The sequence below is a fragment of the Ruegeria sp. BC1 genome, assembly GCF_056539305.1.
The window spans coordinates 1-56,185 of record NZ_JBQFUT010000010.1; the positions used below are offsets into that span (position 1 = coordinate 1).

Sequence of the window (56,185 nt, forward strand, 5' to 3'; positions counted from 1 at the left end):
CGCCGTCTCCAGCGTCCCAACAACCGCCTCAGCAGCGCCGGTGAAGGGGGTTCTAAGGTTTACCAAAACAACCCGCAAGCAGAAAATTACAGAAACCTGCAAAAAACCGCAGATAGTTTTTTTATCGATTTAAAACAATATATTACGACGAAATCTTGCTCCAGAAGAACCCCTATAACCATTCATCTGATGCCGGAAAACGGATTTTACACAAGGATACCCACAGACTCGGCGCCGAGTCAGGCGGAATCGGCCTGACGAATCCGAGTCAGCAAGGTCGGAAACGGAATGCGCAGAAGCAGCAGACCGATGATTGCTGACAAATAAATCAAAGGTTCGATCCGAAATCCCTTGGACAGCATGACATAGTGCAGCCCCCCGAGAACGGCGGCGGGGTAAACTAGACGCTGCAGCTTGCGCCAAAGCGGCCCCAACCGGCGCACCGACAAATTGTTCGACGTCACGGCCAGCGGCAGCAATAAACCGAAACCGGCCATGCCGATCGAAATATAGGGTCGCTTCAGGATATCGGCCCAGATCTGACTGGGTGCCTGAATGTCCAGAACCAGCCATACCAGCAAATGCAGAGTGACATAGGCAAAGGTCAGCACCCCAATTGCCCGGCGGAACTTCAACAGATTCAACCCAAGGAACCGCCGCAGGGGTGAAATCGCCAATACAACGATCAAAAGCTGCAGCGCCAGTTCTCCGTACTGATGTTCCAACGCTTCGATAGGATCCACGCCCAGACCACCGGTCAGCCCCTGATAGAACAGCCAGGGGGCCGGCAGCGTACCCAGAAGGTACACAGCCCAGACGGGGATTCGGCGCAATATCTGGTTCACCCACTGCATAAGTTTAATAGTTTTCCGCCAGATTCATGCCTTCGTACAGCCCGGCGACCTCTTTCTCGTAGCCGTTGAACATCAGGGTCGGGATGCGCTTGGCGAAAAGACCGCCACCGATCTGACGTTCCGAGGCCTGCGACCAGCGGGGGTGATCCACATATGGGTTCACATTACTATAGAAGCCGTATTCGCGCGGTGCGGACATATTCCAACTTGTTGGCGGCTCGACATCCGTCAGCGTGATCCGCACGATCGACTTGATAGACTTGAACCCGTATTTCCACGGCACCACCAAACGCAGCGGTGCGCCATTCTGGTTCGGAATGGGGCGACCATAGATGCCTGTCGCCATGATAGTCAGGGGGTGCATGGCCTCGTCCAGCCGCAGGCCTTCACGATAGGGCCAGTCCAGCACCGGATATTTGACTCCGGGCATTTCGTCGGGACGGTACGCGGTTTCAAAGGCCACATATTTGGCCCCGTCCTGCAAACCCGCCATGTTCAGCAGATCGGCCAGTTCGAACCCGTTCCACGGAATCACCATCGACCAGGCTTCGACACAGCGGAACCGGTAGATACGCTCTTCGACCGTCATCTCGGACATAATTTCCTTGAAGTCGTACTTGCCGGGCTTGTCCACCAGACCGTCAATTTCAACGCTCCACGGTTCGGTCACCAGCGAACCCGCGTATTTGGCCGGGTCATCCTTCCGCGTCCCGAACTCATAGTAGTTATTGTACGAGGTGATCTCTTCCCAGGTGTTGGGCTCCAGCGCTTCCTGCGCTGTGGCAACCCGCGCCGTTCCGGCCAGTCCGACACCTGCCAGCCCGGCCATAACCTGACGCCGGTTCAAAAACGCCGCCCGTGGGGTAACGTCAGCATGTGTCAATGTATTGGTCCAGCGATGCGCCATCTATGTCTCCGTCTTCAAGCAAGTTCGGATATGAGGTAGATCGCTGATAGCACAGAGCCAAGGAAACACGCGTCACGATTGGGAGAACGGATTGTAACGTAATCTCATGCGGGCTTCGCTTTAACCGATACGCAGGTCGACGGCGCGGTTAATTTCAAACCCCATGTTGATGGCCCGATAGGTCGGAAAGGGCAACCGGGCAGAGGTTTCGATATCCCGTCGTACCCAGCCTTTCGCCTCTAGCTGCCTGAGTGACGCAGACAATGCCCTGTCGGTAATCACACCAAGATCAGATTTGAGGCCTGAAAACCGCCGCGGCTCGCGAGTCAACGCCAGAACGGGCACCGTCCAATTGCGGCGCAACATCTTGAATTCGGTTTCATCGGGCACCAGCGCCGCGATTTTGGCCGCCACAGCTGCTGCGCGGACGCCTTCCCGCGTCAAACGAAATTCAGGGCGCAAAGGATGACCGTGGCCGGGATTTCTTTCCAACAGTCCAAGGCTGACAAGGTGTTCCAGACTAGCAGAGAATGCCGTTCGGCCTGCGCCTGTTGCAGCAAGCATTGGCGCTTGTCTGCCTGGAACACCTCCGTAAAGCTGCGCCAGAATGTTCAGCGACCAGGCCCGCGACGTAAGCTTGACAAGTACTGTTATGTCCATAAAGTATAGTTACCATATTTTTAGACAGGATGGAAAGCTTCATGCCCCTTGTTTCTTTAGAAAAAACCATCACGCTCGCAATTTCGGTCAAAGATCGCCACGCCAGCGCACACTGGTATAGTGAAAAACTTGGGTTTGAACTGATCCATCACATAGATGAGGCAGGATGGAGCGAGATGCACACCAAAACCGACGGTGTAACTCTTGGGCTGGGCGAACAGGCTGAACCCGCACCCGGAAACACGGTTCCGGTATTTGGGGTTTCCAACATCGCGACAGCGCGCAACGCGTTAGAGGAGGCCGGCGTTCGTTTTGATGGCCCAACCGAAACGATCGAAGGAATGGTCAGCACGGCCACGTTTTATGATCCGGATGGCAACGCACTGATGTTGGCACAGGATTTGACCGGGCAGACCTAGTAACGCCGGACTTTAACGCCCTTAGTTCACACCCGGAACAAAAAAAGACCCGCCAGCTTGGCGGGTCTTTCCGATTTCATTGATCAATGCACCACCGCATCGTCCGGGCGCGGACGGTCCGAGGTGCCCAGCCTGTCGCCAATGATCAGGCCGTCGGCCCCGGCGGTTACCGGGACGGTTTCACCATCTTTGATCTCACCGGCCAGCAGAGCTTCGGCCAGCGGGTTCTGCAAGGACCGCTGGATCACACGCTTCAGCGGGCGGGCACCAAAGACCGGGTCATAGCCTTCGTTGGCCAGCCACTCCTTGGCACCATCGTCCAGCGCCAGCTCAATCTTGCGGGCGGCCAGACGCTTTTGCAGACGCGCCATCTGAATATCGACGATGCCATCCATATCGGCCCGCTTGAGCCGGTCAAAGATGATCGTCTCGTCCAGACGGTTCAGGAATTCGGGCCGGAAATGCGCCCGAACCGCGTCCATCACGTCACGTCGCGCCTGCGCGCTGTCGGCACCTTCAGGCAACTGGCTAAGCGCCTGAGACCCAAGGTTCGACGTCAGGATGATCAGCGTCTGCTTGAAGTCCACGGTGCGGCCCTGACCATCGGTCAGAACACCATCGTCCAGAACCTGCAACAGCACGTTGAACACATCCGGGTGCGCCTTTTCGACCTCGTCAAACAGCACGACCTGATAGGGTCTGCGCCGCACGGCTTCGGTCAGCACACCGCCCTCGTCATAGCCGACATAGCCTGGAGGGGCACCGATCAGACGGGCGACCGCATGTTTCTCCATGAACTCGGACATATCAATACGCACCATCGCGTTGTCGTCATCGAACAGGAAGTTCGCCACGGCCTTGGTCAGCTCGGTCTTACCCACGCCGGTCGGCCCGAGGAACAGGAACGAGCCCAACGGGCGACCTTCGTCATTCAGACCGGCACGTGCACGACGCACGGCGTTGGCCACGGCGGTCACTGCCGCATCCTGACCGATCACACGCGAATGCAGATCGTCTTCCATCCGCAGCAGCTTCTCACGCTCACCTTCCAGCATTTTCGAGGTCGGGATACCCGTCCAGCGTTCCACTACCGAGGCAATCTGTTCCGGACGCACCGTTTCCTCGGCCATCATGGCGTTGCTTTCGGCGTTTTCGGCCTCGGTCAGCTTTTTCTCAAGTTCTGGGATGACGCCATAGGACAGCTCACCGGCCTTGGCCAGGTTACCTTCGCGCTTGGCGATCTCCAGATCAGCGCGCGCCTTGTCTAGCTGTTCTTTCAGATCCCGCGCACCCGCAAGTTTATCACGTTCGGCCTGCCACTGGGCAGTCATCTCGGCGGATTTCTCCTGCAGATCGGCCAGATCTTTTTGCAAGGTTTCCAGGCGATCCTTGGAGGCCGCGTCGTCTTCCAGCTTCAGCGCTTCTTCCTCGATCTGCATCTGTAGGATCTGGCGATCTAGCTGGTCGAGCTCCTCGGGCTTACTATCCACCTCCATCCGCAGGCGCGACGCCGCCTCATCGACAAGGTCAATGGCTTTGTCAGGCAGGAATCGGTCAGTGATATAGCGATGCGACAATGTCGCCGCCGAAACCAGCGCCGAGTCCGAGATGCGCACACCGTGGTGCAGTTCGTACTTTTCCTTGATGCCACGCAGAATGCTGATTGTGTCCTCAACGGTCGGTTCGGTGACCATCACAGGCTGGAATCGGCGCGCAAGGGCCGCGTCTTTTTCCACATATTTGCGATACTCATCCAGTGTGGTCGCGCCGATACAATGCAGCTCACCCCGGGCAAGCGCAGGCTTGATCAGGTTCGCGGCATCCATCGCACCGTCGGATTTACCGGCCCCGACCAGCGTGTGCATCTCATCGATAAACAGGATGATCTCACCGGCGGCCTCGGTGACCTCGGTCAGAACCGACTTGAGACGTTCTTCGAACTCACCGCGGTATTTCGCACCTGCAATCAGTGCACCCATGTCGAGCGCCAGCAGCTTCTTGTCTTTCAACGATTCCGGCACGTCGCCGTTGACGATGCGCAGGGCCATACCCTCGGCAATCGCGGTCTTACCGACGCCGGGTTCCCCGATCAGAACCGGGTTGTTCTTGGTGCGGCGCGACAGAACCTGCATCGAGCGGCGGATTTCCTCATCCCGCCCGATAATCGGATCGATTTTGCCTTCAGCCGCTGCCTCGGTCAGGTCGCGTGCATATTTCTTGAGCGCATCATAGCCTTCTTCCGCCGAGGCTGTGTCGGCGGTCCGACCCTTGCGGATGTCGTTGATCGCCTCATTCAGTTTCTGGGCGGATACGGCACCGGCTTCCAAGGCCTCTTTCGCCTTGGATTTCACCATGCACAGCGCCATTAGAACGCGTTCGACCGGCACAAAGCTGTCACCCGCCTTGGTGGCAATTTTTTCGGCTTCGTCCAGAACCTTGGCGGTCTGACCGTCCATGTAAATCTGGCTCGCGTCGCCGCTGACCTTGGGGATTTTCCCCATAGCGGCATCCAGCGCCTCGACCACGCGACCCGGCGCGCCGCCAGCGCGTGTGATCAGGTTGCTTGCCAGCCCCTGATCGTCATCCATCAATGCTTTCAGTATATGGGTGGGCTCTAGCCTTTGGTGCCCCTCGCGCAGCGCAATAGTCTGCGCCGCCTGCACAAAACCCCGTGCCCGCTCGGTGAACTTATTCAAGTCCATGTTATTCTCCTTTATCTCAAGCGCCCGAAATGTGATGCGCCCGCTAGGCGGCACGCGTCGGTCTGGACCTCGCATTCAATTTGGGAAATATCTTTGGTTGTTCAAGAGGCTAAACCGCAGATTCCACCCCTATCGGCGCGGTATGGTATAGACCACATATCCCCCGGTTCTGGCGACTTCGCGCGCGCCGTACATCTCGACCAGCGATTGCGCCGCGTCACTGCCCTTTGGACAGGACACCAGATCCGCCGCGTCATCCAGAAAATCGATTGTAAACGCCGTTTCGCCGGTTAATTGGCAATCATCGTCCGTAGACCGGTATCCACCCACGAGTCGTAAATCATTGTTCGTCGGAGATACGATGACCGTATCCGCAGCCTCGGTTTCCAACGGCATGTCCTGGCACCCCATCAAAGCCAATAAGACCGCAACAGAAATAAATTGTTTCATTAATCCCCCCATTTCAGATGCATTCCAGAATGGCCCGCAGCATACCACAATCAATTTTTTAGTGCTTGATTTCGCCCCCACCCCTCCCGCATGGACACACGCACCGTTACCCGTTAGGACGCAGACGTTTGCCAAATGGAGCTTTCTTATGTCCGATGACCGCCTGATCGTAGCCCTCGACGTCCCAAACGCCCTGCAGGGGCTGGCCTTGGCCGAGCGGTTGGGAGATGCCGTTTCTTTCTACAAGATCGGGCTGGGGATGCTGACCGGCGGCGGGCTGGCCTTGGCCAACGAACTGAAGCAGGATCACGGCAAGCGCATCTTTTTGGACATGAAACTGTTCGACATCGGAAACACGGTGGAAAACGCCGTACGCGGGCTGGCGCAGTTCGATCTGGATTTCCTGACAGTGCATGGCGACCCGCATGTGGTGCGCGCGGCGAAAGAGGGCGCGGCGGGCAAAGACCTGAAAATCCTCGCGGTGACCATCCTGACATCGCTGAACCGCGACGATCTGGATGCCAGTCTGCTAAAAGAGGGCGACGTTCAGGAGTTGGTCGTCGAGCGCGCGGCCAAAGCGCTGGAGGCTGGGGCTGATGGTGTCATCGCCAGTCCGCAAGAGGCCGCCCTGATCCGCGCCCTGCCCCAGGCCGAAGGCCGGTTGATCGTCACCCCCGGCGTGCGTCCGGCAGGTGCAGCCCTGGGCGACCAGAAACGCGTGGCCACCCCGGCCAGCGCCATTGGCGACGGAGCCGATCACATCGTTGTCGGTCGTCCGATCTATCAGGCCGAGAACCCAAAAGCAGCAGCTGAAGCAGTTCTTGCCGAGTTAAATTCCTTGACACAACACTGAACAGTCACGCGAATAAATCAGGTTTTCGGACGGAAATCACCGCCAAACACTTGACCTTACGTCACTTTTGGCCAATCCGCGCCAAATTGTCTCTGTGCCCGAAAACACACATGAAAAACTCGGGTTTTTGCTTGCGGTGCCTGCGTCCTATCGAAACGCGTGTTTTTCAGCGATTCTAAGACCGTGATACTCCCCGCGGACTTTCTTCCTGAGGTCCGTCACCTCCCCCCGCCAATCGCGGGGGGTCTTCTTTCAGCCCTCAAGTTCCAACTTGTCGCTGCCAATCCTTTGCGCGACTGCGGGGGCTGGTATAAGTAAGCCGTTGAACTGAGCGCACGGAAAGCGGGAAGACTTGAATGCCCGGCCTTTGCCGAGACTGCCTGACCCAATTGAACGATGAACGGCGCTGCCCGTCCTGTGGCAGCCCGCGCATCAAGGCGCATCCAGAACTGTTCACCCTGTCCATCGCCCATATGGATTGCGATGCGTTTTATGCCTCGGTCGAAAAGCGGGACAACCCGGATCTGGCCGATAAACCCGTGATCATAGGCGGCGGCAAACGTGGTGTCGTATCAACCGCCTGCTATGTGGCGCGCATCCGAGGGGTACGATCGGCCATGCCGATGTTCAAGGCCCTGCAACTCTGCCCTGATGCGGTGGTGATCAAGCCGCGCATGTCGGTCTATGCCGAGGTGTCGCGCGAAATCCGCAAAATGATGGACGAACTAACTCCGGTGGTTGAACCTTTGTCACTGGACGAAGCCTTCATGGACCTGTCCGGGACCGAGCGGCTGCACGGTGCACCGCCAGCGGTGATGCTGGCGCGCCTGGTCAAACGCATGAAGGACGAATTGGGCGTGACCGGCTCGATCGGCCTGTCGCACAACAAGTTTCTGGCCAAGGTGGCCTCAGATCTCGACAAGCCGCGCGGGTATTCGGTGATCGGCAAGGAAGAAACCGCAGAATTCCTGCATGACAAGCCGGTACGCCTGATCTGGGGGATTGGTCCGGCGGCGCAAGAATCGCTGGACCGCGCAGGTATCCGCAGCTTTTCCGACCTGCTGCGCTGGGATCAGGAGGCCCTGACTGCCCGGTTCGGGTCGATGGGCTATCGACTGTGGCATCTGGCGCGGGGGCAGGACAAGCGCCGCGTGTCTTCGCATGAGCCGATGAAGTCCATCAGCAATGAGACCACGTTCTTCGAGGATACAGCCAGCCTCGACATTCTGGACGGGCATCTGTGGCGCATGGCCGAGAAAGTCGCCGATCGCGCCAAGGCCAAGGGGCTGGCCGGGCGGGTTGTCACGCTGAAGTTGAAAAAGGCCAACCACAAAGTCATCACGCGGCGCATTTCCCTGCGCGATGCAACGCAGATCGCAGACCGCATTTATCGCACGGCGCGGGGTCTGTTCGATCAGGTGGGAAACGAGGGGCCGTACCGCCTGTTGGGCTGCGGATTGTCCGACCTGTGCCCCGAAGAGCAGGCGGACATCTCGGGCGATCTGCTAGATCCCGGCGCCACCCAGCGATCACAGGCCGAGCGCGCAACAGATGAAATCCGGCGCCGGTTCGGCAGCGATGCAATCCTCAAGGGGCGGGCCCTCCGCTGAGATCATTCGGCCGCCAGTCGCAAGGGTTGACCACCGATTAGGGTGATGTCGCGGATGATGCCGCGCAAGATTTCCTGGAACGCGGCAAAGTTTTCGTTTGGTTCGATCTTGGCCTCATCCATGTACAGCGCCCGGTCAATCTCGATCTGAACCGCATGCTGATGACGGGCGGGGCTACCATAGGTCTGCGTGACATACGCTCCGGCAAAGGGAGCATTGCGGGCCACATTCAATCCGGCAGACGTAAAGGCCTCTTCGATCCGGTCGACGACAGCAGCCGAAGCCGAGGCCCCGAACCTGTCACCCAGTACCACTTCGGGACGTTTGGATTTCGCATTGCTGGCCATGGCAACGGCCTCGTGCGGCATCGAGTGACAATCAATCAGAATCGCCTGACCGAATGTCTTATGGGATTCAGACAACAGGGACTTGATCCGTGCGTGATAAGGACGCCAGACCGTGTCGATGCGCAGACGCGCTTCATCCATTGTCAGCTTGCCGCGATAGATCGCACGCCCATTGGCCACCACCCGGGGAATCACCCCGAGCCCAGACGCCACGCGGGGGTTATGTCCGCTGCGTCGCGCACCCAGAATCAACGCAGGATCCAGTTCCTCCGCACTGCGGTTCAGATCAATGAAAGCCCGCGGCATCGTTGCTGATATCAGCGGCGCGCCAAAATCGGCAGCATTAGAAAACAGCTGATCGACAAACGCATCTTCAGATGAGCGAATCACGTTCTCACTCAGAACCGTGCGGTTCAGCAATGTTTCAGGATAGTCCCGCCCGCTATGAGGGGAAGAAAACACCACACAAGACGTGCGCTTAGCAGGCATATCCAAAACATAGGGGGCGTTCGGCATGGTGACTCCTTGTTCGCATTGAGCATAGACCGGAAAATAGTTCTGCCAAACCCCTTGAACCCCTTTGCGACTCCTTTTATAGACCCCGCTACCGGCGCGGGGTTCCGCGCCCCATTTCGTTTTGGGGCAGGGCACGCAATGGTATCAGTGGGCGGTTAGCTCAGCGGTAGAGCACTTCGTTGACATCGAAGGGGTCACAAGTTCGATCCTTGTACCGCCCACCATCGTTTCACTGTTTCGGGTTTGACCCGGAGCACCCGCTAACCCAGGCGCTGGCCACGTCCTTGATGAAGGCGCCGCAGATTGGAGACAGACCAATGAAGGTCAAGAACTCGCTCCGCTCGCTCAAGAACCGGCACCGTGACTGCCGGGTTGTGCGTCGCAAAGGCCGCGTCTACGTGATCAACAAGACGCAGCGCAAGTTCAAAGCTCGTCAGGGCTGAGAACTGCACGATTCAGTTTGAAGAAACCGCGCCTCTGAGCGCGGTTTTTTTGTGGGATATTTCAATGTTCGCTCTGCGGACATACCTGCCACACCCCTTGCCCGCGTAGCTTACCTGATGCAAACTTGCATTCGGAGGAGAGATGTCTGTTTCGCAGCAGGGTCTGTTGGCGAACGGACCAGCCCGACGTCATGCTTTGGGAGGAAGTGTGTCATGACATCCAAGACCAAAGAGTCCACACCACCCAACAACCCGACGCCGCAGCAACAGGCCATGCCCACGGTCAATAGAGTGTCGGCAAATGACATCTCAGCGTCGTTGAAAGCTGGCTTTTCCGACTTTCAGGCGCGCCCCGTCATGAGCGGTTTCTTTGGCCTTTTCTATGCGGTTTTCGGCATCCTGTTGGTTTGGAGCCTCGTCTGGCTCGGAAAAATCTGGATGATCATTCCCGCCATTGTCGGCTTTCCACTGGTGGCCCCCTTCGCCGCCGCCGGGCTGTACGAAATGTCCCGCCGACTGCAGAACGGAGAGAGCTTCGGCTGGTCCGACATCCTCGCCGTCATGGCCCATCAAAGCAAACGTGAATTGGGCTGGATGGCCTTTGTTACCCTATTCATTTTCTGGGTGTGGATTTACCAGATTCGGCTTTGGCTGGCGATCATCCTGCAGAATGCTTCCTTCTCGGACTTTGACGGGTTCTTGAACATTGTTTTCTTTACGCAGCAGGGTTGGACCTTCCTTGTTGTCGGCACCTGCATTGGCGCATTTCTGTCTGCTGTTTTGTTTTCGGTGACCGTGGTTGCCATGCCCATGCTGCTCGACCGGGAAACCAATTTCGTTTCCGCCATGCTCACCTCCATTCGCGTTGTTTCGGAAAACCCGGTGGTCATGCTCAGTTGGGCGGCGATCATCTCGGTCACAATGCTGTTGTCGATGGCTCCGGCCTTTCTGGGCCTGATCTTCACCCTGCCGATCCTGGGCCACACCACGTGGCATCTTTATCAACGGGCCGTGTCACCGGCAGAAGGCTGATATATCCGCCATCTTGTTTTGCCTACGTGTCCATAAATTCTTCACCTGCAAAGCAGCGCGACCATTTGACCAACTAATTTTGTCAGAAAACCTTGCATCCCCTTCAGATTCGTTTAATTGACCAAATCAGTCGGGTAAGCACCCGCCACAGCTATGAATGTTGGGAAATATGATGCTGAAATCTTCTACCTGCGCAGCCGCCGCTCTGATGGCCCTGATCGCAACCTCTGCCGCCGCCGACGGTGAACTGAACCTCTATTCCTCGCGTCACTACGACACTGACGAGCGCCTCTATAGCGACTTCGAAGAGGCAACCGGCATCACCATCAACCGCATCGAAGGCAAGGCGGATGAACTGATCGCGCGCATGGAAGCTGAAGGCGCGAATTCGCCTGCGGACATTCTGCTGACGGTCGACACCTCGCGCCTGGCCCGTGCCAAAAACGCAGGCATTCTGCAACCGGTCGACAGCGCCGTTTTGGAAGAACGCATCCCCGCCAACCTGCAGGACAGCGACAACGAATGGTTCGGCTTTTCACAGCGGGGCCGCATCATCTTTTTCGACAAGGAAAATGTAACCAACCCACCGGCCACCTATGCCGATCTGGCGAAACCCGAATACAAGGGCATGGTCTGCATACGGTCGTCCAGCAACACCTATAACCAGACGCTGCTGGCCTCGATCATCACGCATGAAGGCCCCGAGGCCGCCAAGGCCTGGGCCGAAGGCGTCGTCGCCAACATGGCCCGCGAGCCACAGGGCGGCGACACAGATCAGCTGCGCGGCATCGTTTCGGGCGAGTGCGACATCGCAGTATCCAACACCTATTACTTTGCCCGCGCCATCCGCAAAGACGTCAAGGGCGTCTCTGCCGACATCGACGCGATCGGATGGGTCTTCCCCAATCAGGACAGCACCGGCGCGCACATGAACCTGTCCGGTGCTGGCGTGGCCGCGAATGCCCCCAACAAAGAAAACGCGATCCTGTTTCTGGAATATCTGGCCGGCGATTCTGCACAGCAGTATTTCTCGGCTGGAAATGACGAGTTCCCCGCAGTGGAAGGCGTCACCCTTGAGGACTCGGTCAAGGCATTGGGTGAGTTCAAAGCAGATGATGTGAACCTGTCAGATGTTGCCAAGAACATCCCAGAGGCTCAGAAAATCTTCAACGAAGTTGGCTGGAAGTAATCCACGCTCAAAACTGAGCAGTACACGGGGCGTAGAGAATTCTGCGCCCCTTTTCTTGTTGCATTGCGTTAAATCTTATCTGATATTCTCATTATAGAACAGTATTCCCAGATTTGATCGATGCTTGATGACCTTTCGAACCGCCTCGCCACTCATCTGAACGAACTGCGCCAAAGCCGCAGTTGGTCGCTGGAACAACTGGCCAAATTCAGTGGCATCAGCCGGGCGACCCTTTCGCGGATGGAAAAGGGTGATGTCAGCCCTACCGCTGAAACGCTGGGTCGGCTTTGCGCAGCTTACGGCCTGCCAATGTCGCGCCTGTTGATGATGGTGGAAGATAGCTTTGACCCTTGGGTACCGTTCGAACGGCAACCCGAATGGCGCGACCCCGAAACCGGATTCACCAGACGGTCCGTATCGCCTCCTGCCGCAGGGCTGAGCGGTGAAGTGCTGGAAGGACATCTGCCACCCGACACGGTGATCAGCTACGACACGCCACCGAAACCCGGGCAAGAGCACCATCTGATCATGCTGGACGGCGCGTTGACGTTGACGGTCGACGGCATCGCCCATGATCTGAACGGCGGTGATTGCCTGCGTTATCATCTGTCTGGTCCGACCCGATTTGAAACGAGCCCATCGCGTGGTGCAAGGTATTTGCTGGTGCTGATATGATCTCGCGCTTGGATGAAAGCAGCTTTGATGCCGCGTTAGACGATCTGACCGATATCCTCCATGCCTGTGTACACAACGGTGCCAGCATCGGGTTCATCCTGCCTTTCTCACCCGATCAGGCCCGAGCCTATTGGCAGAATCGGGTGCGGCCGGATCTGCTGAACGATGATTTGGATGTGTTTGTTGTTCGTGCCGAAGAGCACATTGTCGGAACCGTGCAACTGATCCCGGCATCAATGCCCAATCAACCGCACCGCGCGGACGTCGCCAAACTGCTGGTCCATCCCGACGCCCGCCGCCAGGGACTGGGTCGCGCCCTGATGATCGCACTCGAAGACCGGGCAATCGAACTGGGCAGAAACATGTTGGTGCTCGATACGCGCAGCTCGGACCCATCACGGATATTGTATCAAAGTCTGGGATTTCAGATCGCCGGGGAAATTCCGAACTATTGCCGCAACCCCTTCCAGAATAGGCTGGAGCCCACGACCTATATGTTCAAAGACCTCACCTAGCTGATCCACTTTCACTCGCTGACACCCAGCAGCTACCCACCCTGGAATCGGCGCCGCCTTCAAAAACGTAGAAATTGCACCGCGTGACCTTTGGGTAATTCTTCGGTTTCTGCGGAGATGACGGCCAGACCATCCGCTTGTGCCAGCAACGCAACCCGACCGCTATATGACGCTGCCATCAGGCGCAGCCGGGGCAAGCCCTCGGGCGAGGTTCCCTCGATCTGGACCGGACGATATTCCTGACGTCCCGCCCGTCGCTCCAATGGCTCGGCCAGAATGGCTTGCTCTGATGCTTGCGGGGTGTAATGCATCCCGGCCCGGCGGGCCATCATATGCGATCCGATGATTTTCCAGGTCACATAGGCCGAAACCGGGTTGCCCGGCAACCCGATATAAAGCGCGTGCCCCCTGCGGCCAAACATGACCGGCTTGCCCGGCTTCATCGCCACTTTCATCACATCGGTCCGGCCACCGATCTGAGTGAAAAGGCGCGGCATGTGATCCTCATCCCCCACCGAAACGCCGCCGGTTGTAACGATAAGATCGGCGCTGTCGCAGGCCTGCCGCAGCACCTTCTCCAAGCGGTCGGGATCATCCTCAACCGGGCCTTCATCTGTCAGGTCGATCCACGGCCTGTCCAGAAATGCCCGAAGCATATAGCGGTTCGAATTGTAGATCTGACCCGGCCCCAATTCTTCGCCGGGTTGCCGCAATTCACTGCCCGTCGAGAAGATCGTCACCCTGAGCTTGCGGTATACCACCACTTCTCCGTACCCGGCCGACGCCAGCGCGGCGGCTTCCCGGGCAGTAATCTCACACCCGCGCCGCAGGATCGGATCACCGGCTTTCAGGTCCTCGCCCGTTCGGCGGATATGCTGGCCAGGTGCGGGCCGGCGGGTAAAGCGGATGCGGCCTGAGGTAAGCTTGCAATCCTCCTGCATCAACACTGCATCGAAACCGGCAGGTACCGGGGCACCGGTGAAAATCCGCAAGGCGCTGCCCGCAGGAGCGTTGTGGGTACCGTTGTCTCCGGCGGCAATGCGCCCGGCAACAGGCAAGTCATACGTGGGACCGCTACCCAGATCACCTGTTCGAACGGCATAACCGTCCATGGCCGAGTTGTCGACGGCAGGCATATCGACTTTGCTGGTACAATCCTCGGCAAGAACCCGGCCGATCGCCTCGCACAGCGACAGGGATTCGGTTTGGGTGATCGGATCCGAAACAGCCAGCCCGCGTGCCACCGCCTCGGACACCGACACATACACAGACGCGGACTGGTCGCAAGCGCATCCATCAGCCATGTTGGTCCTCCAATTGTTCGAACAGATCTTTGAACCCTGTACGCCAGTCTTCTTCGCGCAATACGGTTAGCAATCTGCTCGCACTGGAAAGCACGGCAAGGGTTTTGTCCTTGACATAGGTCAGTGTGAATTGCCCGAGGTTGACCCGCAGAAAGGGTGCTTTGGCAGTGCCTGAGTGTTTAGAAATCCAGCCCGATATCAATCGTACGATAGGAATGGGTTAGCGCCCCGGACGAGATGTAGTCCACACCGGTTGCTGCCACCGCCGCCACAGTTTCGCGACTGATATTGCCCGAGGCTTCGGTCACGATCCGGCCATCGACCAGCGCAACAGCCTTTTTCAATGTTTCGGGCGGCATGTTATCCAGCAGCACCACATCAGCCCCGCCAACCTCCAGCACTTGCGCCAGTTGCTCCAGCGTGTCGACTTCGATCTCGACCTTCATCATGTGCGAGGAGCGGGCCTTTGTCGCCTCAAGCACCGCGTGCACCCCACCTGCGGCAGCAATGTGGTTGTCCTTAATCAGGATGGCATCCGACAGGGAAAAACGGTGATTGAACCCGCCGCCATGCAGAACCGCCTGTTTTTCAACGATGCGCAGGCCTGGCGTGGTTTTGCGGGTGCAGGTAATACGCGCCTTGGTGCCTTTGGTCTCGGCCACCAGCGCAGCGGTTGCGGTCGCAACCCCGGTCATGCGTCCGGCAAAGTTCAACGCCACCCGCTCGCCAGACAGGATCGACGCTGCGCTGCCCCGGATTTCCATTAACGTTTCACCTTTGGTGCAATACTGGCCATCCGCAACATGCGCTGTGACCTCAAGCGACGGATCGACCAGGCGGAACGCCAGCGCGGCCACCTGCATGCCCGATACCACGGCATCCTCGCGCGCGTTCAACCGGGCGCAATAGGTGGCGTCCGCCGGAATCACGGTCAGAGTGGTGATATCGCCACTGGCACCCAGATCCTCCATCAGCGCGGTGCGCACCATGGGTTCAAGGATCATGTCGGGCAGGGCCGGATAATTCATGCTGCGTCCTTTGCGATTCGGTCCCGCAGCGCCAGAGCATCGCTTAGCATAAGGGCCGAGCGTTGGCCGGGGCCGGGATTGGGGTCAGGGAAATCGGAACGGAAATGCACCCCGCGACTTTCCTCGCGCTGCAGTGCGGCAGCTGCGATCAGGGAGGCCGTGGCGGTCATGTTGAGAAACACGGCAGAGTCAGTATGCCGGGCTTCCAACGAGGCGATGTCTGTCAGGGCCTGGCGCAGGCCCGCCTGGTCACGCACCACACCGACATATTCCGCCATCGTCCGGCGCAGGGCCGCCACGTCCTGTTCCCGCGCTACATCGTGACCGATGGCAAACTGAATCTGTACGTCCGGCGCTGTGGTCTGTGGCACCACATCTGCAATGTCGCGGGCGCAGGAACGGGCAAAGACCAGCGCCTCGAGCAGCCCGTTCGAGGCCAGACGGTTGGCCCCGTGCAACCCAGTCGACGCCGCCTCGCCACAAGCCCAAAGTCCAACCAGTGAGCTTCGGCCCGCCAGATCCGTTTCGACCCCGCCCATATGGTAGTGCGCTGATGCGGTCACCGGGATGGGGTCGCGAACAGGATCGACGCCGTTGCGCCGGCAAGCTTCGGTCACAGATGGGAATTGCGTCGTGATAACAGCCCCGATGGCGGTTCGGGTATCCAATGCCGGGCATTTGCCCGACTGCACCTGAAGGTACACGGCGCGCGCAACGGTATCGCGCGGAGCCAATTCGGCATCTGGGTGAACGTCCTGCATAAAGCGGTGGCCGTCCCTGTCGATCAAAATGGCGCCTTCACCGCGCAACGCCTCGGTCGCCAACGGGGTTGGGTCTTCGCCGACATCGATGGCTGTGGGGTGGAACTGTACAAACTCCGCATCTGCGATCCGCGCGCCGGCACGGGCTGCCATTCCGATCCCCTGCCCCCGGATACGCGCGGGGTTGGTGGTTTGGGCATACAGGCCAGACGAACCGCCCGTGGCAAGAACATAAGCCTCTCCGCGAAGCAGGACAGGCGGCGCATCCGGTGCAGAAGCACTGGCCAGATATACCCCATCGACCTGAGTTCCATCGCTTTCAAGCCCAACGGCCAGAGCCCCTTCGATGATCTGAACCGAGGGTGTTCTGCGCAGTTCCGCGATCAGCGCTCGCATGATCTCGGTTCCCGCCTGATCGCCTTTGACCCGAACCACCCGCGCGGCGGAATGCGCCGCCTCTCGTGATTGCACGAAACCACCATCAGCGGTGCGATCAAACCCTGTGCCCAGGTCAGAAAGGTCGAGAACATGTTCCGGCGCAGCATTGGTGACGAACTCGGCCACTTCGCGCAGCACCGATCCCGCACCGGCGCGCATCGTGTCTTCCGCGTGTGCCTCGGGGCTGTCTGTCCGCGCCATGGCTGCTGCAACCCCGCCCTGCGCCCAGACCGAGCTTGCGCCTGATCCCAGCGGTTCGGGCGAAATCATCAACACCGGAACCGGCGCCAGTTTCAGCGCCGTATAGATCGCGGCCAATCCGGCCCCGATGATGACCACACGCGGCGTGACAATGTCCTGCATGTCGCCGATCAGAGACCCAGCTGGCGCGACAGATCAATCATACGCTGCACTGCCAGGCGCGCCTTGTCCGCCACCTGAGCGTCAACCTCGACCTGTCCGGTCATGGTATCGAGCGCAAACAGCACTTTCTCGAGCGTGATCTTTTTCATGTAAGGGCACATGTTGCAGGGGCCGACAAAATCGACCTCCGGCAGCTCATCCGCGATGTTCGAGGCCATCGAGCATTCGGTGATCAACAGCGCCTTTTCCGGTTTTTCGTCGGTGACATATTTGATGATGCCGCTGGTCGACCCCGAGAAATCAGCCTCGGCCACAACATCCGGCGGGCATTCGGGATGCGCAATCAGACGCGTCCCGGGGTTCCATTCGCGGAAATCGCGCAGGTCCTTGGCGCTGTATTGTTCGTGGACGATGCACGACCCTTCCCACCAGACCACGTTCTTCTGCGGTACGTCACGCGCGACGTTCTGCGCCAGATACTGATCGGGAGTCATGATGACCGTGTGGCTGTCCTGCGCCGCAACGATCTGGGCCGCGTTGGACGACGTACAGCAGATATCCGAGGCTGCTTTAACTTCGGCCGTGGTGTTCACATAAGACACCACCGGCGCGCCCGGGTAACGGCGGCGCATTTCTTCGACGCCCTCGGCGGTGATCGATTCCGCCAGCGAACACCCGGCCTCCATGTCCGGCATCAGCACGGTCTTGTCCGGGCTGAGAATCTTGGATGTCTCAGCCATGAAATGGACACCGCATTGCACAATCACATCCGCCTCGACCTCGGTCGCTTTGATGGCCAGTTGCAGACTGTCGCCCCCAAAATCCGAAATGCCGTGGTAAATCTCGGGCGTCATATAGTTGTGGCCCAGAATGACCGCGTTGCGCTCGGCTTTCAGGTCGTTGATCGCTTTGACATAGGGCGCGTAGATCGCCCAATCGACCGGCGAAACCACACGGGACATGCGGTCATAGATATCACTCATGCTGGCAGCCAACTCGGGCGATGGGGCCAGATCGTATTTTTCGGAGAGGTGCGCGCGCTGCGCTGGTAGGTCGAACACGGGACTTTTTTCTGCCTGATGGATTCGTGACGCATGTAATATGAGGTTTGTCGCCGATTGGCCACCGCCCAGATCAGAAGAAAATTCTGTTTTAACGACCGGCAGTGGAATTTTCTTATTGCACCACCGACAAGTTCCCTGTTTTCACCATGTGACCCACAGCGAAGGGACACGTGCTGATTGCAAAGTTCATCAGAAATCCGGTCCAAAAGACTGCTGCTGAGGTAAATCAGTGGCATGCCGCGCGTGTGACGCACGCCTTTGAAATGCCAATCAGGCGACCAATGTGCTGTTTCGGACATCCAGCGCAAACGTCACAGCCGCACGAAACTTGCCAGCGCTGGGCACAACAGGCTTGAATTCCCAGCCCAGCGCAGTGTCACCTAGCGGCATGGATGGAGTATTTGAATGAAACCATGGGCGAACATGGTTGGTGTTTTATGCGCGCTGACGCTGACCGCGTGCGCCCCCAAGACCCGAACATATGAAAAGACCGTCACGGCGGCAGTTCCGGCTCAGACAAACAGCACGCTTGGCCGGGCCGCAAGCAGGCTTGGGGATCCGAAGGACGGACGGTCTGGCGTGAAATTGATCAGCGATGGCGAGCAAGCGCTTGTTTCTAGGCTACTGCTGGCTGCCGCCGCTGAACAGACACTGGATGCGCAGTATTACCTTTTGCACAATGATCCCACCGGCCATCTTTTCGCCGCCAGCCTTTTGCAGGCAGCGGATCGCGGCGTCCGCGTACGATTGCTGCTGGATGATATGGACACATCCAGTTACGACGCGATGACAGCGGCACTGGACTATCACGAGAACATAGAAATCCGCCTGTTCAACCCTTTTTGGCGGGATCAAAGTCTGCTGATCGCGGGTCTGACAGATTTCAAACGCATCAACCGCAGAATGCACAACAAGTCGATGACCGCTGACAACGTGTTTACGATTGTTGGCGGGCGAAACATCGGGGCCGAGTACTTTCTGGCCAGAGAGGAAATGAACTATGCCGATCTGGACGTTCTGGCCGCAGGTCCCGTGGTGACCGAAGTCTCGCAGAGTTTTGACGCCTATTGGAACAGTGAATTTGCCGTACCTGCCCGCGCAGTTGTTGGCGAAGCAGAGGCGTTCAGCTTGAACGATGCACGAGACAGGCTCAATCAGTTGGTCGAAGACGCCAAACACACGCAATACGGCGCAGCGCTGAGAAGATCCGCTCAGGAAAACTTTGCGGACGGTCAGCTCAAACTGGATTGGGTTCCTGCAAAGCTCTACGCGGATCCGCCGTCCAAAGCCGCGGGTCTTGAGGGCTCGGACCCAATTCTTGCGTCCCAACTACTGCCGTATTTCGAAAGGGCCACCAGCGAGGTCAATATCGTCTCGGCTTATTTTGTGCCGCGCAACACCGGTGTGAGGTGGATGGCCGAACTGGAAAATCGCGGCGTCGACGTCAAGGTTGTGACCAATTCACTGGCGTCCAATGACGTTGCGCCGGTTTACGCGCATTATGCCAAGAAACGCCGGGCGCTGCTGCGCTCGGGGGTTGAGCTGTATGAGTTGCGACCCGATGCCTATCAGGTACAGCGTCGCGGTATTAACTGGGCGCAATCCCGGTCGGGCCTGCACTCCAAGGCTTTTGCAGTGGACGACAGATATCTGTTTGTTGGGTCCTTCAACTGGGACCCGCGCAGTGTGAATATCAATACCGAGATGGGAATTTTGATCGACACCCCGGCGCTGACCGCGCAAACGCTGGGCGCTTTGGATCAAGCCCTGCCGGCGTACACCTATCACGTCACACTGGAGGACGCAGGCCAGCTGAAGTGGAGAACGCGGAACGAGGATGGCTCCGTTCTGGAATACGATTCCGAACCGACGGGATCGACCTGGGATCACATCGTTTCAGGATTTCTGAGCATCCTTCCGATTGGGTCGCAACTCTAGATTCAGATCCACTCGGTCTGCCTTGAGCGCCAAGTCATTAGAGTTTTACAAATTCCGCCGGACATGCTCTCGTTTGGAAAAGGGGAGCATCATGAACTCATTAACCAGAATTACACGCGGGATAGGTGTCGCTTTCAGGGACGGTAGGGTGAAGGGTCTGCTGGCCTTTACGGTCGGCATGATACTATGGGCATCGGTTTTCTATCACTTTGTCGAAGGGTGGAGCTGGCTTGATTCCATCTATTTTTCCGTCGTGACAATTTCGACAGTGGGGTTTGGTGACTTTTCCCCAGAAACCGCCGCAGGCAAGATTTTTACGATGGTCTACATCATCGTTGGTTTGGGTATCTTTGTGACGGCCGCGACAACGGTTGCGGATACGATCCTGTCTCAGGGTGACGACAAAGCCGACAAGTAAACCTTGTCATAGCTGGTCAGAATGTATTGGAGTACGGGTCGTTTTACCAACGCCCCCGTGCGGCTATCTCTATGATTTTTGGTGGTTCTTCAGACTGGCACAAACCCTCCTAAATTTAAAAAAATATACACATCGCGTTTTTTGAGTGTAACATTAATCAAAGAAAAGCTTTGGAGGGATGGTATGGAAAAGACTCAGGATGCAAAAATAGTCGATCTTGCAATACGATTGCTTTTCCTCGGTTTATTCCTCTACAGCGCCTTGGTGATGATCGCGCCTCTGGCAAGCGTTGTGATCTGGGCAACGATACTTTGCGTTGCACTTTACCCGGTATTCGACTGGCTTCAGGCCAAGTTGGGAGGACGCAAGTCACTTGCCGCAACGATCCTGGTTTTGTTGGGCTTGGTGCTGACATTGGGCCCGGTCGCAACGGCAGTGTCCGGCGCGGCCGATCTTGGGTCGGAGTTTGCGGAACAGGCCGACAGCGGCGAACTGAAAATCCCACCTGCCCCCGAAGGTCTTAAGGAATTGCCGCTGGTTGGCGACAAGATTGCCGATGTCTGGACAATGTTCGAACGCAATCTGGATGGTGCACTGGCCAAATACGGTGCACAAATTCTTGAAATCACAAAGTCGCTGTTTGGAAAGGTTTTGGGTATCGGGATTGGACTTTTGGCGCTGGCGCTTTCGGTTCTGATCATGGGGGCATTGTTCAGCCCCGGGCCGAACCTCGTGCAAGGGCTTCAACGCTTTGCCAACCGCGTTTTTGCGCCGCGCGGCGGTGAGTTTGTCACTCTGGCCGGGGCCACGATCCGAAACGTGACCAAGGGCGTTATCGGCGTCGCCGCGATTCAGGCTGTCGTCGTGTGGGTCTTGCTGACAGTCTTTGGAATCTCATCGGCTGCTACACTGGCGTTCATCTGCTTGATCCTCTCGATCATCCAAATCGGCCCCGGCCTGGTTCTGTTGCCGGTGATCATCTACGCATGGAGCACAATGTCTGGCGGGGCAGCACTTGTCTTCACAATTCTGGCCATTCCGGTGACCATTATGGACAGCTTCCTGCGGCCTGTTTTTATCTCGAAAGGGTTGGAAACGCCCATGCTTGTCATCCTCATCGGGGTCCTTGGCGGCATGATGGCCTATGGCCTGATCGGTATATTCATGGGTCCGGTTCTGTTTGCAGTCTTTTATGAGCTGTTCAAAGTGTGGATCGATGCCTCACCCGATGCAGAAACCGCTGCCGAAGGAGCGGCGAAATGAGAAAGACGATTTGGACCACACTTGCGGTCATTCTTGTTTTTCTTGTCTGGTATCTGGTCGCTGATCGCAAAACACCGTTTACCGGAAATGCACGCGTCAAAGCCGTAGCCACGCAGATCGTCCCTCAGGTCACCGGGACCGTGACCGAAGTTCTAGTGGAAAACGGCCAGATTGTTTCTGCGGGTGATGTCCTCGTTCGCATTGATCCCAGACCGTATGAGATTCAGCGCGACAAGGCGCAGGCCGACCTTGAATCTGCAACGCAGGAGGTCGGGGCATCCTCAGCCGAAGTTAGTGCCGCACAAGCAAAACTGGCGCGCGCGCAAAGTGACCTGGACACGATGCGCATTCAGACCGAGCGAGTGTTCGCGCTGGAAAAGAAAGGCCTGATTGCAATATCAAAGGCAGATGATGCAAGGGGGCAGCTGGCAGAATCCGAGGCGAATTATGAAAATGCCAAAGCGGATCTGGAAAAAGCCAAGCAGAGGCTGGGTGACGAAGGAGTAGAAAACCCGAAGATTCAGCGCGCCTTGGCAGCATTGGCCGATGCCGAACTTAACCTTGAATGGACAGAACTGCGCGCCCCTGCAACAGGCGTTATTTCCAATCTTCTGATTGCACCGGGCACCTATGCACGGTCAGGACAAGATCTGTTGACGTTTCTGGACGCAACAGACATCTGGATCGAGGCTTATTTTACCGAAAACAACATGGGCCGGGCCGCGGTGGGGTCTCCGGTCGACGTGGTTCTGGACATGCATCCCGGCCAGATCGTTCCGGGCGTTATCGAAAGCTTCAGCGCGGCCGTGTCCCTGAGTGGCGGGGACGAGCCGGGCCAACTGGCCAGCGCGCCCAGCACCAAAGGGTTCTTGCGCGAACCCGAACGGTTCCCGGTGCGGATCGTGTTGCCGGGGTACGAGGCGGGAAGCACTGAAGACGATCTTCGGTTTCAGCTAAACGGGCAGGCCGACGTGATCATGTATCTCAGCGACAACGCACTGCTGAACTTCGTAGGCCGGACTTATATCCGTCTCGTATCCGTCCTGTCCTATGCGTACTGAAGATCGGCGATCTGTCACCCGGCTCGCGCTGGGTGTGACTGGTGTCTTCTCGCTTGGGTTGTTTCTGGGGTGGCCGCTGGCCGTGGTTGGGGCCGTGTTCACAGCTCTTTTCCTGCAAGCCCCCGCCGCACTGCCGCTGGCTGCCTTTGGCAAGCTGTTCGTTTTCTCTATCGGGTTGATGTTCATATCCTTCCTGCTGTCGTCGATCTTTTCACCCTACCCCGTTGTGTTTCTTATTCTCGTGGCTATCGGAATAATTCTGTCGTTTACGTGGTCGGTCTCAGGGGCAGGGGTATTGCCTGGGGTCATTGCGCTGATGGGGGCATTGATGATCCCGAACCTTGTACTGCAGTCGCAGGATTTGGCCCTGGTGCTTGTGTTCTGGATTCCAGCAAACCTGCTTTTTGCAGGTTTCGTGTCAACACTGATGTTCGTCGTAATACCCGCGGAACCACAGACCGATGCCCAGAAAAAAGCAGCATCGCAAACCGACTTTGACCCGCATCGGCGCATCGTCAGAATGTCGCTGGTTACGGTGCCGTTTGCCATGGTCTTTTTCGTGTCCGGCGCGTCCGCTTTGCTTGTTCTGTTTTTTGTCGCCCTTCTCAGCCAACAGCTTGCGGCGATGCCGGCGGCGGGGAAAACTGTCGCCAAGGCCATGCTGACCGCAAACTTGCTTGGGGCTGCAGTGTCCATCCTCTGCTATGAGGTCAATGTGATCGCACCGGTCATTCTGACACCTGTCTTGCTGTGTTTTTTCTTTTGCCTGACGCTTGGCGCATTGGGAAAAACTCAGACTCCGCTTGCCGCCGCAGCCGGGTCGGCCATCACAACGGCGCTGATCGTTTATGGCGGATCGATTGCACCCTTTTCGGACGAGGCTGATGTCAAGAGCATCACGCGTGTTCTGCAAGTCGCCAGCGCCGCATTTTTCGTAATCGCAGCCTATGTTGTGGTGGATGAGTTCTGGCCTGAGAAAAAATCCGAAAAGCTTGCTAACGCCTGACGAAACGACTTGAAGGTGCTTCACATCGGACGACTGACCCGAGCCTGGCTGTCGATGTCCTACCCATCGGCACACGTACACTGATCTTGAACTCAGACCAGAATTCTCACTCCAGTACGTGGCACCATAGTAATACTTTTGAGCGCGATTGTGGTGCCTCGGCACTCCCTCGAACTCAGCTTGACCTCAGCTTAGGTTGAATGTTCGAAAAGGGGTGTCGCAATGTGACATGACCCTTTTATCGGCCCGTGCTAACGGACTTTTGAAAGGGTACTCCATGTCGGCGGATCAAAAACTACATAACCCAACAGCCGGCATTACGTTCATTCTGATAGGAATATTGGCGATTTCTATCAACGATATGCTGATCAAATTCCTGTCTGGCGGCTACCCTTTGCATCAGATGGTTTTTACAAGGTCGTTGATCGGAATCGGGTTCAGTTTTGCCCTTGTGCAGATCGAAGGCGGTTGGCGTATCCTGAAAACCGATCAGCCGGGACTGCATATTTTGCGCGGCTTGCTCATCGTCGTTGCCAACCTGACATTCTTTACGGCTCTGGCGGTGATGCCTCTGGCCGAAGCGACCGCAGTGTTCTTCGTCGCCCCCCTTATGATCACTTTACTCAGCATCCCCTTGCTAGGCGAAAAAGTCGGGCCAATGCGGATTGGTGCAGTGCTTGCAGGATTCGTCGGAGTGGTGATCATGACCCGACCTTGGGAGGCTGGCAGCGAGCGTGAGGTTGGTTTGCTGATGTATGCTCTGCCGGTTGTTGCTGCATTCACCTATGCGCTCAACAACGTGCTCACCCGTTTCCTCGGTGCGACATCCAAGGCCTCTGCGATGGCTGTATATGTTCAGACGTGTTTTATCATTGTCAGCCTGCTGTTTTGGTCCGCGGCAGGGGATGGGCGCTTTACGAGCGAAGTTGAAAACGAGGGCTTGGTTTTCCTACTGCGCGCTTGGGTCTGGCCCGAAGGAACTGACCGCTGGTTGTTTATCGGGCTTGGGTTCAACGCTGCAGTCATCGGGTATTGCCTTGGCCAAGCTTACCGTATGGCGGATGCCGCTACCGTGGCGCCGTTTGAATATGCCGGTCTGCCGATGGCTATTTTCTGGGGGTGGTTGATTTGGGGTGAACTACCAAACCTGCCTGTCGCGATCGGCATCGCGTTGATCTTAGGATCGGGCATGTTTGTCTTTTTGCGAGAACGTCAGAAAACGCGAAACGTTGTCTCTGAAAAGAGAGCTCAGAGCCGTTACTAGGTACAAATGCTGGCAAGGTAAAAAACCGCCCATGACTATCAAGGATATAATGCACCAAAGCTTGTTGGGCATGGATATAGGCTATGAAATAGTGGGCCCGCTTTCAAAGAGACTGAGCTACGCGCCACCGCCCGCTATGTTCTGATCAGGGTGTTGACCCAATTTGCGAGAACCACACTGTTCGACAATCAATTCAGACTTTCGCAGGGGGCTTCATCAGCGCGAATTCGGTCTAAATTCCACGCATCACCGACTGGGTCTGAACCGGAGGGCTTGTTGGTAAAAACTCATCATAGCCCTAAGGAAAAAACGCACCAAAAGCTTAACATTTTCGGCCATTCATTTAAGTAATTAGCCATGACCGAGGCCGTAAGTTCACAGCTGGAAATCATTGTTTTCGTCGCACCGCACTTTAATGTGTCGGCGACGACGTCATTTATCGACCCATTCCGTGTTACAAATTACCTCACCGGGGCGACCAAGTTCTCGTGGATTTTTGCGTCGGAGACCGGCGGCAGCGTCGAGTCCAGCAGCGGGTTGGTGGTCAAAACCAAGCCGTTGGGTGAACTTCGGGAAAATGAACCTTGGCTTGTTCTTGTAAGTTCCAGCTGGACGCCCGAGCGGCACTCGTCGCTTCAGCTTCGGACCACGCTGCAAAAGTGGGATAGGTCTGGTGCTATTAGTGGTGGCCTGGACACAGGGGCGATCATCCTCGCCAACGCCGGTCTTCTGAAGGGTAAAACTGCGACCGTTCACTACGAACATATCGACGCATTCATGGAAATCGCGGCAGACACCACGGTTTCGGAGAATATGTACGTTGTGGATGGCCGCATTTTCACATGCTGTGGCGGGTCCGCGTCTACCGACGTGGGATTGCAGTTCGTGCAGGCCATTGCCGGCGAGAGTATCGCTAATGCTACAGCCAGATACTTATTCCACCATGACGTCCGAGGCGAAGATCGGTCGCAAAACCCAAAAGTGGTGGAGCCAACCGGTTATGTGATATCCGGTGTGGTCCGTCTGGCAATCGACCTGATGGAAGCACATCTTGAAAACACTTTAACGATTCCAGAAATCGCGGAACAATTGAACGTATCGCACCGTCAGCTTAGCCGGTTGTTCCGACAATACGTCAAGAAGTCACCAATCGAGTATTACCGTGACATCCGCTTGGATCGAGCGAGGGGCCTGGTGACACAGACCGAGTTGAAGTTCAGCGAAATCGCGGCCGCTTCAGGCTTTAACAGTCAGGTTCATTTTAGCAGGGCCTATAGTCAGCGGTTTGGCCTCTCGCCCAGCGCCGACCGCGTCGAAGGGCGCGTGCCGTTCGAGTTCAGAGCCTGGCCAATGTACGCGCCGACGATCAAGAGCGCAGATGCCGGGTAGCAGTTTGCATTACGGTGAGCATTTTATCCCTCTGAGCTGACAGCTCTTCCGGGTTCCTGCCCTGGGCCTGAGCGGCCATACCTTCGACCAACAGCTTGACTGTCTTGTCATCCAGCCGCGGATCCCCCAGGTCGTCCCACCAGTCATTGAACGTATCTTTGAAATGGTCGCAAAAGGCCTCAAGCCCTCCCTCGCCCGCTCCAAGGTGAAAGAGCGTGGTCGGCCCCATCGCGGCCCACCGAAGACCAGGCCCCGCCCACATCGCTTTGTCGATATCCTCGACGCTAGCCACGCCTTCTACGGCCATGTGAACGGCTTCGCGCCAAACCGCGGCTTGCAGGCGGTTTGCCACATGGCCCGGAAGCCCTTTCTTGATACGGATCGTGACTTTGCCGATGTCTTCGTAAAACGCCTCGGTCCGGTCCAGAACATCCGCTCGTGTTGCGGCATTGGCGGTAAGCTCAACCAATGGGATCAGATGAGGCGGGTTGAACGGGTGCCCGAGAATCAAAGCGCCTGGATCGCGCCAGCCCTCCTGCAATGCCTCAAGCGTCAAACCGGATGTAGAGCTGGACACGATGGCACCAGACGACAAGACAGGTTCGATTTCCTGATAGGTCGCGTGCTTGATCGGCAAGCGTTCAGGAACGTTTTCTTGAATAAATTCAGCACCTTCAACAGCCTCACCTGCTGTCACCACAAACCGAACGGCATCGGGTGTGGCACGCGATGTCAGCCCCAGCTCCTCCAGCGCGGGCCATGATTTTTCGACATATGATCGCACGGAGCTTTCAACGTTCGGGTCTGGGTCAAACACGGTGACGCTGCGGCCAGAGGCAAGGAACAGGGCCGTCCAGCTTGCGCCAATGACCCCAGCACCAAGGACAGCGGTACTTTCAATCTCAGCCATCAGAACAACCCCGGATTAAGCGGAGAACCCGATGTCATACCGCCGTCGATAGTGAACAATTGACCAGTGGCGAAAGCAGCCTCATCCGAGGCCAGCCAAACCGCTATGGACGCAATGTCGGCCGGCGTACCAAAGCGCCGAACCGGATGCCGTAGTAGCGCGTCCTTCCTGGCTTTCGCAGGATCGTCGGCAAGCTCAAACCCGGCGTTCAGCATGCCTGTTTCGATCCACCCCGGACAGATCGCATTGCACCGAATACCCGGTCCATGATCCACTGCGATAGAGCGTGTTAACCCATGCACGAAGGCTTTTGATGCGTTGTAAAGCGCCATCGACGGGTCGGCGACAGAGCCAGAGATCGAGCCGATATTGATGATCGAAGATCCATTGGGCATCTGCGGGATGAAAGCGCGGCAGCAATTGAACACACCCCGCGCATTAACCCCCATCACCAGTTCCCAATCCGCGTCCGTGCTTTCAACGACGGTTTTTTCGACCTGAACTCCGGCGTTATTCACCAGAATATCCGTGGTCTGCATTGCCTTCGCGACAGCCGTTACCGCCCCTGAGTCCGAAACATCGAGCTCATGCCAGCCAACCTCTGCGTGTAAGTCAGTTGGGCGTGCGCCTCGCCCGCAGGTCGTGACCTGGGCCCCCTCGGTCAGAAATGCATCGACAATCCCACGGCCAATTCCCTGCCTGCCGCCAGAGATAAAGGCCCGCTTGCCAACCAACCGCATCAGTGTGCCACCATCACATGGCGAATTGCAGTATAGGCATCCAAAGCATAGACTGACATGTCACTGCCGGTGCCAGAGCCTTTCATCGCAGCCCACGGCATTTCAGGTGTCGCAACACCATGTGTATTCACCCAGGTGAAGCCATAGCGCAGTTTCGAAGTCATCTGCATCGCGCGGCCAACGTTGCTGGTCCAGACAGACGAGGCCAAACCATAGCGCCCCCCATTTGCGATCTTGAGCACGTCTTCGGCATCAGAGAACCGCGAGACAGTGACAACGGGACCAAAGACCTCGTCGCAGGCGACCTCCGCATCGTTTTCGACATTCGCGATGACCGTTGGTTGATAGAAAAACCCGCTCCCTTCGCCCTCTGCTCCGCCCGTTACGATCTCAGCTGCGCCCCGCGCCCGCTCCACGAAACCAGCGACCCGGCCTCTTTGCGCGTCCGAAACCAATGGCCCCATTTCCGTGCCCTCTGCCTTTTGTGCACCGATCTGGATCTGGCCCACTTGATTCTGAATCGCCGCCACGAGTTTTTCATACGCGCCGTCCGCAACCATCACGCGGCACGGCTGGGCGCAATCCTGACCCGCATTGAAAAAAGCTCCGTAGCGGATCGTTTCGGCTACCACGTCCAAGTCAGCATCCTCGAAAACAATGACCGGAGCTTTGCCGCCCAGCTCCAGATGGACATGTCGGATTTGTTGCCACGCCGCCCGCATTGCAGCCATGCCTGTTGCGGGCGAACCTGTCACGCTGATCGCTTCCATTTCAGGGCTGTTGATCAAGGCGTTACCAACACTGGAACCGCGCCCATGGATGACATTCAGCACCCCTTTGGGCAGGATATCCCGTAACAGCTCTGCCAAACGCAACGTGGAAAGCGGCGTAATCTCGGACGGCTTCAGCACCACCGGGCAACCGGCTGCGATCGGTGCAGCTAGCTTCCATGAGGCCATCATGAGCGGGTAGTTCCAGGGCGCGATGGCCGCGACCGGACCAATCGGATCGCGGCGGATCATCGACGTATGTCCAGCCACATATTCGCCAGCGGCAGAACCCGTCATGGTACGCGCCGCCCCGGCAAAGAACCGGAACACATCTATCGTGAGCGGCATCTCATCGTCATGGGCAGAGGGCCACGGCTTGCCCACATCAAGGCTTTCCAATTCGGCCAGCTCCTGACTGTGCGCCTCGATGACATCTGCAATCTGCAACAACAGTGCCGCGCGTTCAGCAGAAGGCACGGTCGCAAATGTGTCGAACGCCTCGGCCGCACCACGGACCGCCGCTTCAACCTGGTCAGTGGCAGCTTCGTTGATTGCACAGATGATCTCACCCGTTGCCGGGTTCAGGATATCAAGAGCTTCGCCTGCACCTTCTACCAATTCTCCGTTGATCAGCATCTTTGAATGCATTTGGTTCTCCCTAGAACCCAACCTGATCGCCACCTTTAAGAGCCAGACGCGCCCGCGCCTCCTGAGGGGTGGCAACCCTCAGACCAAGACCTTCGATAATGTCGCGAATGCGGATCACTTGCTCGGCATTGGATTTGGCAAGCTCACCCTTACCAATGAAAAGACTGTCCTCCAGACCTACGCGCAAATTGCCACCCCGCATGGCGCTTTGCGTTGCAAAGGGCATTTGGTGGCGACCTGCAGCCAGAACTGACCATTCATAATTTGCAGCCCCAAAAAGCTTGTCTGCCGTGTTGTGCATGTGAACCAGATGGTCGGGGTCCGCACCGACGCCGCCTAGAATGCCAAACACCATCTGGATGAAGAATGGTGGCTTGATGATCCCCTGATCCACGAACCATTTCACGTTGTAGAGGTGACCCAGATCATAGCACTCGAACTCGAACTTGGTGCCATGATCGCCACCCAGTTTCTCGATGGCGTAGCGGATTGTCTTGAACGTGTTGGGAAAGATGAAATCTTCGGTCATCTCCAGAAAGGGGCGTTCCCAATCATATTGGAAATCTTTGTATTTCTTCAGCATCGGGAAGATACCAAAGTTCATTGACCCCATGTTGAGGCTGGCCATCTCGGGGCTGGCCGATGTCGCGGCCAAGAGGCGCTCATCCATCGACATACCAAGCCCGCCACCTGTTGAGACATTGATCACAGCGTCCGTCGATTGTTTGATGACCGGCAGAAACTGCTGGAACAGCTCTGGCCGCGGGTCGGGTTTTCCGGTTTCGGGGTGACGGGCATGAAGGTGGATTATCGACGCGCCTGCCTCGGCGGCTTCGATACTGGCGGTTGCGATCTCTGCAGGTGTGACCGGCAGGTACGGTGACATGGACGGGGTATGGATGCCGCCCGTCGGGGCGCAGGTGATGATGACGGATTTGGGCATCAGAGTTTCATCTGCTGGACTTGCGCCGACAGCCCCCCATCCAGCACCCAAAGCTGACCCGAGGCATAGCGGGCCTCATCCGAAGCAAGCCAATTGACCAGATTGGCGATGTCTGTGGGCGTACCATAGGTGCGTATCGGATGAACATCGCGGACCGCCTTTTGCAGGGTCTCGATATTGCCGCCCTCACCACCCGAGCCGTCCCCGTTGAAAAAGCTCTGCAACATCGGCGTGTCAATATACCCCGGACAAATCGCATTGACGCGAATACCCTCGGGGCCGTGATCGCAGGCCATCGCCCGCGTCAGCGCATGCACCGCGCCCTTGGTGGCGCAATAGGCCGCCAGACCGGGATCAGCAATAAACCCGTCGTAGGACCCGAAATTGATCAAGCTGGCACTACTGCCGGATTTCGCGGCCTCCCGCATCAGTGGCAACGCATATTTCGAGGTCAGAAAAGTCCCGGTGGAGTTCACCGCGAAGCTCTGGTTCCACTCTTCAAGCGTTGTTTCTTCGACTGTCTTTTCGATTTCGATCCCGGCAGCATTCACGAGGATATCCAGCTTGCCATGGGCCTGACGAACCTGTTTCATGGCGGCAATGGCATCAGTCTCTTGCGTGACATCTAGCTTGACGAAGTGGCTGCCGTCATCGTCGTGTTTGTCCAACGACCCTTCTGGCGTCAGATCAGCCGCATAGACGAGGGCGCCTTCTTTCAGAAACCGCGCCACAATCGCGCGGCCGATCCCACCCCGTGCACCCGTCACCAGGGCGATTTTCCCGTTCAGCATCATTGTCCTTGGTCCTTTAACGGAGGGTAGCGGTATCGGTTGGCCGCCACCGTCCAATCCATATGATTGCGCACATATTGCTGGCTCGCCTCAGATGGCGGGTTATAATCCCACGGCGCGCTGGCACCCGCTTCCATGGCCGCGTGCAGCGCGCGGCGGGACTTTTGGGTCGCGATGATCTTGCGGCGCAAAGCTGCGCCATCCCATCGCTCTGCGATCTCTGCGGCAAAGTTGGCCGACACATCTGCATAGCCCGGGTCGGCTGCGACATTGGTCGTTTCCAGCGGGTCCTTACTCAGGTCATACAGTTGGGCCGGATCACTGTCACAGTGAATGTATTTAAGCGGTCCGCGCCGGATCATGATGACGGGATAACCTGTCATTTCAGCGCAGTATTCGCCGATGGCCTCGTCAATCGGGTCATCTTCACCCCGCATCAGCGGCAGCAAACTGCGCCCGTCAATCGGCTCTCCCAGCATCGAGGTATCACCGCCTGCGACTTCGATGAATGTTGGAAGAAGATCCACCAATGACACCGCATTCTGCGCGACGCCAATAGCCACGTCGGGGCCCGCCATGACCAGTGGAACCCGGGCGGAGTATTCAAAGAAATTCATTTTGTACCACAGGCCGCGTTCCCCCAGCATGTCGCCGTGGTCCGCTGTCACCATTACGATGGTATTGTCCAGCTCGCCCGTCTCTTCGAGCGTTTGAACCAGCTCTCCGATCTTGCTGTCGAAATAGCTGACATTGGCCAGATAAGCACGGCGGGCACGGCGCACCTCATCTTCGGTCAAAGGAACATATGACGCCTCGATCCCGTTCATCAGGCGCCGTGAAAATGCGTCCTGATCTTCGAGGGCAGGAACATAAGCTGGCAGATCGATCTCGTCGTCCGAATAGAGGTTCCACCATTCAGGTCGTGCCACATATGGATCGTGGGGATGAATGAAGCTGGCCACCATCGCGAAAGGCGCGTCATGGCCATGCGCCCTGTCCCGCGCCCTATCGAAAAGCCAGCGCTTGGCGGCAAAGGCAACCTCGTCATCGTAGTCGATCTGGAAAGTGGCCTGGGCCAGACCGCTTTCCTTGACGGTTTGCATATTGTGATACCATTTATCGATCCGCTCATCCGGGGCTTCCCAGTCAGGTGTCCAGGCAAAATCGGCGGGATAGATGTCGGTCGTAATGCGGTCCTCAAACCCGTGCATCTGATCAGGACCGATGAAATGCATCTTTCCCGAGAGGCAGGTGCGATATCCGAGTGACTTCAGGTAATGGGCAAAGGTCGGTACCGACGCCTTGAATTCAGATGCGTTATCATACGCGGCGATCCGGCTGATGTGTTGACCCGACATGAACGAAAATCGCGACGGGGCACAAAGCGGAGAGTTGCAATAGGCCGCATCGAAACGCATCCCGCGTGCCGCCAGAGTATCCAGGTTCGGCGTTTTAGCGACCTCATGCCCATAGGTCCCAGTGAACTGTGGCGCCAGCTGGTCTGCCATGATCACAAGGATATTAGGCCGCTTCACGATGCACCTTTGGCATAGGCATCTAAAACCAAGCCATGAAAGTGGTGCACAGCATGCTCGGATTTTCCCGATCCGTCAGGGTCATGCACGATGCGGCCCTGGGAAAAGGCAGGCGTGTTCATGCCCCGCTGCACGCTTTCAACAAGGCTGATGTCTTCGACCTGTAGCACCTCGTCCAGATACCGGATCGCATCAAGCTCCATCGCGTCTGGTTCTGGTGTCTCAAGAAAGAAGTCATAAGTTTCCAACGTCCGGTCCGGGCCAACGGGGATGATGTTCAACACGATCATGCTGGACCGTCCCGGATAGCGCATCAAACAGGTTGTGGGATATAGCCACCAAACCGCGTGGGTTTTGACGGTTGCGTTTGACACATCATAGGCGCTGTTTGCGTTCTGGCCCGCATCGGCCATGTGGCTGGAATAGATACCGTAGGTTGTGACCTTGTAGGTATTCATGTCCACCAATTCGCAGAAATCCTTATGCGCAGTCGGGCAGTGGTAACATTCCAGGAAATTGTCGACGACGTTCTTCCAGTTGGACTTGATGTCATACGTCAATCGGTGCCCAAAGGTCAGTTGATCCACGTCTGGTGCCCAATGGCGCACCTCGGTTTCAAGGTTGCCGGATTGCTCGGAAAGCGGGGCGGCCATCGGATCAAGGTTGACGAAAACGAACCCGCAGAATTCCTCGACCTGCACCTCATCCAGGCAAATATCTTTGACATCAAAATCAACAAGGTTTTCCGTATGCGGAGCACGCGCCAATTGGCCGTCAAGCTTGTAGACCCATGCATGATAGGGGCACATGATCCGGGTGGTCTTACCTTCGCCGGACAACAGTTCATGGGCGCGGTGTTTGCAAACATTGTAGAAAGCGCGAAGCGTTCCCTGACTGTCACGTACTACCGCAATCGGATGCCCTGCGATTTCCACGGTGACGAAAGATCCGGCATCTCGCGCCTTTTCGACGTGGCACACCCACTGCCAGGTTTTGGAGATGACGGATCTGAGATCGGCATCAAACCAATCGGCTTCTGTATAGGCATCTGACTTTAGCGACCTTGATCGAGATGGGTCAGCGTCATAGCCATAGGAAATTGCTTTCGCATCGGTCATGTCATCCTCCCGGTATCAAGAAAGCCTAAGAAGAACGAAGAATGGCGTTTTGCAAAAATGGCCTTCGTTTTAACATTTTTAGCCCGCCGCCGACCAAAAGAATTCGCGAAAGCGCTGCAGGTAGCCGCGTTTCAGGCGTTAGTTTAGCACGCAAACAAAGTATTGCTTCATTCAGCGGACGAGTTCGGACGCGGGAATACGCGTGGTACAGGCTTTACCCCAAGCGATGCTTGGAACCGCCACCAAGCAATCCTCAGGGTCACCGATCGCTTGTCGATCGCGATCGGGGGACCCAGCATTGGAACCGTGCCCAAAAGATGTGTTGGCGCGCGCATAACGCTGCACACTTATCATTGATTTTGTTCAGAAAGTTTGGGTGTCTGCGCACGTAATTCCGCGCAATGTTTGCGCATAACTTTGCACGATTTTCCCAATAGTTCGCGCGGTTCACGATACACGCTCAATTGGCGATTGTCGTAGCGTGACTCTATCAACTTAAACGCACCAGAACTCAATCAGAAGTGCATTTTTGTTAGAATATTTCCATCTCAAGTCGATTCGACTTTGTAGTTGCTGAGCTGTTTATTTAGCAACCAATTCTCTACCTGTTGCAAAGTCATAAGCCTCTGGACTTGGCCCATCTTTTCTCAACCGAAGAAGTCTTTCCTTTCCTTCGGTCAGGCTCGGAATATGGCCAGCCTGGATCGGCCAAATGACGTAGCTTGGTTCGTCAACATGTTCAAACCACTCCATCCGGCGATCCAGAAACTGACCATGGATAGTCCTGTGAACAAAATGCTCCAAGTCTGCAAAGCTCTGCCAAGTCGATAGTGTCGCCAGTGCGACCTGTGGCCGACCAAACAATGCACCCGTGTCGTTCTCCGGAAGATCGTAGCCCTTTCCTTGAAGGCGCCAGATAAAACCCTTGGATCGATCTGCGACAGCGTTCAGACGCTCCGAGTTGTCCTCGAACCCTGCAATACGGGGATCACCTAGTGGGTGTAGCAAGTACCCCATATTCATTTGTGCGATTTGTTCCACAAAACATCTCCACCGCTGAAAGTGGTAATTACAGTCACCAGCAGTTCTGCCTCTGTCCAGCGATTCTGGATCTGCGGTCTACAATCCGGCACGCAGGATCAATGCCGACGCTGATCGCTAAAGACGTTCTCTGCGGTTTATTCGTTTGTAGAGTAGCTGCCCTAACCGGACATTCATTACTGTGTTTTGCAGTGTCCAACATGCACAACAAAGCAGTCGCTTCCCAAACATGGAAATGCTGTTAGACTAACCGCATTGAATGATAACAGGCATCGGCTAGATCAGTTCACGCCCTATTGACGGGGTAACAATGAAGCGGCTATTCCCATCTCTTTCTGAAGACGCGACGCTTGGCAGCGTGTTCAGCGCGTTTCCCGATAAGCTTGCCCCTTGGTGCGAATATGAAAGCCTGGTGATGCGGGGTGAGAGCGAGCTTTCCTTTTCTGAGCGCGAATTGATCGCTGCCTACGTGTCAGGGCTGAACTCTTGCTCCTACTGCCACGACGCCCATACGATATTTGCCCGAGCCTACGGCATTGATCCAGAACTAATCGAAGCCCTCATGGAAGACCTTCATTCAGCTCCCGTCGATCAACGCTTCAAACCTGTCCTGGCCTACGTCGCGAAACTCACTCTTTCCCCTCCCCTTATGACTGAAGAGGATGCCAAGGCCGTTTATGACGCGGGGTGGTCCGAAGATGCACTCTTCGATGCGGTGCAGGTTTGCGGTGTGTTCAATTTGGTGAACCGGCTCGTTGAGGGGACAGGGATCAGTAGAGTAGGCAGAAATCCCAGCGACGTTGATGAGAAATCGCTCGCGGAGTTTCGCAGTGAGACTTTCTACACTGATTTCGGCAGAGCAAATGGCCTGGATATCTAAAAAGCTGGGTCCGCTTTGAGTTCAGTGTCTCCGATTTTTGCGGTGTAAATGTTAAATTGTTGGAAGCCTTCATCAGACATCTCACCAACAAGAAAATTATCTCTTCTACGTACTGGTCGCTTTCGATGATTGGCAGTTGGTTTGGATTTTGTGGCGCTAGTCAGGAATGCCTGCCGCTGTCAGCATCGTGTAGTAGGCGTCATAGATCTCCGGTTTTGCGATTGAGATACGAGCTCGCATATTGCGAAACATTGAAACGCTAAAGTCAGGTTCCCGCGACATATGAATACGCGCAAGTTCTTTGGCTCGGTCCACGTTGCCAAGAGCCATCTCTGCGACAAGTTCGTTCAGGCGGAAAACAGTCACCGTGTTATGAAATGCACGCATCTTTTGAGCGGTTTCTTTGAGGCCGTGCCAGTTCTCTTCTGCGATTTGCGATAGGCTAATTCCCATATAGACCCGGTAATTCAGCGGATCGTTTGGATTGAGCCGGAGGGCCTCCTTGGCATGAGCTTGGGCTGCTTGCGCCTCACCCATCAGGCCGTGCAACAAACAACTGGAGCCCCAGGCTGACACGCAGTTTGGGCATGTTTCGACCACACGATCCACCAAGGACAAGCCGTACTCTGTGTCTTTGGACAGAAACGCGAGTACGTACCCGGCATATGCTTGCGCTTCCAGGTCTACGTGCGACGCATCAAGCACCTCATGTGCTAGCTGCACTGCGTAATCAAATCGGTCCTTGTTTGGGCGCGTGTCAGGATTCCAAAGCAAAGTTCGGATCCAGCCTCGAAGAGCGGTGGCCAATGGGTACTCACTTGAGAGCGAAAGAGCTTTTGACAGGTGGTCGTCCGCGTCAGTTAAATTGAACCTGTAGATTGAGGCCTGCGCCCGCAGGAAGTGATCATATGCTCCCAGGGTGTCCGGGCGCTTGTGGGCAGATCGGTCTATTTCCGCCTGTCTTATTCCTGGCGCAATTGAAGCTACGACGGCCTCAGTAATCTGGTCCTGTAGGACAAAAACATCGTCGAGATTCCCATCGTATCGATCCGCCCAGACATGCGATCCGGTTTCCGCGTCAATCAGCTGCCCAGTCACACGCAACCGGTTACCAGCTCCGCGAACAGAACCCTCCAGCACGTAGCGGACACCCAGTTCACGGCCGATGCGGCGCACATCAACCGAAAGCCCTTTGTAAGAAAAAGAAGAGTTTCGGGCGACCACGAATATCCAGGGCACTCTGGACAAGCTGGTGATTATATCTTCGGTTATACCTTCTGCAAAGTAATCCTGTTCGGTGTCAGACGACAAATTGTCGAACGCCAATACGGCCACCGAAGGCTTGTCTGGGCGTGATTGAATTATCGGGGGTGCAGTCGCGAATGGCACCTTCACTGAGTAGGCGGTTACAGGGCGCGCAATATTCTTCAGGTATTGCGGCCCCAATTCGGTGAACGAAACATCGACTTTGCCTGCAACGTCTTCGTAGACCCGCCCTGAAACGATGATACCTCCGGATGGAGCCAGACCTTCCAGCCGAGCTGCAATGTTGACGCCATCACCAAGAACGTCACCGTCGTCGTCAAAAACATCACCCGCATGAATTCCCATACGAAATTGCATTTCCGGGCTTTGTCCACGAGCCGCGTTCCGCTCAACCATCTGGCGCTGCATCGTTTCCGCACAAGCTATGGCGTCAAACGCCGAAGGAAACTCTGCAAGAAAACCGTCACCGGTCTTTTTGAACAGCCGTCCTCCATTCAAGCCGACAATCGGCTCCAGCGCTCTAAAGTGACCCTTGTACGCGTGCAAAGTGGCTACCTCGTCAGCACCAACAAGCGCGCTATAGCCAACAATATCAGCCGCGAGTATGGCCGCCAGGTGTCGCTCCAAACAAAATCCTCCCGCGTATCCACAGTGAAGGAGTGTCAAAGGGATATTAGGGGCTTCGCGTAAAAATCGCGATCATTATCCATAGTTTTGATGACCGCATTACAACGCGCAGATTTTTACTTTCGGACAGAGAGCGCCTTAAGCGGGCATTCACGACTAAGCTTTACAAAACCGAAGTTTCGGACAACTCAGAAACTCACTCTTCAAGTTCCAGCCACTGTGCGGCTTTCTCTCGAACATCTTCTGGAATATCTGCCGCCCTGCGCGTCTGGAGGCTTAGCAAAACACATTTGAATATCGTCTCAAAGGCTGCTGTGTCGTCTTCTGATCTAATCAAGCGATGTCTAAAAGTCATGGACTTCGAACCAATCCCGGCAACGGAGGTTTCCAATCTCAATGCATCACCCGCTGACAACTCGGCACGAAATTCGCTTTGAGCATTAACGTCGGCGAACGAAAGCTGACGCCCATCTCGCATATCATTCGCCGTTAGCCCCATTTCCGACTGGATCGCAAAAACACCATCGGAACAGGCTGCGAAGTATCGGGAAACATTCATATGGCCAAGAAAATCGCAGTCCGACGGATCGACCACAGATCGAAATGAAATCATCGCAGGCATCTGCTTACTCCTATGTAAATGGCGAACGCCATGGGTTCGACATAGGTGTCAATGTATTAGCTGGTTGATATCGGCAGATCGTCGATAATGCTAATTTCACCCTTCGGTATCAGGGTCGTACCAACATATACCCATTGTCTGTGATTCAAAGGCCGGTTTACGGTTCCATCAGCATTGAAGGATACTGGTGCTTGGATCGACTCTTCGGCCATTGAACAACACCAATGCAGGTCAGAACGGCTGCGCCAGCAAAAAGCTTTTTCATAACAATTCTCGCTTGGGTGGCCAACCCGGCCACGATGGTCAGTGGCCGGGAGCGTAGATGTACGAGGTTGGAGTCAGTTTGCGGGCAGGATGTTGGGGAACTCAGCCGAGTAGCGGTGGCTGTCGTCGGCGTTCTCATCGACGGGCACACCCATCATGAGCTGCAACACAGTATTCATCGCATCATCTTGCAGCGCGCGGCCGTTCAGATCGTCGACGGCGTAACTGGCTTCTGATCCCGGCCGATAGGTGATCACGTCCGGCATGACCATATCCGCGACTTTCTCCGCGTAGTCCACGCCGTTGCCAACATCTGCTTTGGATGCAGAAACCGCCCTAAACACGTTGTTTACGATTGCTTGGCGCCGTTCTTCCACGTCAAGATCCGGTCGGTGTTGCTCATGATCTTCCTGGACCGCTGGCGTGTCGGACAAGAATACGTACGGGAACTGCACGTTGGCATGCCGATCAACCTGCCTTCCCTTCCAAGGTCTGAGTACACGCGACCTGTAGCGCCATGGAACAGAAGCGTTTCTTTCAACACTCCGGTCTTGATGCGCGTTTTGACTTCCGCGAGAAGGTCGTCGTTGGCGTAGAGCTTCAAGCGTCTTTTCAGGTCTTCATTTGTATTGGGGTCTTTTGACATGGGATGCCTCCAATGGTTGGTAGGAGGCGTCGGAATCGAACCGACTCGTGCACTCTAATCTGGAGCTATCACAGGGGTATAAGCCCCGCCCGTATAACCAATACTGCCTCCCACGTGTTTCGTTTGGGCTATCGACGTTAAGCCGATATTCGTTGGCAGTGGTTGCGTGTGTATGTCATGGGGCCAAGCTGCACCTGCTTGGGTCATCGTGTCAAAATGAAGTGAGCAATACGTCGTGATTCACCGCGTAGTTTCGGGAACTTTCTATTATGGGTTGTGAAAACGCTGCCTCCCAACCGTTTCAGCCACGCATATTTCCTACTTAAGGCGAGAATCGGGGGGTGATTCTGGTTTCAGGGAAAGCGCCCGAAAGTCCGCTTTTCACAGCCAACGCAACCGGGTTTATGTATCCGCGTCGTCGCTGACACCGCTGGAGATCGGCTTTTGTACCACGACACTCAAGGCGATGACTTTCGCAAGCGGAGTGGAGGCTGCCCGAACCTCACCAGCCTTTTTTCACTCAGCAGGGGCATCTCCGCCTGTCATCTAAACCGTCGATATGTCCAACGTAACCGCAAACCGTACAGACGAGGTGCTCGGGAGCGTCCGTCCGGCGGAAAAAGCGGCGTTTGTGCTCATTTAACCGCGTGGCCGCTTCTTCTTGCGCGCACCAACAGCATAACGTTATGATCCAGCTTCCTAAAATCTGAGGGCGTGCCGCGTTCCCGCATCGCTCGCAGCTCTGGTTCGCCCTATTTATAGTAGCTGTAACCCAGCCGCGGATGCGTTCGTCCTCGGATGCCTTGCTGAAGTAGATCCGGAGTTCGCCAAACTTTTCCTTTATCTGGAGGACCTTTGGATACTCGATTCCAATCTCGTCGTTGCGTTCTTTGATTTGCTCAAAAAGCTCAGTCACGATCCCCGACCAACCCAGTGGAGTCTCACCCAATACGAGCTCAACACTTTTCTGAATGTTGTCGTAGTCGAACACATTGATGGTTCCCTCACCTTCAGACATCACGCGCCCTCCTGGAATTCCGCCGGTAGGAGATCAGCTCCGATTGGGTTCCGGCAGCACTTCGGTGGACAAATGGTCTTTGCTTGGGGTGTCAACTGCAAGTTGTAGTATCTATCACTACAGGAAAGTCGTGTTTCTTTGTGCTGGGTTTGCAACTGCTACCCGCTGTCCATGACCGCAGGGACTATCGGCCCGGCGGTGGTTTTTTTTCCTAGAGCGCGTGCTTTTCCTGCCTTTGCTGTTCCAACCGTTTTATCTCGGCTTTCAACAGCGCGATCCTCTGCGATGTCTGATGTTCCGCAATCAGATCTAGAAACAACTTGGTCTTGCCGCCATGCTTCATGCCATAGCGCTCGTAGACAATGGCGTTAAACTCATCCAGTTTCGCCTTAGGGATCCGGAACTGAACATGCTCGTACTGTTCAGTTTCAGTTTTTGTCATGGAATCCACCTTTATTGTCTGATGATAGCAGACCGAAGCCAGTGTTGTTGCCAAAGCTTTAGCCAGGACATTGGCGCTCAGAATAACTTCATGACGTGTCTGAGAGACAGAACTGCCGTACATAACTCCGAGTGCCGTGGATGCGCTTAGTCCAATGTAAAACGCCAATTTCAGTAGTTTGTGAGTCACAAAAACCGCCAGCCAAGTTTCTCACCAATATGAGAGTTGCGCAGTGAGCCGACGCGGAAAATTTCTTCGGTTTACTAGCCGCTAAACATCCAGCTGGCTACGGATCCAGCTGAGAAGGGGGGATCGTGTGTCTCGTTCATGCCAAATTGCGCGGATTCCGAATTCCGGCAGGGGAAAAGGGCAATCGCGCGTGATTAGATTTCCGTTGATGGTGGCGGCTTGGGCGAGCGTCTCCGGTACAAAAGCGATTAGATTTGTTCCATCCAGGAAGGCAGGTTGCAGATGCAGACTATCTGTCACCAGCCCAACTTGGCGTGGGGGCAACCCCTGATCCTTTCCATAAAGGTAAACTGGGTCATCTTGTTTGACCATTAGGTTCAGCCGGACGTGTGGATATAAAAAGACCGTCTCGGCATTCCAGCTGTTCAAAGCTGGGTGGGTTCGGTCCAATAAGCACACTAGGCGCTCGCGCAGTAGAAGCTTTTGAAGAAACTTAGGATTGGCCTGAAGTCCTGCGCCAATGATCAAATCGGCATCCCCGGAATCGAGCATCTGGTAGCTGTGATCTGAATAGCTGTGAATTTCGAACACGATCCCTGATGCTTGATTTCGAATACGTCGAACTGCGTTTGCAAGGAAACTGGTGGCGATAAAATCATGGGCATAAATTCGAATAGTTGCGCTCGCGTTTTCAGGTGAGAACGTAACCGGCGCAGTCAGCACGCTGATCTCAGATAGGATCGTGTTCAACCGCGCCGCAAGGTCCAGAGTGCGCGCTGTTGGCACCATTTCGCGCCCTTGCTTGACGAACAGAGGGTCGTCAAACAGGCGTCGCAATCTTGCAAGCGTGTGGCTCATGGCAGGCTGCGTAACGTTCATTCGCTGCGCAGCACGTCCTACATGCCGTTCCGAAATGAGCGCTTGCAGAGATTTCAGTAGATTAAGGTCAATTCCATCAATTTCATTCATACTAAAAAGAAATAATGATAATTTCCAATTATGTCTATTGATTGCCATTTTCCTCCCGACCACAAGAGGAACAGAAAGATGAATATTCTGATCACTGGGGCCAGTAGCGGCTTCGGAAAAGAAATGGCCATCAGACTCGCAGACGAAGGTCATTCTGTATTTGCCGGAATGCGTGCTTTGAAGGGGCGAAACGCCGAAGTGGCGGCCAGTCTGGAGGCGGTATCCGGGCAAATTTTTCCCATTGAACTGAATGTCAGCAATGACGCTGGCGTAGACAGCGCAATCGCCGATCTGATGTTAAAGCTGGATGGCCCACTTCATGTCGTGATCAACAATGCCGGGATATATGTGGGCGGACTCAACGAGACCATTTCTGCGGCTCGGTTTCAGAACATGCTGAATGTGAACGTGCTGGGACCGGTTCGTGTGCTGCGCGCAGTGCTTCCCAATATGAGGGCCCAGGGTTTTGGCACGGTGATCAGCATCACCAGTGACATGTCGCGGTTTGCGTTGCCAATGAGCGGTTATTACTCGGCCAGTAAGGCGGCACTGGAACTGGTCGCCGAGACCTATGCTCTTGAACTCGCCCCTTTGGGACTGGAATCTCTTATCGTTCAACCCGGCGCATTTGACACTGGCATCATGCAGAAATCGCCGCCAACGGATGAACCGGAACGCATGGCTGGATACGGCCCAACGCTGGAACAAGCACAAGCGATGGCCGGACGCTTCATGGGGTTGGCACAAAAAAGCTTTGTCGAGGCGCCCCCAGCAATGGTTGCCGATGCCATCGCCGATCTGTTGAACCTGCCCTACGGCAAAAGACCTTTGAGAACGATTGTCGACCCCTCGGGCATTGGCTCACTGGCCAACGAAATGAATGCTGCCGTAGCCACCAAGCAGGAAACGTTTTTGGATGCTCTCGGCGCCGAATTCTCCTTTCCCGTTCAGGAGGCTGCGGAATGAATGTGATCACTGTTTTCGTCGGACTGCTGTCCTTCTTCTTCCTCTTCGCAAGCTCGATCAAGATCTTCGGTTGGCAGAAGCTCATTTTCGAGACCCAGCTGGCGATGTTCATCAAGTACGGGTTAAATCGGCAGATCATGGCCTTGGTTGGCGTGGTTGAATTGTTTGGTGCAATCGCGATCTGGTTTCAGGGATCCTGGGTCGGGACTTTGGGCGCGTTGGCAATTCTTGGAACATCCATTGGTGCAGTTGGCTGCCATCTGATCTGGGACACCTGGAAAGAAGGCGTTCCCGCCATGGTCACAGGCACCTTGTCCGCTATCGTGGCCTGGTCTGGCCGTGAAACGATGTTGAGCATTGTTGGTTTTAGCTAAAACCATGTCTAAGACACAGGAGTGCATGTTGTGACTGACAGTATCCGCGTGGCAAATGCCAAGGGCCTTTATCTGGAAGGCATTCGTGACGGCAAAATGGTCGAAGCGCTCGATAAATATACCGGGGATCGCTACACGCAACACTCAACGGGTGTACGCGACGGTAAAGAAGGTTTCATCGAGTTCTTCACGCCTTTTCTTGAGCGGAATCCGGTGCGCGACATTCAGGTTCTGCGCACCATCGAAGACGGAAATTTCGTCTTCGTGCATGTGTATCAAAGCCTCAATAACGGCGAAGCCCAGTGGGTGACGGCCGATATCTTTAACACCGACGAAGATGGTAAAATCGTCGAGCATTGGGATGTGATTGCCGCGTATGAATGGCCAACCGTCTCGGGCCGCAGCATGGTGGATGGCCCAACCGAAATCGAAGATCACGATCTGACCCAGGCCAACAAGACCGTGGTGCAAGAGTTCATCGACAATGTCCTGGTGACAGGGCGCACCGATCTTGTGAATGACTACATATCGACCGAGCAATACGATCAGCACAACCCAGAAATAGACAACGGATTGGAAGCTTTCTCCAAGCATCTTGGAGATATGACTAGTGGCGGAAAGACCGCGCAATACGTCAAAGTTCACCGACTGCTCGGCCAAGGAAATTTCGTGGTTGCCTTTAGCCATGTAAAACAAGAAGAGGACGACTGGGCCGTCTTTGACTTGTTCCGGCTCAAGGGTGGAAAGATCGTCGAACATTGGGATGTTCAGGAACAGATCGGCCCGAAAGATACCTGGAACAACTCTGGCAAATTCTAGGGGATTAGAACGTCATATTTTCTCTGGCGGAGGCCGATGATGATTTCTTTTTCAGGGCAAAGGCGAATAAGCGGTAGCACAACATTCCAGAAATCGAATGGTTGTATTTGATTGAACCAGCGCGATAATCTGATTGCATCTAAGGATTAGCGGAACATGTGTGGAGCTTTGAATGAACAGGTTGGCGCTGACAGCAATGGCATTGATCTCCACCGGCGCGGCGTGGGCCGCCGGTATGGAGCGGTGGGGTGAATCCGGCGACTGGACAATCCTGATTGATCCCGAAAAGGGCAACGGCTGTCTCGCGTGGAAAGCCTTTGAAAACGAAATGACCGTTGAAATTGGTGCGGCACCCAATCAGGCAGGTGGCTTTTTTGCAGCCTTTAATCCGGCTTGGGTTCAAATCGAGGATGGAGCGACGGGTATTGTGAAGTTCGACTTTGGTGATGCAAAATTCGAAGGCGAAGCGGTTGGTGTCTTCAAGAATGGTGTGCCCGGAGGCTATGCTTTTTTCGACAACCCGGCGTTTGTAACCGAGTTTGGAAAACGCCAGAGTGTTACGATAATTGGCGAAAGCGGGGCTGAGGTTGAACTCGATCTCAGCGGGTCTGCAAAAGCCATCGAAGCGGTTCTGGCGTGTCAGGCCGAACAGCCGGAACCACTGAAGAATTAAGTAGCGTCCGATTACTGCAATTGATTGATGTCTGGTACACAGGGTTGCCGGTCGACAGGCATAGCATCAGCACCTTCTGGAGCCTTGTTTCTGGACCCACCCACATCCAGCTTGAACTTTGGCGCCGAAAGCTGACCAGACACATCAAAGGGCCAAGCGCTTCGGGATAGGGGTTTGCCAACGCGCCGCGGCTCCGCTCGTATTGCTATCGTATCGTTCAGCCAATCCACTTGCCCCCTTGCAACCAATTGAACCGATCCCGTTTCAATGACGATGGAGTTTGAACTGACCCGCCCGGCCTGAATATCAACTGGGGCAACCACGCACGTGATGTCGGTGTAGCCTTGTCTGAACTCTTCTGAAAACAGCCAGGGGAAAATACCTAGCCCGGCCAGTTCCAATAGGCTGGTGCTGATATAGCCCTGCGACATCGACAAAGACGCATTGCCGCGCATCGAGTTGACGAAGGCCTTGCCCGAGGCGGTACTTCCAGAAACGTTGAACTCACCGCTCAAACGCCCATAGGCGTCAATACCTATGCCCAATTCATCAAGGATCTCACCAAATTCCCATCCCGAGGTCGATCCTGACAATGAAAGCCAATCAGGTGAGTCAATCAGATCCATAACCGCACGCAGGCTGAAGTTTCCGCCACCATAAGCCATCTGGAGCGGGCCGAAATCCACAGTTCCTTCTTTGGCAGATAATTGGCTGGAAACAGATGTTACGCCTTGTTGGCCTACAATCTCTTTGAATTCGATTTGTATCTCGACGTCAGCTTCTCGTAGCACGCGTTGCACATCCAGAAGATCGGCAGGTTTCCCTTTTTCCTTTGGCAACACCAAGGGCTGAACATCTGTCTCCTTCGGCAAAACCAAAGGCTGAACTTCGGCTTCAGGTTTTTTTGAAGTTTCGCCTACTAGACTTTTCAGTTGGTCCAGCACGGCGGTCAGGTTCTTCAGGTCGTCGAGATCCAGTCGCTCGCTCGTAATGTTGCCACGAACGACGGATGCACCTTCGGGAAACCGTGCATCCAAAGCGGCCAGAAGTTGCGAAGACCCGGCTTCGAACTTGATTGCAGCATCAAAGTCTTCGCCCTGCCTAGAGGTTGCAGCATCGATAGCCAGTGCGCCAATTTCGACAGGTTGCAGGTTGAGCGCGGTCAAAAACGGGGCACTGTCGTCAACATCCAGTTCCACGTCGAAATCGAGACCAGCCAGCCCTTTTAACTCGTTGACAGATAGTGCGAGATCGAGCGCCCAGAGATCGGTGTCGTAAGTAGTCGCGTTAAACCTGTTGAGTGAAACCGGCCCGCCCGCATTGGATATGTTGAAATCGGCTTTGATGCCGCCGAACTGGTTAACGTAACCTTCATCTAGGTTCGGCAAAATCAACTTAGCGGGCCCGTTAAGCACACCATCGAAAGTTACGTTCTGAAGCTGAAGCAGATCGAGGATTTCACCTTCAGCTTTCAGGACAGGCTCGTCAATTGGACCGGCTTGCAAGGCAATGCCCAGCATGGCCAGGCGACCGTCCGGCATGCGGCGAATGCTATCGATTGAGGCTGGCCCTATCACGTCCAGCCCTTGGTCGAATGCGTTGGTTTGAAAAAGTAGCTTCTCGAATTCGAAGGAAGCTAGTGATCCTACCATATGCATTTCAAAGCCCGTAAACTTCAATTCCTGGATACTTTTTGCTGCTGGCGGCGGCTGTCCTTCAGGATGAAGTCGCGCGTTGAAAAGCAGATCGACGCCCTGAGCGGTGTAGAGGTCATCTATTGCGCCCTCAGCTTCGAGTTTCTGCCCATCTTCCAGGCTTATGGTAGTTGTAAACGCCTCGATCTTGAGAGCGTCCTGAGACACGAGCTCTGCTTGCAGCTGACCATTGCCTTCCAAAACGCGTTCCAATCCAATGACATCCAGAAAATCACCGAATTCACCGGTGTCCATCTCCAATACAGCTCGATAGCCACCACCTTCGTCTTCCGTGAAGGGCTCGCCATCATAGCTCACGGTCATTTCTCCAAAACTGGCCCGCGTCGTAAATGGCGCGTCATGAGGGTAGTCGCCTTCGATTTCGAAACCCTGACCGTTGACGGAGCCGGAACCAGAGACCTTTGTTCTTTGTCCATTTTCCGCTTGTTCAAGAGCGAGTGACTGGAGGTCAAACACAAATGAGAAGCCCGAGACCTTGTCGTCGATGTTTAGCCCGATTGACTTGAAACTGACGTTCTTGTCGCTCAGAAAGTTCAGGATTCCACTGCTTTCGGTGTCGCTCTCATCGGTACTGTCAGCGCTAGCGACGTCCTTTTGATCATCCGTTGATACAGTTTCCTCGGAAGCTGGCTTGGGTGTTGGCCTGCCTTTTCGCCAACTTGTTGTGCCATCTGCGGCTGTAAGAATATTCGCTTGGAGGCCTTCCACTACCAGATTGTCAAAATGCAGACGCCCATTGGTCAAAGCGGCAATGTCCAACTCCAGTTCCAGCAGGTTCAATTCTACAAGTGGCGACTCCGGCATTGTCTGGCTCGGGATGACCACCCCGCCGACGTAAATGTGACTAATGCGTCCAAGCGCGACGCTTACATCATCGTTGACTAGTAGTGGCCGACCAATTTGTTCCGAAAGAACTCTTTCTACAAGGCCACGTCGCATGTCCGAGAACATCGGAGCAGCAAGCAACAACCAAACAAATGCGACAGTTGTGAAAGCGAGAATTGCGACAAGCCCAATTGTTCTAATTAGCCAAACCCTCATGCGCTCCCCTATCGCCGCTTTCGCCGTTCAATCTTTCATGAGCAGATATTCAGCCCACCAACCTGAACGCTCTTTCTGAACCATATTCTGGTCATTTGGGCCGTGTCACTAATCGTCTCTGTTAGCCCAGCCAGTCGCCTTTATTCTGCCCATCAGTACACTTGGCCTATTGGTGGTAGCCTCAATGGAATTCTGGCTTGGTTCAAAAGTCTGAACGTCATCGACCTATTGGACGCGTGTTGATGAAAAGGTAGCAAGCGCAAAAAGTATTAGAAGGGCTTTTTTCTTCGCTAGGCCCGGTGTCCGGGTATTGAACTTGGGCCGGGGTTCACAGAAAGATCGCCCCGGCCAGCGTCAGGGCAAACGAGGTAATTCTTGCCCTGAAACATCGTACTTTCGTCTAGTTGAGAAGATCACCGACGATGCCGACGGCATCAACAACGGTAGACAGGTCATTTGTAACTTCGAGGACTTCGCCATCGACCTGAATATAGCGGTTTCCTTTGCCCGGCTCCTTCAGCTTCCATTTGGAAAGGTCCCCAATTTCTTCGAACTCCAGGTCAGATGGGAGCTTGGCACCGCGCGTGTAGCGTTTGATCTGACCAGGTGGCACAGCCTTTGGACCTTTGCCGGGTTTGTCTTCAATCTGAATGCTGACATCACGGTCCTTGCCCCCCTTGTTCTGCTTTTTTCCCTTGTTGTCCTTGGCGTAGGCATCGCTGCCTCCAAGGGTGAAACACATAACTGCTAATACTGCCAGAATTCCGTATGCGATCTTCATTGATTGTTCCTTTGCTTCCTAACCTCATTCAACCGGAGATAAAAATTCCGGCACGCGCTTCAGGGCTTCGATCATGTCTGCGCTCGTCATCAGTCCGATGAACGTGTAGTCTTTCAGAGCCCCTTGGCTCAGACGCGAAGAATACCTGGCCTGCACCATGCTCGGATCGCCCGGGAAACGGACAGTGATGAAGTTTTTTCCATCTGTCAGTCCCCAGAAATCGCTGATCATCTCGCCGCCCATTGCGGCGAGCGCTGCGCCCATGTCCTTTTCCCGGTCGGTCGGGTTGTCGATCATGGTATGCCAGGCATCGGGGTTTGGTTCCCCGATCTCCAGAAAATATCGGCTGTGGGTTTCGTCCACTGCCGCTCCAGCAACGCCGATCCCAAATACGCAAAGAGCTATTGCGATTGCCTTGTTCATTGATCGCTCCTCCGTTCAGGATCGACGACGCAAGGCGCAGGAGTCAAATTCCGGTATACTCCGCTCATTCGAGTGTATTCTTGTAGATCACGCCGTCCTTCATGATCAGATCGATGTTGTTGGTGTAATCGACTAGTATCTCGGCATCTTCGACCGGGTTTCCCTCGACCAGTAGCAGATCGGCGTATGCGCCCTGTTCGATCACGCCCAGCGGGCCTGCTTGGTAGGGGTTGAGTTTTCCTGACAGAGCCAGAAGTGCGGCCGATTTTGACGTGGCCTGTTGCAGGATTTCGTACGAAGTCCACGCCTCCAGCCGGTATTTGAACTCGTCGTTCTGCTTGGTCAAAGCAACCGGGTCGCCGATGATATCGGTTGAGAACGCGACATTTTCGATCTCATACTCTTTCAACAGTTTCATTTGGTTGCGCGCACCTGCCTGAACATCAAGGAATTTGGGCGCTGCCGCAGGGCCAAGCGCCTTCTTGACAACTTCCTCATCAAGCCCGAGCAGAGAATAAAACGGGACAATCCAGGCACCGGTGTCTTTGATGGCCTGCGCCGATACTTCGGTCATCAGTTGCCCATGTTCTATGCTGATGACGCCCGCTTCCAGCGACCGCAGGATCGAGTCGTCGTTATAGGCGTGGACCATTACATACGTCCCCCAATCGGCCGCTGCGCGAACCGACGCCTCCAACTCTTCCGGCAATCCCTGAACGGTGTGCAACGGATCAACCGAAGATGACACGCCACCGCCTGCCATTACCTTGATCTGCACCGCGCCCATGCGCAGGGCTTCGCGCGTTGCCCGCAAAACCTCGGGTACGCCATCGGCTAGGAACTCGACATGCTGGTTGAAGAAAGACGGCTGCGCCCCCATGAAGTTCGGGTGGGGTTCGGTATAGACCCGATGCTCGCCATGTCCGGAAGTCTGTGAGATGACCGGCCCTGATGCGTAAATCCTTGGCCCCACGGCCTTACCGCGATCTATTGCTTTTTGCAGACCAATTGCCGGGCCGCCCGCGTCCCGAACGGTTGTGAATCCACGCAGCAGCATTTTCTCGGCTTCAATTGTGGAAACCGCACCCCAATACATCCAGTCAAAGTTGTCCCTCAGGTCCGCGACGGGCTCGGTGATTGCCATATGCACGTGGGCATCGATCAAGCCCGGCATCAGGGTTCGACCACCACCGTCAAAGATCTGGGCATTGGCAACGGCCAGTGGTTCCGCTGATACTTCTGCGATCAGGTTGTCCACGACCAGAACGTTTGCGTTCTCAATTCGCTGTTCATCGACACCGTTAAACACGTGGACGTTGGTAAAGAGGATCGGAAACTTTTCTTCCTGCGCAGAACCTTGGCCCGTGATTGCCAGGCTTGCAGAAAAGGCTGCCGTGGCCACCATGTGTTTGAATTTCGGTGTCATTGAGGCCCTCCAAATACGAATCACAGATGTATATTTATGAATGTGATTTTAGAGTGATTGCCGGAATTTGCCTGACAGTATGACAGGCTTTGCCAAAATAGTTTGGCATTCTGCAAGCTTTTGGCGCCTTTTTTGTGTGTTTACTGTCTTTCTGTCGTTAACTTCATGATATTTGAGGGCGGCATGGACGCATTTGACCAAAACACAAAGAAGGCCTTGCCTTTGGTTCGGGCATCGGTTGCTGCACCCGTGGTAGCTGCTTTGCGTGGTGCCGGTGTTGAACCGGCCTTCGTTCTAGATCCTCTGGGGGTTAGCGAATCCCAAGTGATGGATCGCCAGAATTTCCTGCCACACGAGACGATCTATAAAATCCATCAAGCCGCCGCTGACGCAACATCACCAGATTTTTGTGCGCAAGTTGGTCAATCAATTGACCTTGTTCGGTTTCTGCCTCTTGGTGACACGTTGGCCGAGGCGTTGACGCTGGGCGACTTTTTTACGCGCTACACTCAAGCCGTCTCGAAAGAATCCAACGCGGTCACACAATCGCTGCTTGTGGAAGGCGAGCACGCTTATTTCAGTGCCAAGCGGAATTTCAACATTTCGGTTTCGCCCGGACAGACCGACGCATTTCTGGCGAGCATTTGGATATCACTACTGCACCGAGTTATGGATTTCAGGTGGGACCCGAGCCAAATCATTTTACGGGTAAGCGAACCTGACGTGCTACCGAGGCACTTTCATGGTGTTCAAGCCATCAAGTGCAGCCCACAGGGATTTTCGATCCGGTTTCCTTCAACCTGGCTGAGCCATCAGTTGCTCTCGGAAACATTGGAAAACCCGTCAGACCTGACAGGCGCTACCCCCGACCAGCATGCGCCTCAAGATTTCTTAGCCGGGCTTCAGGGCCTGATCCGGATTCATCTTGGCGAGCCGGGATTTGGTGTAGACGAACTGGCGCGCCTATGCGGTTTCCACCGGGAGACATTGAACAATCGGTTGGCCCCTTACGGGCAATCAGCCTCTCAGGTCATATCTGGTGTCAAACTGGAAGAAGCAAAGAAGCTGCTGGGTCCAGCAGGGAAGTCCGTTGGTGAGACCGCACTGCGGCTTGGCTACGCAGACTCCACTGCGTTTTCGAGGGCCTTCCGAAAATGGTCTGGAATGTCGCCGTCAGCTTATAGGAATTTGGTGAAAGGGCGGGCCTGACCATCTCGGTGCCAATGCTGATCGAGGTTTCTGTGCTCATAACAACAGCCATCAAAAATCCAGGTTCTCTACGCTCAGCGCATTTTGCTGGATGAATTCACGGCGCGGTTCGACCACATCTCCCATCAGCTTGGTAAACAGATCATCCGCCTCGACCATGTCATCCACCCGAACTTGCAACAAGGTGCGTGCATCCGGGTCCAGCGTGGTTTCCCACAGCTGATCCGGGTTCATTTCGCCCAGACCCTTGTAGCGCTGCAGTGACAAACCCTTTTCGCCCTCTTCCAGGATGGCGCGCAGCAGATCCAGCGGGCCGTGGATGGCCTGTAACCGGTCGCGGCGAACCAGAGTTGCGGGCGTATTGTAGATTTCCTGCAGGCTCTGCGTGAAACTGCCGGTCTTGCGGGCTTCGCCGGATCGGAGCATCGGACCATCCAGTGTGCGCACTTCTTCGACCCCACGCAGGATGCGCGCCAAACGAATGCCGTGATCCTGGGTGATCCGGCCTTGCCAGCCGCGTTCGTATTCCAGCGCGATCAGGTCCAGACGGGCAGCAACCTTGTCGGCCACGCCCTGCAGGTCGGCATCAACCGCACCCGGTACGAATGCTCCGGCGACGGCGGCCTGTTCCAGAATGTGGCGCGGATAATGCGTCGGAAACGCATCCAATACGCGTTTAAGCTGCCGCGCCTCATCTACGACACGGGTCAGGTCCTGACCGATGATCTCCTCGCCCGAACCCAGCTTTAGAACAGCCCCTTCGACACCCTGATTGATCAGATAATCGTCCAGCGCCGCCTGGTCCTTCAGGTACACTTCGGACTTACCCCGCGACACCTTATAAAGCGGCGGCTGCGCGATATAAAGATACCCGCCCTCAATCAGCTCCGGCATCTGCCGGTAGAAGAAGGTCAGCAACAGTGTGCGGATATGCGCACCGTCCACATCCGCATCGGTCATGATGACGATCTTGTGGTAGCGCAGCTTTTCGATGTTGAACTCATCGCGGCCAATACCGGTGCCCAGCGCCATGACCAGATTGCCGATCTCTTGCGAGGATAGCATCCGGTCGAACCGGGCGCGTTCGACGTTCAGGATTTTCCCGCGCAACGGCAGTACCGCTTGGGTCAGACGATCCCGACCTGTTTGCGCCGACCCACCGGCCGAATCCCCTTCGACCAGGAAAACCTCGGTTTTGGATGGATCCTTCTCGGAGCAGTCTTTCAATTTGCCGGCCAGATAATTGACGTCCATCGCGGTCTTGCGACGGGTTAGCTCACGGGCCTTTCGGGCAGCCTCGCGCGCCAAAGCGGCCTCGATGATTTTGCCGACAATGGTCTTGGCCTCGTTGGGGTTTTCCTCGAACCACTCGGCCAGTTTTTCGTTCATCAGCCCTTCAACCGCCGGACGCACTTCGGAGCTGACCAGCTTGTCCTTGGTCTGAGACGAGAATTTCGGGTCCGGCACCTTGACCGACAGCACACAGGTCAGGCCCTCGCGCGCATCGTCACCGGTAAAGCTGACCTTTTCCTTTTTCGCGATCCCGCTGGATTGCGCGTAGTTGTTGATCGTCCGGGTCAACGCACCACGGAAGCCCGCTACGTGGGTGCCGCCATCACGCTGTGGAATGTTGTTGGTGAAAGGCAGCACCGTCTCGTGATAGCTGTCATTCCACCACATCGCGATTTCAACGCCGATATCGTCTCGTTCACCCTTGATATAGATCGGCTCCGGCATCGCTGCGGTCTTGGAGCGGTCCAGATATTTGACGAACTCCTTGACGCCGCCTTCATAGAACAGCTCGGTCTCCAGCCGTTCCGCCGGGCGCTCGTCGATCAGAATGATCCGCACGCCCGAGTTCAGGAAGGCCAGTTCGCGCAGACGCTTTTCCAGAGTGTCAAAGGAATATTCCAAGTTCGAGAACGTGTCGGTCGAAGCCAGGAACCGCACCTCGGTACCCGTGCGATCACCGCATTCACTGACAACCTTTAGGTGCTCGGTCGTTTCACCACCTTCGAACCGGGCCACGTGTTCCTTGCCATTGCGCCAGACGCGCAGCTCCAGCCAGTTCGACAGCGCATTCACCACCGAAACGCCCACTCCGTGCAGACCACCAGACACTTTGTACGAATTACTGTCGAACTTCCCGCCTGCGTGTAGCTGGGTCATGATAACTTCGGCGGCCGAAACGCCCTCTTCCGGGTGAATATCGACCGGAATTCCGCGCCCGTTATCACTCACCGACACGCTGGAATCGGCGTGGATTTTCACCGTCACATGGTCGGCATGACCGGCCAATGCCTCGTCAATTCCGTTGTCGACAACTTCATACACCATGTGGTGCAGACCCGAGCCGTCGTCGGTGTCGCCGATATACATACCAGGGCGCTTACGGACAGCCTCCAAGCCTTTGAGAACCTTAATAGAATCCGCGCCATATTCTTGTGGTGCCTGTGCGTCTTCGGACATGCCGTTAGTACCTATATTATTTTGGTAACTTATACGTTTTCTGGTGGGGAATGTCACGCGATCCCCCAATATTTTGTGGTGTGGGCTGGAATTAATTGCGGATCAAAGCCGATCGAGATCAGCGGCGATATCTTCTGCGATTTCCACCGCGTTTACATCATCCCGTTCCGCCGACATCCGCAGGCCAAGAAGGTCGGATTGGTACCGGGCCGCAAGACGGTCCGGGTCGTGGTTTGGACCGATCTCACCGGCCTGCTGCGCGCGGCGAAACAGGTCTGCGAAACAGGTCTTCATTGCGACCATGTGGGTACGGGCCTGGCCCGCCAAATCGTGGCCCCGGGCCTGCAATTCGGCATAGGTCTTGGACAACATGCAGGCTTTGGCTGGCAATTCCGACGCCGCAATCACGCGTAGCGGCTGGGCTTTGAGCGCCCCAAGAGGCCCCAATTCCCGCGCCAAAGCCATCATGTTGGCGACCCCCTCCTGTGCATAGCGCTCTAACGCCAGGGCATACAACGCATCCTTCGATCCGAAGGCCGCGTAGAAACTGCCGGGTTTTAGTTTCAGCTCGTGCTCCAGATCTTTTAACGACGTTCCTGCCCAGCCGTGGCGCCAGAAAATGTCGCGGGCCTGCGCGATTAACGCGTCTCGGTCGTAGGCGGGTTTGCGGGGCATTGCTTTTCACCAATTCTTGAACGATCACTCAAATATATACTTGAGTGATTGCTCAAGAAACCCTATTTCTGTCTCATCACGCCAGAAATAGGAGCTCCAACATGGCCAATTTCCCGTCTCATGACCTATCCACAGCCCCCGAAGGCTCAAAACTGCTGCTCGAGAAATCCCAGGCTGCGTTTGGCCGCCTGCCCGGCCTGCACAAGGTGATGGCGGAAAGCCCGCAGCATTTGGAAGGCTATCAAGTCCTGCACCACCTGTTCTTGCAGACCGATTTCGACAACGACGAAAAAACCGTCGTCTGGCAGACCATCAACGTAGAGAATGAGTGCCATTACTGCGTGCCAGCCCACACAGGCATCGCCAAGATGATGAAAGTGTCAGACGAGATTACAGAAGCCCTGCGCAACGAAACCCCGTTGCCGTCGGCAAAGCTGGAAGCCCTGCGCACCTTCACCCTGCAAATGATGCAGACACGCGGGAACCCCACTGACGGACAGCTTCAAGCGTTCTTTGACGCAGGCTATACACACCGCGCCGTTCTGGACGTGGTACTGGGCCTGGCACAAAAGACCATGTCGAACTACGTCAACCATATGGCGCAGACACCCGTTGACGAAGTGATGCGCGGCTTCCTGTGGGAACGCAAAGTCGGTGATCCGGCCTAAGTGCTGACAACCGAACCCTCGTCGCCTTCGGTGACGATCAGCGTATGGGCCCGGTCCGCCAGTTCCGCAAACAACTCAGGCCCGGTGCCCGTCATCCAGGCCTGAGCGCCCAACGCGCAAATCTCGTCATACAGAGCCGCCCGCCGATCCGCGTCCAGATGCGCGGCCACCTCGTCCAGCAACACGATCGGTGGTGCGCCCACCATCCCGGCCAAGGCCCGCGCATTGGACAGGATCAACGAAACCAGCAGTGCCTTCTGTTCACCGGTCGAGCAATCCTTGGCCGGAACCCCCTTGGCGGCAAACACCCCATAGAGGTCTGACCGGTGTGGCCCCACCAGCGTGCGCCCAGCGGCCAGGTCACGGAACCGGCTTTCGTTCAGCGCTTCGCGCAAGTCCGCTGTTGTTTCGGGCATCTCGCCTTCGGTTTGCACAAGTTCCAGTTCCGCCGACGGAAAGGCGGTTTCTGCTTGATCCTGTGCCACCCGCAAATGGTCCAGCGCAGCCATCCGCGCCGCGTGGATTCGATGGCCTGTTTCGGCCATCTGGCCTTCCAGCGCAGCATACCAGTGGGCATCGCGCACATTTTCTTTCAGCAGGCGATTGCGCTCGCGCATGGATTTCTCATAGGTCAAAGACGCCTCGGCATGAGTTGGGTCGAAACTCAGCGCGATACGGTCTAGAAACCGTCGCCGGCCCTCGGCCCCTTCGATCCAAAGCCGGTCCATCGAGGGGATCAACCAAACGATCCGCGCCAGTTTGCCAAGATCAATCTGGCTGGATGCCTTGCCATCAATGCGAACCTGCCGCGCCGCGCCGCTTTCGGACCAGGTTTCAATCTCATAATTCTGGTTCTGCGCCCGCAACAATCCGGACAGCTTCCAGCCCAGCGCCTCTGGCCGCCGGGTCATCTCGGCCGCGCTGGCCCGACGCATCCCGCGACCGGGCGAAAACAACGATACGGCTTCCAGAATATTGGTTTTACCAGCCCCGTTCGGTCCATGAATCGCCACTGGCCGCCCATCCAAAGACAACCGCGCCAGCTTATGAGACCGGAA

At 55.8% G+C, this 56,185-nt stretch carries 55 protein-coding genes and 2 tRNA genes (1 of these 57 cut by a window edge); 24 read left to right on the forward strand and 33 right to left on the reverse strand.

Annotated elements, in window-relative coordinates; genetic code table 11:
• Positions 1-258 (forward strand): hypothetical protein (locus tag ACR0IY_RS18460; protein WP_480675907.1); only part of this gene is annotated, 258 nt, incomplete at its 5' end.
• Here the strand turns inward: ACR0IY_RS18460 and msrQ are convergent.
• From msrQ to ACR0IY_RS18475, 3 genes are all read right to left on the reverse strand, one after another.
• Entirely contained in the window at positions 240-854 is a 615-nt protein-coding gene (gene msrQ, locus ACR0IY_RS18465; protein ID WP_480675909.1) for a protein-methionine-sulfoxide reductase heme-binding subunit MsrQ, read from the reverse strand. The two genes, ACR0IY_RS18460 and msrQ, sit on opposite strands and share 19 nt — an antisense overlap.
• 4 nt (positions 855-858) lie before the next feature.
• Positions 859-1,761: a protein-methionine-sulfoxide reductase catalytic subunit MsrP gene (gene msrP / locus ACR0IY_RS18470; protein ID WP_480675911.1), complete on the reverse strand. Its 903-nt coding sequence runs from the start codon at positions 1,759-1,761 to the stop codon at positions 859-861.
• A gap of 120 nt (positions 1,762-1,881) precedes the next feature.
• Positions 1,882-2,421 carry a winged helix-turn-helix transcriptional regulator gene (locus ACR0IY_RS18475; RefSeq protein WP_480675913.1) on the reverse strand — a complete coding sequence of 180 codons (540 nt, stop codon included), beginning with the start codon at positions 2,419-2,421 and terminating at the stop codon, positions 1,882-1,884.
• Between the two features lie 41 nt (positions 2,422-2,462).
• Here ACR0IY_RS18475 and ACR0IY_RS18480 point away from each other — a divergent pair, with 41 nt between their 5' ends.
• Positions 2,463-2,840 carry a VOC family protein gene (locus ACR0IY_RS18480; RefSeq protein ID WP_480675915.1) on the forward strand — a complete coding sequence of 126 codons (378 nt, stop codon included), beginning with the start codon at positions 2,463-2,465 and terminating at the stop codon, positions 2,838-2,840.
• A gap of 83 nt (positions 2,841-2,923) precedes the next feature.
• Here the strand turns inward: ACR0IY_RS18480 and clpB are convergent, their stop codons facing one another.
• The gene (gene clpB / locus ACR0IY_RS18485) at positions 2,924-5,542 is read right to left on the reverse strand and encodes an ATP-dependent chaperone ClpB (protein ID WP_480675917.1); all 2,619 of its coding nucleotides are present in this window, start codon (positions 5,540-5,542) and stop codon (positions 2,924-2,926) included.
• A gap of 129 nt (positions 5,543-5,671) precedes the next feature.
• Positions 5,672-5,992 (reverse strand): hypothetical protein, encoded by a 321-nt coding sequence (locus tag ACR0IY_RS18490; protein ID WP_480675919.1) that lies wholly within the window; start codon positions 5,990-5,992, stop codon positions 5,672-5,674.
• Between the two features lie 148 nt (positions 5,993-6,140).
• Here ACR0IY_RS18490 and pyrF point away from each other — a divergent pair, with 148 nt between their 5' ends.
• Complete coding sequence (gene pyrF, locus ACR0IY_RS18495) at positions 6,141-6,845, forward strand: orotidine-5'-phosphate decarboxylase (RefSeq protein WP_480675921.1); 705 nt, start codon at positions 6,141-6,143, stop codon at positions 6,843-6,845.
• A 356-nt stretch (positions 6,846-7,201) separates the two neighbouring features.
• Positions 7,202-8,455: a DNA polymerase IV gene (locus tag ACR0IY_RS18500; RefSeq protein WP_480675923.1), complete on the forward strand. Its 1,254-nt coding sequence runs from the start codon at positions 7,202-7,204 to the stop codon at positions 8,453-8,455.
• A 2-nt stretch (positions 8,456-8,457) separates the two neighbouring features.
• Here the strand turns inward: ACR0IY_RS18500 and ACR0IY_RS18505 are convergent, their stop codons facing one another.
• Positions 8,458-9,318 carry an N-formylglutamate amidohydrolase gene (locus ACR0IY_RS18505; protein ID WP_480675925.1) on the reverse strand — a complete coding sequence of 287 codons (861 nt, stop codon included), beginning with the start codon at positions 9,316-9,318 and terminating at the stop codon, positions 8,458-8,460.
• Between the two features lie 149 nt (positions 9,319-9,467).
• Between ACR0IY_RS18505 and ACR0IY_RS18510 the strand changes: the two genes are divergently transcribed.
• The 6 genes from ACR0IY_RS18510 (at position 9,468) to ACR0IY_RS18535 (ending at position 13,172) form a co-directional block, all read left to right on the forward strand.
• A tRNA-Val gene (locus ACR0IY_RS18510) sits at positions 9,468-9,542 on the forward strand.
• Positions 9,543-9,635: 93 nt separating this feature from the next.
• Entirely contained in the window at positions 9,636-9,761 is a 126-nt protein-coding gene (gene ykgO / locus ACR0IY_RS18515) for a type B 50S ribosomal protein L36 (RefSeq protein WP_005648635.1), read from the forward strand.
• A gap of 213 nt (positions 9,762-9,974) precedes the next feature.
• Positions 9,975-10,793: a DUF2189 domain-containing protein gene (locus ACR0IY_RS18520; RefSeq protein WP_480675927.1), complete on the forward strand. Its 819-nt coding sequence runs from the start codon at positions 9,975-9,977 to the stop codon at positions 10,791-10,793.
• Between the two features lie 172 nt (positions 10,794-10,965).
• Positions 10,966-11,982 (forward strand): Fe(3+) ABC transporter substrate-binding protein, encoded by a 1,017-nt coding sequence (locus tag ACR0IY_RS18525; protein ID WP_480675929.1) that lies wholly within the window; start codon positions 10,966-10,968, stop codon positions 11,980-11,982.
• Positions 11,983-12,102: 120 nt separating this feature from the next.
• Positions 12,103-12,657 (forward strand): helix-turn-helix domain-containing protein, encoded by a 555-nt coding sequence (locus ACR0IY_RS18530; protein WP_480675931.1) that lies wholly within the window; start codon positions 12,103-12,105, stop codon positions 12,655-12,657.
• Positions 12,654-13,172: an N-acetyltransferase family protein gene (locus ACR0IY_RS18535; RefSeq protein WP_480675933.1), complete on the forward strand. Its 519-nt coding sequence runs from the start codon at positions 12,654-12,656 to the stop codon at positions 13,170-13,172. Before ACR0IY_RS18530 ends, ACR0IY_RS18535 begins: the two co-directional genes overlap by 4 nt.
• A gap of 59 nt (positions 13,173-13,231) precedes the next feature.
• Here the strand turns inward: ACR0IY_RS18535 and ACR0IY_RS18540 are convergent, their stop codons facing one another.
• From ACR0IY_RS18540 to nadA, 4 genes are all read right to left on the reverse strand, one after another.
• Complete coding sequence (locus ACR0IY_RS18540; RefSeq protein WP_480675935.1) at positions 13,232-14,476, reverse strand: molybdopterin molybdotransferase MoeA; 1,245 nt, start codon at positions 14,474-14,476, stop codon at positions 13,232-13,234.
• Positions 14,477-14,655: 179 nt separating this feature from the next.
• Positions 14,656-15,504 (reverse strand): carboxylating nicotinate-nucleotide diphosphorylase, encoded by an 849-nt coding sequence (nadC, locus tag ACR0IY_RS18545; RefSeq protein WP_480675937.1) that lies wholly within the window; start codon positions 15,502-15,504, stop codon positions 14,656-14,658.
• On the reverse strand, positions 15,501-17,066 hold the full coding sequence (locus tag ACR0IY_RS18550; RefSeq protein WP_480675939.1) for an L-aspartate oxidase: 1,566 nt from the start codon (positions 17,064-17,066) through the stop codon (positions 15,501-15,503). Before ACR0IY_RS18550 ends, nadC begins: the two co-directional genes overlap by 4 nt.
• A gap of 8 nt (positions 17,067-17,074) precedes the next feature.
• Entirely contained in the window at positions 17,075-18,127 is a 1,053-nt protein-coding gene (gene nadA / locus ACR0IY_RS18555; RefSeq protein ID WP_480675941.1) for a quinolinate synthase NadA, read from the reverse strand.
• A gap of 408 nt (positions 18,128-18,535) precedes the next feature.
• Between nadA and ACR0IY_RS18560 the strand changes: the two genes are divergently transcribed.
• From ACR0IY_RS18560 to ACR0IY_RS18590, 7 genes are all read left to right on the forward strand, one after another.
• Positions 18,536-20,068, forward strand: a complete 1,533-nt coding sequence (locus tag ACR0IY_RS18560) for a phospholipase D family protein (protein WP_480675943.1) — start codon at positions 18,536-18,538, stop codon at positions 20,066-20,068.
• Between the two features lie 91 nt (positions 20,069-20,159).
• Positions 20,160-20,486 carry a potassium channel family protein gene (locus ACR0IY_RS18565; protein WP_480675945.1) on the forward strand — a complete coding sequence of 109 codons (327 nt, stop codon included), beginning with the start codon at positions 20,160-20,162 and terminating at the stop codon, positions 20,484-20,486.
• Between the two features lie 183 nt (positions 20,487-20,669).
• Positions 20,670-21,749 (forward strand): AI-2E family transporter, encoded by a 1,080-nt coding sequence (locus ACR0IY_RS18570; protein WP_480675947.1) that lies wholly within the window; start codon positions 20,670-20,672, stop codon positions 21,747-21,749.
• Positions 21,746-22,810 carry an HlyD family secretion protein gene (locus ACR0IY_RS18575; RefSeq protein ID WP_480675949.1) on the forward strand — a complete coding sequence of 355 codons (1,065 nt, stop codon included), beginning with the start codon at positions 21,746-21,748 and terminating at the stop codon, positions 22,808-22,810. The genes ACR0IY_RS18570 and ACR0IY_RS18575 overlap by 4 nt, the downstream gene beginning before the upstream one ends.
• Positions 22,800-23,816: a DUF2955 domain-containing protein gene (locus ACR0IY_RS18580; protein ID WP_480675951.1), complete on the forward strand. Its 1,017-nt coding sequence runs from the start codon at positions 22,800-22,802 to the stop codon at positions 23,814-23,816. The genes ACR0IY_RS18575 and ACR0IY_RS18580 overlap by 11 nt, the downstream gene beginning before the upstream one ends.
• Before the next feature lie 277 nt (positions 23,817-24,093).
• Complete coding sequence (locus ACR0IY_RS18585) at positions 24,094-25,080, forward strand: DMT family transporter (RefSeq protein ID WP_480676238.1); 987 nt, start codon at positions 24,094-24,096, stop codon at positions 25,078-25,080.
• 357 nt (positions 25,081-25,437) lie between these two features.
• Complete coding sequence (locus ACR0IY_RS18590) at positions 25,438-26,469, forward strand: GlxA family transcriptional regulator (RefSeq protein WP_480675953.1); 1,032 nt, start codon at positions 25,438-25,440, stop codon at positions 26,467-26,469.
• On the opposite strand, the gene ACR0IY_RS18595 is transcribed toward ACR0IY_RS18590, so the two are convergent.
• From ACR0IY_RS18595 to ACR0IY_RS18630, 8 genes are all read right to left on the reverse strand, one after another.
• Positions 26,447-27,379, reverse strand: coding sequence for a 3-hydroxyacyl-CoA dehydrogenase NAD-binding domain-containing protein (locus tag ACR0IY_RS18595; protein ID WP_480675955.1), 933 nt, complete (start codon positions 27,377-27,379; stop codon positions 26,447-26,449). The genes ACR0IY_RS18590 and ACR0IY_RS18595 overlap by 23 nt on opposite strands.
• A complete protein-coding gene (locus ACR0IY_RS18600; protein WP_480675957.1) occupies positions 27,379-28,119 on the reverse strand; it encodes an SDR family NAD(P)-dependent oxidoreductase in 741 nt (246 codons plus the stop codon). The genes ACR0IY_RS18595 and ACR0IY_RS18600 overlap by 1 nt, the downstream gene beginning before the upstream one ends.
• Positions 28,119-29,537 carry an aminobutyraldehyde dehydrogenase gene (locus ACR0IY_RS18605; RefSeq protein WP_480675959.1) on the reverse strand — a complete coding sequence of 473 codons (1,419 nt, stop codon included), beginning with the start codon at positions 29,535-29,537 and terminating at the stop codon, positions 28,119-28,121. The genes ACR0IY_RS18600 and ACR0IY_RS18605 overlap by 1 nt, the downstream gene beginning before the upstream one ends.
• A 10-nt stretch (positions 29,538-29,547) precedes the next feature.
• Positions 29,548-30,480, reverse strand: a complete 933-nt coding sequence (gene kce / locus ACR0IY_RS18610) for a 3,5-dioxohexanoate:acetyl-CoA acetone transferase (RefSeq protein ID WP_480675961.1) — start codon at positions 30,478-30,480, stop codon at positions 29,548-29,550.
• Entirely contained in the window at positions 30,480-31,274 is a 795-nt protein-coding gene (locus ACR0IY_RS18615) for an SDR family NAD(P)-dependent oxidoreductase (protein ID WP_480675963.1), read from the reverse strand. Before ACR0IY_RS18615 ends, kce begins: the two co-directional genes overlap by 1 nt.
• Complete coding sequence (gene betC, locus ACR0IY_RS18620; RefSeq protein WP_480675965.1) at positions 31,271-32,806, reverse strand: choline-sulfatase; 1,536 nt, start codon at positions 32,804-32,806, stop codon at positions 31,271-31,273. Before betC ends, ACR0IY_RS18615 begins: the two co-directional genes overlap by 4 nt.
• The gene (locus tag ACR0IY_RS18625; RefSeq protein WP_480675967.1) at positions 32,803-33,924 is read right to left on the reverse strand and encodes an aromatic ring-hydroxylating oxygenase subunit alpha; all 1,122 of its coding nucleotides are present in this window, start codon (positions 33,922-33,924) and stop codon (positions 32,803-32,805) included. Before ACR0IY_RS18625 ends, betC begins: the two co-directional genes overlap by 4 nt.
• 582 nt (positions 33,925-34,506) lie before the next feature.
• The gene (locus ACR0IY_RS18630; protein ID WP_480675969.1) at positions 34,507-34,965 is read right to left on the reverse strand and encodes a DUF3291 domain-containing protein; all 459 of its coding nucleotides are present in this window, start codon (positions 34,963-34,965) and stop codon (positions 34,507-34,509) included.
• Positions 34,966-35,275: 310 nt separating this feature from the next.
• Between ACR0IY_RS18630 and ACR0IY_RS18635 the strand changes: the two genes are divergently transcribed.
• The gene (locus ACR0IY_RS18635) at positions 35,276-35,845 is read left to right on the forward strand and encodes a carboxymuconolactone decarboxylase family protein (protein ID WP_480675971.1); all 570 of its coding nucleotides are present in this window, start codon (positions 35,276-35,278) and stop codon (positions 35,843-35,845) included.
• A gap of 156 nt (positions 35,846-36,001) precedes the next feature.
• On the opposite strand, the gene ACR0IY_RS18640 is transcribed toward ACR0IY_RS18635, so the two are convergent.
• The 8 genes from ACR0IY_RS18640 to ACR0IY_RS18675 form a co-directional block, all read right to left on the reverse strand.
• Positions 36,002-37,738 carry an adenylate/guanylate cyclase domain-containing protein gene (locus ACR0IY_RS18640; protein WP_480675973.1) on the reverse strand — a complete coding sequence of 579 codons (1,737 nt, stop codon included), beginning with the start codon at positions 37,736-37,738 and terminating at the stop codon, positions 36,002-36,004.
• A gap of 196 nt (positions 37,739-37,934) precedes the next feature.
• Positions 37,935-38,360, reverse strand: coding sequence for an acyl-CoA thioesterase (locus ACR0IY_RS18645; RefSeq protein ID WP_480675975.1), 426 nt, complete (start codon positions 38,358-38,360; stop codon positions 37,935-37,937).
• Positions 38,361-38,698: 338 nt separating this feature from the next.
• Positions 38,699-39,001 (reverse strand): hypothetical protein, encoded by a 303-nt coding sequence (locus ACR0IY_RS18650; protein WP_480675977.1) that lies wholly within the window; start codon positions 38,999-39,001, stop codon positions 38,699-38,701.
• Positions 38,974-39,270, reverse strand: coding sequence for a hypothetical protein (locus tag ACR0IY_RS18655; protein WP_480675979.1), 297 nt, complete (start codon positions 39,268-39,270; stop codon positions 38,974-38,976). The genes ACR0IY_RS18650 and ACR0IY_RS18655 overlap by 28 nt, the downstream gene beginning before the upstream one ends.
• A gap of 17 nt (positions 39,271-39,287) precedes the next feature.
• Positions 39,288-39,382, reverse strand: a tRNA-Ile gene (locus ACR0IY_RS18660).
• Positions 39,383-39,790: 408 nt separating this feature from the next.
• Positions 39,791-40,288: a hypothetical protein gene (locus ACR0IY_RS18665; protein ID WP_480675981.1), complete on the reverse strand. Its 498-nt coding sequence runs from the start codon at positions 40,286-40,288 to the stop codon at positions 39,791-39,793.
• Positions 40,289-40,499: 211 nt separating this feature from the next.
• Positions 40,500-40,730 (reverse strand): hypothetical protein, encoded by a 231-nt coding sequence (locus tag ACR0IY_RS18670; protein ID WP_480675983.1) that lies wholly within the window; start codon positions 40,728-40,730, stop codon positions 40,500-40,502.
• A gap of 270 nt (positions 40,731-41,000) precedes the next feature.
• Positions 41,001-42,041 (reverse strand): LysR family transcriptional regulator, encoded by a 1,041-nt coding sequence (locus ACR0IY_RS18675; RefSeq protein ID WP_480675985.1) that lies wholly within the window; start codon positions 42,039-42,041, stop codon positions 41,001-41,003.
• On the opposite strand from ACR0IY_RS18675, the gene ACR0IY_RS18680 reads away from it, so the two are divergent.
• The 4 genes from ACR0IY_RS18680 to ACR0IY_RS18695 all read left to right on the forward strand — a co-directional run bounded on the left by ACR0IY_RS18680 (position 42,012) and on the right by ACR0IY_RS18695 (position 44,720).
• A complete protein-coding gene (locus ACR0IY_RS18680) occupies positions 42,012-42,854 on the forward strand; it encodes an SDR family NAD(P)-dependent oxidoreductase (protein ID WP_480675987.1) in 843 nt (280 codons plus the stop codon). The two genes, ACR0IY_RS18675 and ACR0IY_RS18680, sit on opposite strands and share 30 nt — an antisense overlap.
• Complete coding sequence (locus ACR0IY_RS18685) at positions 42,851-43,228, forward strand: DoxX family protein (RefSeq protein WP_480675989.1); 378 nt, start codon at positions 42,851-42,853, stop codon at positions 43,226-43,228. The genes ACR0IY_RS18680 and ACR0IY_RS18685 overlap by 4 nt, the downstream gene beginning before the upstream one ends.
• A gap of 30 nt (positions 43,229-43,258) precedes the next feature.
• On the forward strand, positions 43,259-44,047 hold the full coding sequence (locus tag ACR0IY_RS18690) for a nuclear transport factor 2 family protein (RefSeq protein WP_480675991.1): 789 nt from the start codon (positions 43,259-43,261) through the stop codon (positions 44,045-44,047).
• 172 nt (positions 44,048-44,219) lie between these two features.
• A complete protein-coding gene (locus ACR0IY_RS18695) occupies positions 44,220-44,720 on the forward strand; it encodes a hypothetical protein (protein ID WP_480675993.1) in 501 nt (166 codons plus the stop codon).
• Between the two features lie 11 nt (positions 44,721-44,731).
• Here ACR0IY_RS18695 and ACR0IY_RS18700 read toward each other — a convergent pair whose 3' ends face one another.
• The 4 genes from ACR0IY_RS18700 to ACR0IY_RS18715 form a co-directional block, all read right to left on the reverse strand.
• The gene (locus ACR0IY_RS18700) at positions 44,732-47,476 is read right to left on the reverse strand and encodes an AsmA family protein (protein WP_480675995.1); all 2,745 of its coding nucleotides are present in this window, start codon (positions 47,474-47,476) and stop codon (positions 44,732-44,734) included.
• Between the two features lie 400 nt (positions 47,477-47,876).
• The gene (locus ACR0IY_RS18705) at positions 47,877-48,257 is read right to left on the reverse strand and encodes a hypothetical protein (protein ID WP_480675997.1); all 381 of its coding nucleotides are present in this window, start codon (positions 48,255-48,257) and stop codon (positions 47,877-47,879) included.
• A gap of 24 nt (positions 48,258-48,281) precedes the next feature.
• Positions 48,282-48,680, reverse strand: coding sequence for a hypothetical protein (locus tag ACR0IY_RS18710; RefSeq protein WP_480675999.1), 399 nt, complete (start codon positions 48,678-48,680; stop codon positions 48,282-48,284).
• A 64-nt stretch (positions 48,681-48,744) separates the two neighbouring features.
• Complete coding sequence (locus ACR0IY_RS18715; protein ID WP_480676001.1) at positions 48,745-50,106, reverse strand: metal-dependent hydrolase family protein; 1,362 nt, start codon at positions 50,104-50,106, stop codon at positions 48,745-48,747.
• Between the two features lie 183 nt (positions 50,107-50,289).
• Between ACR0IY_RS18715 and ACR0IY_RS18720 the strand changes: the two genes are divergently transcribed.
• Entirely contained in the window at positions 50,290-51,315 is a 1,026-nt protein-coding gene (locus tag ACR0IY_RS18720) for a helix-turn-helix domain-containing protein (protein ID WP_480676003.1), read from the forward strand.
• Positions 51,316-51,366: 51 nt separating this feature from the next.
• Here the strand turns inward: ACR0IY_RS18720 and gyrB are convergent, their stop codons facing one another.
• Positions 51,367-53,784 (reverse strand): DNA topoisomerase (ATP-hydrolyzing) subunit B, encoded by a 2,418-nt coding sequence (gene gyrB, locus ACR0IY_RS18725; protein ID WP_480676005.1) that lies wholly within the window; start codon positions 53,782-53,784, stop codon positions 51,367-51,369.
• 102 nt (positions 53,785-53,886) lie between these two features.
• Complete coding sequence (locus tag ACR0IY_RS18730) at positions 53,887-54,459, reverse strand: TetR/AcrR family transcriptional regulator (RefSeq protein WP_480676007.1); 573 nt, start codon at positions 54,457-54,459, stop codon at positions 53,887-53,889.
• A gap of 101 nt (positions 54,460-54,560) precedes the next feature.
• On the opposite strand from ACR0IY_RS18730, the gene ACR0IY_RS18735 reads away from it, so the two are divergent.
• Positions 54,561-55,127 (forward strand): carboxymuconolactone decarboxylase family protein, encoded by a 567-nt coding sequence (locus ACR0IY_RS18735; protein ID WP_480676009.1) that lies wholly within the window; start codon positions 54,561-54,563, stop codon positions 55,125-55,127.
• On the opposite strand, the gene recF is transcribed toward ACR0IY_RS18735, so the two are convergent.
• Positions 55,124-56,185 carry the 3' portion of a DNA replication/repair protein RecF gene (gene recF, locus ACR0IY_RS18740; protein ID WP_480676011.1) on the reverse strand. It continues 36 nt past the right edge of the window, so only the last 1,062 of its 1,098 coding nucleotides appear in the window; the start codon falls outside the window, past its right edge — the gene reads right to left on this strand; its stop codon occupies positions 55,124-55,126. The genes ACR0IY_RS18735 and recF overlap by 4 nt on opposite strands.

Excerpts from the sequence above, each read along its gene's own strand:
- msrQ (WP_480675909.1), bottom strand. The coding sequence starts at position 854 with ATGCAGTGGGTGAACCAGATATTGCGCCGAATCCCCGTCTGGGCTGTG.
- msrP (WP_480675911.1), bottom strand. The coding sequence starts at position 1,761 with ATGGCGCATCGCTGGACCAATACATTGACACATGCTGACGTTACCCCA.
- ACR0IY_RS18475 (WP_480675913.1), bottom strand. The coding sequence starts at position 2,421 with ATGGACATAACAGTACTTGTCAAGCTTACGTCGCGGGCCTGGTCGCTG.
- ACR0IY_RS18480 (WP_480675915.1), top strand. The coding sequence starts at position 2,463 with ATGCCCCTTGTTTCTTTAGAAAAAACCATCACGCTCGCAATTTCGGTC.
- clpB (WP_480675917.1), bottom strand. The coding sequence starts at position 5,542 with ATGGACTTGAATAAGTTCACCGAGCGGGCACGGGGTTTTGTGCAGGCG.
- ACR0IY_RS18490 (WP_480675919.1), bottom strand. The coding sequence starts at position 5,992 with ATGAAACAATTTATTTCTGTTGCGGTCTTATTGGCTTTGATGGGGTGC.
- pyrF (WP_480675921.1), top strand. The coding sequence starts at position 6,141 with ATGTCCGATGACCGCCTGATCGTAGCCCTCGACGTCCCAAACGCCCTG.
- ACR0IY_RS18500 (WP_480675923.1), top strand. The coding sequence starts at position 7,202 with ATGCCCGGCCTTTGCCGAGACTGCCTGACCCAATTGAACGATGAACGG.
- ACR0IY_RS18505 (WP_480675925.1), bottom strand. The coding sequence starts at position 9,318 with ATGCCGAACGCCCCCTATGTTTTGGATATGCCTGCTAAGCGCACGTCT.
- ykgO (WP_005648635.1), top strand. The coding sequence starts at position 9,636 with ATGAAGGTCAAGAACTCGCTCCGCTCGCTCAAGAACCGGCACCGTGAC.
- ACR0IY_RS18520 (WP_480675927.1), top strand. The coding sequence starts at position 9,975 with ATGACATCCAAGACCAAAGAGTCCACACCACCCAACAACCCGACGCCG.
- ACR0IY_RS18525 (WP_480675929.1), top strand. The coding sequence starts at position 10,966 with ATGCTGAAATCTTCTACCTGCGCAGCCGCCGCTCTGATGGCCCTGATC.
- ACR0IY_RS18530 (WP_480675931.1), top strand. The coding sequence starts at position 12,103 with ATGCTTGATGACCTTTCGAACCGCCTCGCCACTCATCTGAACGAACTG.
- ACR0IY_RS18535 (WP_480675933.1), top strand. The coding sequence starts at position 12,654 with ATGATCTCGCGCTTGGATGAAAGCAGCTTTGATGCCGCGTTAGACGAT.
- ACR0IY_RS18540 (WP_480675935.1), bottom strand. The coding sequence starts at position 14,476 with ATGGCTGATGGATGCGCTTGCGACCAGTCCGCGTCTGTGTATGTGTCG.
- nadC (WP_480675937.1), bottom strand. The coding sequence starts at position 15,504 with ATGAATTATCCGGCCCTGCCCGACATGATCCTTGAACCCATGGTGCGC.
- ACR0IY_RS18550 (WP_480675939.1), bottom strand. The coding sequence starts at position 17,066 with ATGCAGGACATTGTCACGCCGCGTGTGGTCATCATCGGGGCCGGATTG.
- ACR0IY_RS18560 (WP_480675943.1), top strand. The coding sequence starts at position 18,536 with ATGAAACCATGGGCGAACATGGTTGGTGTTTTATGCGCGCTGACGCTG.
- ACR0IY_RS18565 (WP_480675945.1), top strand. The coding sequence starts at position 20,160 with ATGAACTCATTAACCAGAATTACACGCGGGATAGGTGTCGCTTTCAGG.
- ACR0IY_RS18570 (WP_480675947.1), top strand. The coding sequence starts at position 20,670 with ATGGAAAAGACTCAGGATGCAAAAATAGTCGATCTTGCAATACGATTG.
- ACR0IY_RS18575 (WP_480675949.1), top strand. The coding sequence starts at position 21,746 with ATGAGAAAGACGATTTGGACCACACTTGCGGTCATTCTTGTTTTTCTT.
- ACR0IY_RS18580 (WP_480675951.1), top strand. The coding sequence starts at position 22,800 with ATGCGTACTGAAGATCGGCGATCTGTCACCCGGCTCGCGCTGGGTGTG.
- ACR0IY_RS18585 (WP_480676238.1), top strand. The coding sequence starts at position 24,094 with ATGTCGGCGGATCAAAAACTACATAACCCAACAGCCGGCATTACGTTC.
- ACR0IY_RS18590 (WP_480675953.1), top strand. The coding sequence starts at position 25,438 with ATGACCGAGGCCGTAAGTTCACAGCTGGAAATCATTGTTTTCGTCGCA.
- ACR0IY_RS18595 (WP_480675955.1), bottom strand. The coding sequence starts at position 27,379 with ATGGCTGAGATTGAAAGTACCGCTGTCCTTGGTGCTGGGGTCATTGGC.
- ACR0IY_RS18600 (WP_480675957.1), bottom strand. The coding sequence starts at position 28,119 with ATGCGGTTGGTTGGCAAGCGGGCCTTTATCTCTGGCGGCAGGCAGGGA.
- ACR0IY_RS18605 (WP_480675959.1), bottom strand. The coding sequence starts at position 29,537 with ATGCATTCAAAGATGCTGATCAACGGAGAATTGGTAGAAGGTGCAGGC.
- kce (WP_480675961.1), bottom strand. The coding sequence starts at position 30,480 with ATGCCCAAATCCGTCATCATCACCTGCGCCCCGACGGGCGGCATCCAT.
- ACR0IY_RS18615 (WP_480675963.1), bottom strand. The coding sequence starts at position 31,274 with ATGATGCTGAACGGGAAAATCGCCCTGGTGACGGGTGCACGGGGTGGG.
- ACR0IY_RS18625 (WP_480675967.1), bottom strand. The coding sequence starts at position 33,924 with ATGACCGATGCGAAAGCAATTTCCTATGGCTATGACGCTGACCCATCT.
- ACR0IY_RS18635 (WP_480675971.1), top strand. The coding sequence starts at position 35,276 with ATGAAGCGGCTATTCCCATCTCTTTCTGAAGACGCGACGCTTGGCAGC.
- ACR0IY_RS18645 (WP_480675975.1), bottom strand. The coding sequence starts at position 38,360 with ATGCCTGCGATGATTTCATTTCGATCTGTGGTCGATCCGTCGGACTGC.
- ACR0IY_RS18655 (WP_480675979.1), bottom strand. The coding sequence starts at position 39,270 with ATGTCAAAAGACCCCAATACAAATGAAGACCTGAAAAGACGCTTGAAG.
- ACR0IY_RS18665 (WP_480675981.1), bottom strand. The coding sequence starts at position 40,288 with ATGTCTGAAGGTGAGGGAACCATCAATGTGTTCGACTACGACAACATT.
- ACR0IY_RS18670 (WP_480675983.1), bottom strand. The coding sequence starts at position 40,730 with ATGACAAAAACTGAAACTGAACAGTACGAGCATGTTCAGTTCCGGATC.
- ACR0IY_RS18680 (WP_480675987.1), top strand. The coding sequence starts at position 42,012 with ATGGCCATCAGACTCGCAGACGAAGGTCATTCTGTATTTGCCGGAATG.
- ACR0IY_RS18675 (WP_480675985.1), bottom strand. The coding sequence starts at position 42,041 with ATGACCTTCGTCTGCGAGTCTGATGGCCATTTCTTTTCCGAAGCCGCT.
- ACR0IY_RS18685 (WP_480675989.1), top strand. The coding sequence starts at position 42,851 with ATGAATGTGATCACTGTTTTCGTCGGACTGCTGTCCTTCTTCTTCCTC.
- ACR0IY_RS18695 (WP_480675993.1), top strand. The coding sequence starts at position 44,220 with ATGAACAGGTTGGCGCTGACAGCAATGGCATTGATCTCCACCGGCGCG.
- ACR0IY_RS18700 (WP_480675995.1), bottom strand. The coding sequence starts at position 47,476 with ATGAGGGTTTGGCTAATTAGAACAATTGGGCTTGTCGCAATTCTCGCT.
- ACR0IY_RS18705 (WP_480675997.1), bottom strand. The coding sequence starts at position 48,257 with ATGAAGATCGCATACGGAATTCTGGCAGTATTAGCAGTTATGTGTTTC.
- ACR0IY_RS18710 (WP_480675999.1), bottom strand. The coding sequence starts at position 48,680 with ATGAACAAGGCAATCGCAATAGCTCTTTGCGTATTTGGGATCGGCGTT.
- ACR0IY_RS18715 (WP_480676001.1), bottom strand. The coding sequence starts at position 50,106 with ATGACACCGAAATTCAAACACATGGTGGCCACGGCAGCCTTTTCTGCA.
- ACR0IY_RS18720 (WP_480676003.1), top strand. The coding sequence starts at position 50,290 with ATGGACGCATTTGACCAAAACACAAAGAAGGCCTTGCCTTTGGTTCGG.
- gyrB (WP_480676005.1), bottom strand. The coding sequence starts at position 53,784 with ATGTCCGAAGACGCACAGGCACCACAAGAATATGGCGCGGATTCTATT.
- ACR0IY_RS18730 (WP_480676007.1), bottom strand. The coding sequence starts at position 54,459 with ATGCCCCGCAAACCCGCCTACGACCGAGACGCGTTAATCGCGCAGGCC.
- ACR0IY_RS18735 (WP_480676009.1), top strand. The coding sequence starts at position 54,561 with ATGGCCAATTTCCCGTCTCATGACCTATCCACAGCCCCCGAAGGCTCA.